This is a genomic window from Variovorax sp. GW821-FHT10D07 (genome assembly GCF_059415325.1).
This window is the reverse complement of sequence record NZ_JBWKMZ010000004.1, coordinates 442,622-497,519: the sequence shown is the minus strand read 5'-3', so window position 1 is coordinate 497,519 and position 54,898 is coordinate 442,622. Positions and strand designations below refer to the sequence as shown.

The window sequence follows — 54,898 nt, the reverse complement described above, 5'->3', positions numbered from 1 at the left end:
CCTCGCAGACCTCGCGGCCCGGGCCGTCGGCCTGCACCCGGCCCTGCGCCAGCCACAGCACGCGCTCGAAATCGTGCACGTGTTCGAGCACGTGCGTCGACACCAGCACCTGCTGGTCGCTCGCGGCGAGCTGCGCCGACAGCCGGGCCTGGCTCAGCAGGTCGAGGCTCGCAAACGGCTCGTCGAGCAGCAAGGTGGCAGGCCGGCTGATCAGCAAGGCCAGCAGGCACACCTGCTGGCGCTGGCCCTGGCTCAGTTCGCCGATGGCGCGCTCGGCCCAGGCCGCGAGGCCGCGCCGCGCGAGGAAGTCGCGCGCCTGCCGGCGTGCCTCGGCACGCGATTCGCCGCGCGCCGTGAGGCTGAAGGCCAGCTCCTCGGCCACGGTCGGAAAGATGATCTGGTCGTCGGGGTTCTGGAACATCAGGCCGACGTGCTGCGAGAGCTGCCGGCGATCGGCCACCGTGTCGCAGCCATGCACGCGCACCCGGCCTTCGCCCGGCGGCTCCAGTCCGCTGATCAGCCGGAACAGGCTGCTCTTGCCCGCGCCGTTGTCGCCGATGACGCCGATGCGCGCGTCGCGCAGTTCGAGCGAGAGGCCATCGAACACGCGCTGTGCGCCGCGCTCCAGCACGACGGATTCGAGACGGATGCCGTGGTCGGCGGAAGAGGGGTCGGTGTGCGGCGGCAAGGGGCCGTCACTGTACCCGACGGCTCATGCCCCCGAAGGGCGCTCGGCCCGCACCAGCGGCAGCCACAGCAGGAAGCGCGTGCCCGCGGCATCCGACTCCCACGCTACGTGGCCCTGCACCGCGAGCGCGCGACGCTGCATGTTCTGCAGGCCGCGGCCGCGGCCGCCGGTCAGGGCCTGCTCGACGTCGAAGCCCTGGCCGTTGTCCTCGATGCGCACCCACACGTGCGCGGCATCCGTGCCGGTCGCCACGCGGATGGTGGTGGCGCGCGTGTGGCGCAGGATGTTGGAGATGCTTTCCTGCACGATGCGCAGCACGTGCAGCGCGCTCGACGGATCGAGCCACGGCAGCGGCGGGATCTCCTGCACCTCCCAGGTCAGCGACACGCCCATGCCCTCGAGCCGCGGGCCGAGCCGGTAGCGCAAGGTGGCGAGCAGCAGCAGCAGGTCGGCATCGATCGGTTCCATCGAATCGATGGTGAGCTTCAGGTCGTCGAGGCAGCCCTGGAGGATCTGCGACACCTTCTGGTCGCTGAGCCGGCCCTCTTCCACCGAGCGGATCGCGCTGATCAGCGAGGAGCCCAGCCCGTCGTGCATGTCCTGCATCAGCCGCTGGCGCTCGTCGCTGATGGTCTTCTGCCGCTCGACCTCGCGCAGCCGGCGATGGCTCAGGTCGAGCTCGCTCTCGCGCGCCTGCAGCCGCTGCGCGAGGCTGGCGTTGACGCGCTCCACCTCGCCGATCGCATGCACGTAGCGCCGGTACAGCAGGATGCCGAAGACGCTGAAGGTGACGGCATTCGCATAGGCGCCCAGATACCAGCCCTCGGGGCTCACGATGTTGTTCTGCACCATCCAGTCGGTGGCGCCCAGCAGCACGCACGCACCGATGCCGGCCGCCACCAGTCGCCCCTCGGGCGATCGGCGCCAGGCGCTGATGCCGCCCACCAGCCCGACCACCGTGCCCATGGCCGCCGCCACCAGGTAGATCAGCGGCGTGACCTGCGGCGTGTTCGGCAGCAGCGCGATGCCGGGCAGGGTCAGCACGCTGACGAGCAGCGTGATCGTCGTCACGGCCCAGGTCAGCAGCGTGAGCGGCCGGTCGTGCAGCTGCCGCAGCGCGAAGTGCACCACCGCCACCAGCCAGAACAGCGCATTGACCGTGAGCCAGGCGAACCAGTCGTTGGCGATCGGCAGCGACACGTAGAAGTGCAGCCCGCGCAGGTACGAGGTGGTCGCGAGGTTGAAGAACAGCAGGTAGCCGGTCTCGTGGCGCCGCCACAGCCACACGAACAGCGCGAACACGCCCACCGCCATGAAGGCCGCGCTCAGCATCGCGGGCAGTTCCTGCTGCAGCCACTGGCGCATCTGGTAGCGGCCCTTGAGCGCATCGGCCGGGCCCAGCCACAGCGAGGCGATGCCGACCTGCGCGGCGCGCGTGTGCTCGAGCCGGATCAGGATCTCGGCCGGCCGCGCGGCCGAGCCGTCGTCGCGCTGCTCGAACACCACCCACAGCGGCGTGCGGGTGCTGTTCCACAGCGGCCCCAGCTCCTGCTCGCGGTGCACCAGCCGGCCATCGGCATAGACCGCGATCGTGCCGTCGGTCTTCACGCGCGCGCCGTACAGCGCCAGCGGTCCGCGCAGGCCGGGATGGGGTGGCACCTTCAGCCGCAGCCAGGTGGTGCGCGTCTCCTTGCCCGGGTTCGAGATCGTGTTGGCGTCGGCTTGAGCCAACAGCGCGATCGGCAGCGCCAGCGGCAGCTCGACCGGCTGCCAGGCATCGGGCAGCGACTGGCTGCCGAAGATCAGTGGTGGCGCCATGAAGCCGTTCGCGCGCTGCACCTGCCAGTCGGCCCGCGTGATGTGCTGCGTCGCGCCCGGCGGGTACTTGCTGCCGGCGTTGTCGCCGAAGAAGGCGCCCATGGCCACCAGCAGCGCCACCGACAGCACGAACACCAGGCAGGCGATCGGCGACGGCAGGCGCGCCCTCGCCCGGGCCAGGGGCCCCTCGCCTTCACGGCGGATGTCGGTGGAAGCGGTTTTGAAGAACAAGGCGCGCCGGATGCGGAGGATTCGGCGCGAATTGTCGGGCAGAGCCCTGGCGCCGCGCCATGCCGGCGGGGCAAGAGGCGCGTTTGCCCTACATCCGCGCGTTGCGCGGGCCGTCAGTGCATTTCGACGAACGCCCGGATCGCCCCGACGATGCCCGCCGCATCGAGGCCCTGCAACGCGAGCAGTTCGCTGCGGTCCCCATGCCCGATGAAGACGTCGGGCAAGCCCAGGCGCAGCACCCGCACGGGCAGCCCCTCCATCGCGATGCGCTCCGCGCAGGCCGCGCCCGCGCCGCCGATGGTCGAGGCCTCCTCGAGCGTGACGAGCACCTCGTGCGTCGCGGCCAGTTCGAGCAGCAGCGCCTCGTCCAGCGGCTTGACGAAGCGCATGTTGGCGACGGTCGCGTCCAACGCTTCGGCGGCTTCCATCGCGGCGTGGAGCAAGGGACCGAAGGCGAGCAGTGCGACCCTGGCAGGCCTGTTGTTCGTCGAGCTGCGCACGATCACGCCGCGACCGATCTCCAGGGTCTGGTCCGTGCGAACGCCGTCGTCCGCGGGCACGACGGCCCTCGGGTAGCGCACCGCCGACGGCCCGTCGTGGCCCAGCCCCAGCGCGAGCATCCGCCGGCACTCGTGCCCGTCGGCCGGCGTCATCAGCAGCAGGTTCGGAATGCAGCGCAGCGCTGCGACATCGAAGGCGCCCAGGTGCGTGGCGCCGTCGCCGCCCGCGATCCCCGCGCGGTCGATCGCGAACAGCACCGGCAGGTTCTGCAGGCAGACGTCGTGGATGAGCTGGTCGTAGCCGCGCTGCAGGAAGGTCGAATAGATCGCCACGATCGGCCGCATGCCGGCCGCCGCGAGCCCCGCGGCCAGCGTCACCGCATGCTGCTCCGCGATGGCGGCATCCACGAAGCGCGAGGGAAACCGCCGCTCGAAATCGACCAGGCAGGAGCCCTCGCGCATCGCAGGCGTGATCGCGACGACCGCGGGATCGTTCGCCGCGGCATCGCAGACCCATTCGCCGAAGACCTGGCTGAAGGTCGGGCGGCTCGCCGCCTTGGCGACCACGCCCACGGCCAGATCGAAAGGACCGGGGCCGTGGTAGGTGGTCGGGTCCGCCTCGGCCGGTGCGTAGCCCCGGCCCTTTTGCGTGACGACATGGATGACCTGCGGCGCGCGCGATCGCTTCGCGGCGTGGAACGCGGCCACGAGCGCCTCGACATCATGGCCGTCGACGGGACCGGTGTAGCGCAGGCCGAGCAGCTCGAACAGCGAGCGGTGGTCAGCGCGAGCGGAAGCGCCGCGCTCGACCAGCCCGCGCAGATGCTGGTGCAGCGCGCCCAGCGCGGGCGAGATCGACATCCCGTTGTCGTTGAGCACCACGACGAGCGGCAAGGTCGCGAAGCTGCCCGCATGGTTGAGCGCCTCAAAAGTCATGCCTGCCGACAGCGCGCCGTCGCCGACGATCGCGACGGCATGCCTGCCATCGTCCCGCATGCCCATCGCCAGGCCCAGCGCCGCCGAGACGGCCGTGCCTGCATGGCCGGCACCGAAGGGGTCGTAGGGCGATTCGTCCCTCGACGTGAACCCCGACAGGCCGCCGACCTTGCGCAGGGTGGCCATGGCCGGGCCGCGGCCCGTGAGGATCTTGTGCGCATAGCACTGGTGGCCGACGTCCCAGACCAGCGCATCGCGCGGCGTGTCGAAGGCGTGGTGCAAGGCGAGCGTGAGCTCGACCACGCCGAGGTTCGAGGCGAGATGGCCGCCGGTTCGCGACACGCTGCGCAACAGCACGCGTCGGAGATCGGCGGCCACCGCGGCGAGGTCCGTGGGATCGAGGTCGCGCAACTGCGCGGGCGTGGGAAAGCTGGATGACGGGTCGGAGGGCGGCATGGATGCCTTTGGGTTCTCGAGGGGTTGTCTTCGGCCCCGGCGGGCGCCGTGGGCATGGGTACGGATCTGCCACACCAATAGTTGCTATCGCATGCAGATAGATCCGCCGAGATCGAGGTCATGGCGGTGAGTCATGGCCAATTCAGCCTTCTTCACCTCCCCCATCGCCTCGATCCACGCCAGGCAGGTTACAGCACAACTGATTGCATTTGCAATCAACTGGGGATACATTGCCGTTGCGCATTGCACGATTCATATCCACATAATGAAATTTAGTGAGATGCGAACAACGTTCGAACAACGAACCGCACAACGAAGGAGCAACGAATGAACGACTTGGCGAGCGCGGACGACATCGATCCGCAAGAGACACGCGAATGGCTCGACGCCATGCGCGCCGTGGTGATCCACGAAGGCCGCGACCGGGCCCATTACCTGCTGGACCAGCTGATCGAGCAGGACCACGCGGCCGCGGGCCGCTATGCCGCGCCGCGCACCACGCCCTACGTGAACACCGTGCGCGTCGCCGACCAGCCGGCCTTTCCGGGCGACGTGAACATCGAGCTGCGGCTCGACGCCTACCTGCGCTGGAATGCAATGGCGCTGGTGCTGCGCGCGGGCAAGCACTCGGGCGTCGGCGGCCACATCGCGACCTATGCCTCGGCCACCACGCTCTACGAGACCGGCTACCGGCACTTCTTCCGCGCCGCCACGCCCGAGTTCCTCGGCGACATGCTCTACATCCAGGGCCATTCCTCGCCGGGCATCTATGCGCGCGCCTACCTCGAGGGGCGCCTGTCGGAGCAGCAGATGGACCGCTTCCGGCGCGAGATCGGCGGCGGCCTCGCCTCCTATCCGCATCCGCGCACGATGCCGGACTTCTGGCAGTTCCCGACCGTCTCGATGGGCCTGGGTCCGCTGATGGCGGCCTACCAGGGGCGCTACATGCGCTACCTCGAGGACCGCGGACTGATCCCGGCGCAGGGCCGCAAGGTCTGGGCCTTCCTCGGCGACGGCGAGCAGGACCAGCCCGAGACCCTGGCCGCGGTCGCGATGGCGGGCCGCGAGAAGCTCGACAACCTGATCTTCGTGGTGAACTGCAACCTGCAGCGCCTCGACGGCCCGGTGCGCGGCAACGCCAAGATCATCCAGGAGCTCGAGAGCGTCTACCGCGGCGCGGGCTGGAACGTGATCAAGGTCGTCTGGGGCAGCGGCTGGGACGAACTGCTGGCGCAGGACCACGACGGCCGGCTGCACCGGCGCATGATGGAATGCGTCGACGGCGAATACCAGGCCTTCAAGGCACATGGCGGCGACTACGTGCGCGAACACTTCTTCGGCAAGGACCCCGAACTGCGCCAGCGGGTCGCGCATCTGAACGACGCGCAGATCGGCGCCCTCGCCCGTGGCGGCCACGATCCCTTGAAAGTGCACGCGGCCTATGCCGCCGCCGTGCGCCACGCGGGCCAGCCGACCGTGATCCTCGCCAAGACGGTGAAGGGCTACGGCATGGGCGCGGCCGGCGAAGCGGCCAACATCAACCACCAGTTGAAGAAGATGGGCGACCCCGCCGTGCGCGCCTTCCGCGACCGCTTCGCGATTCCGGTGCCCGACGAGCGGCTCGAGGAGATCCCGTACATCAAGCCCGCGCCCGGCAGCCCCGAAGCCGCCTGCCTCGAGGCCGGCCTGAAGCGCACCGGCGGGCTCCTGCCGTCACGCTCGCGCGGACCGGGCCCGTTGGCAACGCCCGCGCTCGCGGCCTTCGCGAGCCATCTGCAAAGCAGCGGCGAGCGCGAGTACGCCACCACCATGGCCTTCGTGCGCATCCTCGCGCAACTGCTCAAGGACCCGGTGCTGGGCCCGCGCGTGGTGCCGATCGTGCCCGACGAGTCGCGCACCTTCGGCATGGACGGCATGTTCCGCCAGGTCGGCATCTATTCGCACGTGGGCCAGCTCTATACGCCGCAGGACGCGGACCAGCTGAGCTTCTACAAGGAGGACCGCCAGGGGCAGATCCTGCAGGAAGGCATCAACGAATCGGGCGCGATGTCGTCCTGGATCGCGGCGGCGACCGCGCACAGCACGCACGGCGTCGCCACCATCCCGTTCTACATCTTCTATTCGATGTTCGGCTTCCAGCGCGTGGGCGACCTGGCCTGGGCCGCCGGCGACATCCGCGCGCGCGGCTTCCTGCTGGGCGCGACCTCGGGCCGCACCACGCTCGAGGGCGAGGGCCTGCAGCACGACGACGGCCACAGCCACGTGCTGTCGTCGGTGATCCCGTCCTGCGTGTCCTACGACCCCGCCTACGCGTACGAGATCGCGGTCATCGTGCAGGACGGGCTGCGCAGGATGTACGGCGAGCCGCAGGAGGACGTCTTCTACTACCTCACGCTGCTCAACGAGAAGACCGCGCATCCGGCGATGCCCGAAGGTGTCGAGGAAGGCATCGTGAAAGGCATGTACCGCCTGAAACGGGGCACTCGTGCCGCCGGCGCGCCGCACGTGCAGCTGATGGGCAGTGGCGCGATCCTCTCCGAGGTGATCGCGGCCGCCGCGCTGCTGCAGCGCGACTTCGGCGTGAGCGTCGACATCTGGAGCGTGACCAGCTTTTCGGAGCTGCGCCGCGACGGCCTCGAAGCCGAGCGCTGGAACCGCCTGCATCCGGCGCAGGCGCCACGCGCTTCGTACGTCGCGCAGTGCCTGGCCGGCCAGGACGGACCGGCGATCGCCGCCACCGACTACATGAAGATCGTGCCCGACCAGATCCGCCCCTTCGTCGGGGAGCGCCGCTTCGTGACCCTGGGCACCGACGGCTTCGGCCGCTCCGACACGCGTGAATCGCTGCGCGCCTTCTTCGAGGTCGACCGCCATCACGTCGCGCTCGCGGCGCTCAAGGCGCTGGCCGACGACGGCGTGGTCGACGCGGAGCTGCCGGCACGGGCCCTGTCGCTCTACGACATCGACCCCGAAGCCAGGTACGCGGCACTCCCATAGCGGTGCGCGCCCGGGTGGCCGGCGCGGCGGAGAGAGAATCGAGGCTCACTCCCGAAAGCGCTCTCCACCCGTATGGCAACGCCCCGTTCCACCGCCGTGCGCGGCACCTCCACCTGGGCCTCCTTCATCAGCGCCTATGTGCTGGTGCTCGACTTCATGGAGGACAGCTTCCGCAAGGAAGGCCTGCCGCCGCTGACCTGGTACGACGTGCTGTGGCTGCTCGACGCCTCGCCGAACGGCCGCATGCGCATGCACGAACTCGCGGAGCGCGCGGTCTACAGCCGCAGCTTCATCTCGCGCATCGTCACCACGCTCGAGGCCGAGGGCCTGGTGGTGCGCGAGGTCGACGAGACCGACGGGCGCGGCCGCGTCGCGGTGCTGACCGAGCAGGGCCGCGCGCTGCGCCGCAAGATGTGGCCGCCCTACCAGAAGCTCATCCACGAGATGTTCAACGAACACATGACGGCTTCGGAGCTCGAGTCGATGGAGCGCGGCCTGCGCCGTGTGATCGCGGGCGCGCACCAGCGCAACCAGGACCTGCGCAGCGCCGCGGCGCTGCCCGCCGCCGAACCCCGCACCACCCGCAAGCGCTCGCGTTCGCGTTCGACCACCCAGCGCTCGGGTGCGTAGCTCAGACGGACGAAGGCCAGCCCGACAGGAATCGCGGCGGCACGGCCTCCGTGAGCCAGACCCCGTTCTCCGCGCGATGGAAGGCATGGCCCAGCGCCTGCATTCCGCCCGCGTCGACGCGCAGCACATGCGCCTTGCCATGGCGCTGCCCGACCTGCACGGCGGTCGCCTCGTCGGCCGACAGGTGCACATGCTGCCGCGTGCCGGGCCGCAGGCCTTCGGCGCGGATCGATGCGAGGAAGCGCGTGGCCGTGCCGTGGAAGAGCACGGCCGGCGCCACCGCCGGCTCGAAGCTGCGGCGGACCTGCGGTGTCGAATGGCCCTGCAGCGCGCGGATGCAACGGCCATCGGCCGACAGCGCGTAGCGCTTCTTCGCGCCCCGCTCGACCGCATCGACCGCCTGCACGACCTGCGCATGCGTGAGCGCGCGGCCCGCGGCCACCGCGCCCGCCACGAGCGCATCGATCTCGGCCCAGCCCTCGGCATCGAGCGTCAGCCCGATGGATTCGGGCGCATGCCGCAGCACGTAGGCGATGAACCGGCTCGCGTCCTCGGGCGTCATGCGTTCTTCCAGTGATCGGCCTGCGCGAGCAGCGCATTCCACAGGCGCTGCGCATGCACGGACGGCGGACGGTCGGCCGCGCGGAACAGGTGGTATTCGAGCGGCGGATAGCCCTGCAGCGGCACCGCCACCAGGCCCTTGGGAATGCGGCAGCAGGCATTCACCACCGTCAGGCCGAAGCCGAGCTGGGCGAAGCGCAGCATCAGCTCCCAGCCATCGGCCTCGAGCGCGGGCTGCCACGACACCGACTCGGCCTGCAACAGCCGGCCGAGCAGCTCGCGGTGCGGCCGGCCCGCGGGCGGCACGATCAGGTTCGCGCCCTGCAGGTCGCGCAAGCGCACCGAACGGCGCGAGGCCAGCGCATGCGCGCGCGGCAGCACCAGCACCTGGCCGACGACCGTGAGCCGCACCGCATGCAGATCGGCCGGCACGCCGCCCAGCGGCGCGATGCCCAGCTGCGCCTGGCCCGCAAGCACCGCCTGCACCGAGGCGTCGCGGTTGCGCGTGAGCAATTGCAGGTGCGGCGAAGCACCCGGCCCCGAGAACTGCGACAGCGCCTTGCCCAGCAGGTAGAGGTAGGCGCCCTCGCCGGCCGCGAGGCTCACCACCGCCTGCTCCTGCCCCTGCGCGAGCCCCTTCACGAAGCGCTGGTTGAGCAGCAGCAGCTCGCGCGCATGGCGCGCCACCTGTTCGCCCGCGCTCGTGAGCTGCAGCGCGCTGCCCACGCGCAGGTAGAGCTTGGCGTCGAGCTGCTCCGCGAGCTTGCGCACCTTTGCGTGCAACGCCGGCTGGCTGATGTGCAGCAGGCGCGCCGACTCGCTGAAGTTCAGCGTGTCGGCGAACACGGCGAAGGATTGCAGCGCGTCGAGGTTGGTGCGGGGGATGTCCACCTATCCATTCTATGGATAGCTCATCGCATATCGGTAGTTCCTGGTGATGGCCTTCGTTCCTACGATCCACCGCACACACGAGAAAGAAACACGATATGAAGAACGCATCGCAACATCTCCCGCGCCTGGGCATCGACATCGGCCGCGTGCTGATCGCGGCCGAGCGGGCCGACGGCGGCGACACCGCCTTCATCGGCGGCTCGCTGCAGAATGCGCTCGACACGCCGCCCTACGAAGGCATGTTCGAGGCCGTCGCGCCGCTGGTCGATCGCTTCGAGGGCCGCGTCTGGCTGGTGTCGAAGTGCGGTCCAAGCGTGCAGGCCAAGAGCCGCGCCTGGCTCACGCACCACCGCTTCTTCGAACGCACGGGCATGGCGCTCGGCAACCTGCGCTTCTGCCTGCAGCGTCCGCAGAAGGCCGACCACTGCCGCGAACTGGGCATCACGCATTTCATCGACGACCGCAGCGACGTGCTGGGCCATCTCGAAGGCATCGTGCCGAAGCGCTACCTGTTCGGCCCGCAGGCCAAACCCGTGACCGTGGCCGGCCTGGTGCCGCTGCCCGCATGGCGCGATGCGGCGGCGCTGGTGCGCTGAATCAGGCGTCCAGCTCGGGATAGCGCCGGAAGATGCCTTCCTCGTTGAAGGCGATGCGGCGCGGGCTCTGCAGGTACGCCTGCACGCTCTGGCGACGCCGGACGTTGGCATGCAGCTTCGCCACCGCCGGCGTCTTCGCGAGCGCGTGCGCGGTGGCCTTGGGAAAGGCGTACTGCAGTCCGTCGACCAACTGGAACAGCGAGAGGTCGGCATAGGTCAGCACGTCGCCCACCAGGTGCAGGTCACCCGAGGGATTGCGCTGCAGCACGCGCTCGAACCAGTTCAGGAACTTCGGGATGCGCTGCTCGCGGAAGCCCTTCGCACGCGCCAGCGCGGCGTCGCGCTGGTCCTCGTAGTAGTCGCCGGTCGAGAGCGGATGGTGCGTGTCGTGCGCCTCGGCCACCGCGTCGGCGATGGTGAGCTGCAGCTGGTGCGTCCACAGGCCGTCGGATTCGCCGACGCCGGCCAGGCCCAGGCGCGGCCCCAGGTAGAGCAGGATCGCGGCGGTCTGGCCGACGACGATGTCGCCGTCGACGAGGAAGGGCGGTGCGAACGGTGGCCGCGTCTGCAGGGGATCGGCAAGCCGGCGGCCAAGGGCGCTTTCGCCGCCGCCCTGGTCCTCGCGCTCGCGCGCCACGTCGACATAGTCGGCACCGGCGGCCTCGAGCGCGAGCCGCACGAATTCGCCGCGGCCCTGGATGGTGGGCCAGTAATGGAGTTGGTAAGGCATGCGGCCATGGTGGCAGGCCCGGCGCGGCGCCGCAACCGCCGGCGCCCAACTGTCGAACTTCGATGACAAGCAGGCGCGCGTTTCGCGAACCGGCTCAGCGCAGCAGCATGCCCAGCAGCACCGCCACCAGCAGCGCGAGGTAGCCCCAGGCATGCACGCGGTCGGGCAGGCGGCCGATCAGCGGCGCGGCGGCGCGCACGCCCAGCAGCGATCCGGCGACCAGCGCGGCGAAAGCCGGCAGGTCCACGTAACCGAGGTGCCAGCCCTCGAGCGCCGCGCCCGAGCGCCAGGCCAGCGCCATGTAGGTGGCGGTGCCGGCCAGCGCGATGGGCAGCGACAGCGGGTTGGCCATGGCGGTGGCCCGCGTCATGTCGATGCCGCGACGGCGCATCAGCGGCACGGTCATCACGCTGCCGCCCACGCCGAGGAAGGCCGCGATCAGGCCGATGACGAAGCTGCCCGCGGTGGCGATGCCGCGCGAGAGCGGCGCGATGGCCGCCGTCGCCGTGGCACGGCGCACGATGAAGCCCGGCCGCAGCAGGCAGTCGAGGATGGTGACACCCAGGTAGACGATGAAGGCCAGCCGCACGAACCCGCCATCGGCCTGCACCGCGGCCGCGGCACCGACGATGGCGCCGAGGCCGATGAAGCCCAGCAGCGGCCGGATCAGAGGCCAGTCGATGGTGCCGGCGCGCTGGTGGCGCCGCGTGGCGAGCAGCGCGCTCACGATCATCACGCAGGTCGAGGTCGCCACCGCGATGTGCATGGCCGCGCGGCCGGTGGCGCTGTGCTCGCCATGCGCGAGCAGCAGCACGCGGTAGAGCAGCGGCACGACGACGAAACCACCGCCGAAACCGAACAGCACGGTGGTGACACCCGCGAGGCCACCGAAGACCGCGAGCAGGAGATAGATCCACACGACAGGCACTCCAGGAGAACGAAGACAGGCCTCGAAGATAGGCCGCTGCCGTGCGGCGCGCCCGCGCAAGCCGGACAATGATGTTTTCGTTCCGGCCAAGCCACTTCTTCCCCTCATGCGCAATGTCCCGATCGATGCCGTCGACGCCATCGCCCGCCCGGTGCTCGCGATCGGCACCGATTACCCGCCGGGCCAGCTGCTGCCCACGCACAGCCATCGGCGCGCGCAGTTCCTCTACGGCGCCACCGGCGTGATGGAGGTCGGCACCGACGACGGCGCCTGGGTGGTGCCGCCGCAGCGCGGCGTATGGATACCGGCCGGCCAGCCGCACCGCGTGCGCATGCTGGGCGTGAGCACGCGCAGCCTCTACATCGAACCGCGCGAGGCGCCGCGCCATGGCCGCCAGTGCGAGGTGCTCGAGGTGTCGCCGCTGCTGCGCCAGTTGCTGATGGCGGCCGTCGAGGTGCCCGCCGAGTACGAGCGCCAGGGCCGCGACGGCCTGCTGATGCGCCTCGCGCTGCACGAGCTGGCGCGCGCCGAGGCGCTGCCGCTGCACCTGCCGCTGCCGCGCGAGCCGGCGTTGGCCGCGTTGTGCCTGGACTTCCTGCGCGCGCCCGACATCCACGCCACGCCGGCGCAATGGGCCGCGCGGCTGCATGTGAGCGAACGCACCTTCAGCCGCCGCTTCGGCCGCGAGACCGGCATGGCCTTCGGCCAGTGGCGCCAGCGCGCCTGCGTGCTGCTGGCGCTGTCGCGATTAGCGGCCGGCGAGCCCGTGACGACGGTGGCGCTGGACCTGGGCTACGACAGCCCCGCCGCGTTCTCGACCATGTTCCGACGCACGCTGGGCCGCCCGCCCTCGCACTTCGCCGACGCCGGGCCTTAAAGCTCCATGCGGTAGCCCACGCTGTAGATCGACTTGATCCAGTCTTCCGAACCACCGGCCTCGGCGAGCTTGCGGCGCAGGTTCTTGACGTGGCTGTCGATGGTGCGGTCGGTCACGACGCGCCGGTCGTCGTAGATGCGGCCCAGCAGTTGGTCGCGCGAGAAGGCACGGCCCAGCGCCCCATGCAGCACGGCCAGCAGGCGGAACTCGACCGGCGTGAGATCGAGCTCGCGGCCGCGCACGCTGGCGCGGCCCGTGGCCTCGACCACCAGCAGCGGGGCCTGCGCCAGCGTGGCCGCGGGCCTGGCACTCGCGGCACGATGCCGCCGCAGCACCGCGCCCACGCGCGCCACCACCTCGCGCGGGCTGAAGGGCTTGCACACGTAGTCGTCGGCGCCGATCTCCAGCCCCAGCAGGCGGTCGACCTCCTCGACGCGCGCGGTGACCATGATCACCGGCACCGCGCCGAGGCGCCGCAGGTCGCGGCAGATCTCCACGCCGTCGCGGCCGGGCAGCATCAGGTCGAGCAGCACCAGGTCGGGCCGCTGCGCATGGAAGGCCGGCAGCGCGGCGTTGCCGTCGGCGACCCAGTGGTGCGTGTAGCCGGCCGCCGCGAGGTAGTCGCCGAGCACGGCCGCCAGCCGCGGCTCGTCCTCGACGACGAGCACATGGCCCAGGGTCGGAAGGCTCATGCTCATGCATCGATCCCCGGCAGGTCGATGACGATGCGCAGTCCGCCGAACGGCGAGGCCTGGGCCTGGATGCGGCCCTCGTGCGCCTCGACGATGTTGCGGCAGATCGCCAGGCCCAGCCCGCTGCCGCCGCTGGCGCGGTTGCGCGAGCCCTCGACGCGGTAGAAGCGCTCGAACAGCTTCTCGAGCTTGTCGCTCGGCACGCCAGGCGCGCCGTCCTCGACCACGATGCGCACGCCGCCCTCGTGGCGGTCGGCGCGCACCTGCACCACGCCGCCGCGGTCGGTGTAGCGCAGCGAGTTCTCGAGCAGGTTCGCCGCCAGCTGCTGCAGCCGCCGCTCGTCGCCGCTGATGGACAGCGGTGCCTGCGCGATCCGCACCCGCAGCTCGAGGCCCTCCGCCTCGAGCCGGCCCTGCATGCTGCCGACCGCCGCGCGCAGCACGGTCGCGACGTCGATCGGCGTGCGCCGGTAGGTCATCGCGCCGATGTCGGTCAGCGAGAGGTCGTGCAGGTCGTCGACCAGCTTGCCCAGCCGGCCGACCTCGGCATGCATCGCATCGACCGACTGCGCGGTGGTCGAGCGGATGCCGTCCTGGATCGCCTCGAGCTCGGCGCGCAGCACCGCCAGCGGCGTGCGCAGCTCGTGCGAGATGTCGGCCATGAAGGTGCGACGCGCGCGCTCGGTGTGCTCCAGCGTCTGCGCCATGCGGTTGAAGTCCTTCGCGAGATGGCCGAGCTCGTCGTTCGATCCGACCTCGATGCGCGAGGCGTAGTCACCGGCGGCCAGCCGCTGCGTGGCGCCGGCCATGCCGCGCACCCGCCGCAGCAGCGCGCGCGACAGCACGAAGGTCAGCAGCGCCGCCACCGCGATCGAGCCCAGGCCGATCAGCGTCAGGGCCTTGAACTGCCGCTCGAGGAAGCGTGCGTCGTCCTTGGGCAGCACGTCCTCGAAGGGCACCATCGCCACCCAGCCGACGATGCGCCCGTCGACCGTCACCGGCAGCCGGATCGAGTCCGGCCCGACCGAGGGATTGCCGACCACGCGGCGCAGTTGCGCGTCGAGCAGGCCGATGCGCGCGAGGGCGCCGGTCTGGTCGGACGAGGCGAGCTGCGGCGCCGGATCCACGCCAGGCTCGCGCGCGATCGGCAGCACCAGTTCCATCCAGTTGCGGAAGTCCTGCCGCAGGAACTGCCAGTCGCCATGCGCCGCATAGGCCGCGGCCACGCGCGGCAGCATCTCCTCGACGTGCGCGCGGCCCTGCTGGTTGAGGTAGCCGAGGAAGCCGCGCGCGAACACGAAGCGCATGGCGCCGGCCTGAACCACCACCACGGCGGCGCAAGCCACCAGCACGAAGAAGAAGAGCTTGGTCCGGATGCCGATTCTCATGATGGATGCCGATGATGCCGCGCGGGCCGATGGCACGGGCGGCCCTGCGGCGATTGGCTGCGCGACGGGCCGCAAAAGCAAGCAAGGCCATGCCGGCGGTACGATCTTCACAGTTGCTCCACATTGCACTCGCAAGATGGCGACACCCGGAACCGGACTCCCCTCCCATGTCTTCCCATCTCGCAGTGCACGCCCGTGCGCGCCAGGCCTCGCGCGCGTCGCGGGCCCTCCTTTCACTCCTGGGTGCCTGCGCGCTCGCGGCCTGCGGGGTGTCTGCCCCCGACAAGGCCCGGCCGCCCGCGCCCGTGGCGCTCGCGCCGGCGGCACCGGTTGCCCCGGCCGTGCAGCGCGCGCCCGAGGCGCCGCCCCAGGTCGCCGCCGCGCCCACCAGGCCGGCGGCCCCTGCCGTCGCGGCCGCTCCCAATTGCAGCGTCGTGCTCTATGGCGACTCGATCCTGCACGGCGGCTACGGCGGCAACCTGCGGCTGGCCGAACCGCCGGCCGCAGCGCTGAAGCGGCTGCGGCCGCGCTACACCATCGACGACCGCACCGCCAATGGCGAGACGGCCACCACGCGCGCGGCGAGCTTCGCGAGCGAGAAGCGCGAGGCGCGGTTCGTGGTCATCGGCCACGGCATCAACGACGCGGCGCTGTCGCTGCCGGTGGAGGCGCCGCTGCGCAGCATGATCGCCACCGCGATGCGCGAGGGCCGGGTCGTGATCGTCACGGGGCTGTCGCGCCAGCGCATTCCGGTGCCGGGCCGCGACAAGTACGACGCGGCCATCCGCAAGGTGGCGCAGGACACCGGCGCGGGCTTCGCGGACTGGGGCGCGGAAGAGTTCAGGGCCAACGAGATGGCCGACATCCTGCATCCGGCGGGCGCCTATTCGCAGCGGCTGTCGATGCGCATCGTGCAGACGCTCGACCGGCTGGCGCCAGATTGCCGGGTCTGAAGCGCGGGCGATCCGCCTTCGCCCGATGACCGCCCCATGAAAAAGGCCGGAAGCCCCTTGGAGCTTCCGGCCTTTTTGCCGTGTGTCTGGTCCCGCCGCCAGGAATCGAACCTGGATCTCAGCCTTCGGAGGGCCGAATTCTATCCGTTGAAATACAGCGAGAAATGGGTTTCCGGTGAAACCGGAGCCTCGCATTATCGCCTATCACGCGGCCGCTGTTTCGGCTTCGTGCACGGCCGCGCCATTCGCCCCCGTCTGCCGCGCGAAACCAAGGCCCGCGAGGTACACGCGGAAGGTGCGCCGGCCCGTGGGCACGAGGTCGAAGGCCGCGGGATCGAGCAGCCAGTTCTGGATCAGTCCGCTGATCAGCGCATGCAGCCCCTGCGCCGCCACGCTGCCGGGCACCGGCAGCTTGATGCGGGCGCGCCGCGCGGCCAGCCGCAGGGCCTTCTCGAAATCGACCACGCAGGCGTTGCGCGCATCGAGGTGACGCTGCTGCACCGAGGCCATGTCGTGGGTGTATTCGACCTTGTGGGTCGCCACGTCGAACACGCGGCGCACCTGCGGGTCGGTGGTCATGAGGGTCAGCGCATGCACCATGCCCTCCTCGATCTCGGCCAGCGGGTCGTCATGGCTCAAGGCCGCGGCCTTGGGCGGCGCCTCCAGCGGAAGAATGACCCGCTCCATCATCGCGTTGAAGAGATCGGCCTTGTCCTTGAAATGCCAATAGATCGCGCCCCGCGTCGCCCCGGCCTGCTGCGCGATCTGCTGCAGCGTGGTCTGGGAGACCCCTTGCGCCTGAAACAGCAACTCCGCGGCATCGAGCAGTCGATTCCGCGTCGCCAGTGCTTCTTCCTTCGTACGACGTGCCACCAAGTCTCCTGATTTGTAAAGGCAACGCCCTTTGCATATCGTGGGGCCATTGCGTGGATGTCACTATACATCCATGAATGTATGTAAACTGTCGCCCTTCCCGATGGCCCACCTGGCCGTGCTGGCTTTCCGGCGCGGCCGCAAGAATCGCCGTCTCCCGTCTTCGCTTCAAAGGAATCGCATGCCTCTCCTGCATGTTTCGCGCCCATCGTTTCTTTCGCCGCGCCTCGCGACCGTGGCTGCCGTCGTGTTGCTGGTCATCGCGGGTTGTTCGAAGAGCGACGCGCCAGCCGGCGCCGGTGCTGCCGGTGGTGGCGGCGGCGGCCATCCCGCCCCTGAAGTGGGCGTGATCGTCGCGGCGCCGGGCGATGTCGGCCTGGTGACCGAACTGCCGGGCCGCCTCGAGGCCTCGCGCGTCGCCCAGGTGCGCGCCCGTGCCGCCGGCATCCTGCTGAAGCGCGAATTCCGCGAAGGCAGCGACGTGAAGGCCGGCCAGCTGCTGTTCCGCATCGATCCGGCACCGCTGGTGGCCGCCACGCAGAACGCGCAGGCCGCGCTGGCCCGCTCCGAAGCCAATGCCGCGCAGGCCAAGGCCCTGGCCGACCGCTACAAGCCGCTGGTCGAGGCCAATGCCGTGAGCAAGCAGGAATACGTCAACGCGGTGGCTTCGCAGAAGACCGCCGAGGCCGACGTGGCCGCCAGCCGCGCCGCGCTGCAGACCGCGAAGATCAACCAGGGCTACGCCGACGTGACCTCGCCGATCTCGGGCCGCATCGGCCGCGCGCTGGTCACCGAAGGCGCGCTGGTCGGCCAGGGCGATGCCACCGAGCTGGCCGTGGTGCAGCAGATCAATCCGCTGTACGTGAACTTCACCCAGTCGGCCTCCGACGTGCTGAAGCTGCGCCGCGCGGTCGCCGCGGGCCAGTACAAGCGCGCCAGCGGCGAAGACGCGGCCAGCATCCGCCTGGTGCTCGAGGACGGCACCGACTACGGCCAGGACGGCAAGCTGCTGTTCTCCGACCTCACGGTCGACGCCACCACCGGCCAGGTCACGCTGCGCGCCGAGATCCCCAACCCCAAGGGCGAGCTGCTGCCGGGCCTCTACGTGCGCGTGAAGCTCGAGCAGGCGCAGGTCAGCAACGCGATCACGGTGCCGCAGCAGGCGGTCACGCGCACCCAGCAGGGTGACCACCTGACGGTGGTGGGCGCCGACGGCAAGCTGAGCCAGCGCACGGTGAAGATCAGCGCCGCCAAGGACAACCAGTGGGTGGTGCTCGAAGGCCTGAAGGCCGGCGAACAGGTGATGGTCGACGGCTTCCAGCGCCTGCAGATGATGCCGCCGGGCACGCCCGTGAAGGCCGTCCCGTGGACGAAACCGAATCCCAACGGTGCGGCGCCCGCCGCCGCGCCGGCAGCCTCTGGCGCGGCACCCGCCCCCCAGAAGGCAGCCTCGGCTCCGGCCGAGAAGAAGTAATCAAGGAGCGCGCCCGCAATGGCCAAATTCTTCATCGATCGACCCATCTTCGCGTGGGTGATCGCACTGTTCGTCATCGTTCTCGGCGGCGTGTCCATCACGCAGTTGCCGATCGCCCAGTACCCGCCGGTGGCGCCGCCCGCCATCGTGATCAACGTGGCCTATCCGGGTGCCTCGGCCCAGACGCTCGAGGACAGCGTGCTGTCCGTCATCGAGCGCGAAATGAACGGCTCGCCCGGCCTGATCTACATGGAATCGGTGGCGCAGGCCGACGGTACCGGCGCGATCACCATCAGCTTCGAGCCCGGCACCAATGAAGACCTCGCGCAGGTCGACGTGCAGAACCGGCTCTCGCGCGCCACGCCGCGGCTGCCCTCGGCCGTGACGCAACAGGGCGTGCAGGTCGACAAGTCGCGCGACAACTTCCTGCTGTTCGCGCTGCTCTCGTCGGACAACCCCGACGTCGACCCGGTGGCGCTCGGCGACTACGTCGCGCGCAACATCGTGCCCGAGCTGCAGCGCATCGAGGGCGTGGGCAAGGTGCAGCTGTTCGGCTCCGAGAATGCGATGCGCATCTGGATCGATCCGGCCAAGCTGCAGGGCTTCAACCTGTCGCCGTCCGACGTCAACACCGCGATCCGCGCCCAGAACGCGCAGGTGGCCTCGGGCACGCTCGGCGACCTGCCGAACGTGCCGGGCCAGGCCATCGCCGCCACGGTGACGGTCAACGGCCAACTCACCAGCGTCGAGCAGTTCCGCGAGATCGTGCTGCGCGCCAACACCGACGGCTCGACCGTGCGCCTGAAGGACGTGGCGCGCGTCGAACTCGGCGGCCAGAGCTATGCCACCTCGGCGCGCCTGAACGGCGTGCCCGCGGTGGGCGTCGGCGTGCAGCCCACGCCGACCGGCAACGCGCTGCGCTCGGCCAAGGCCGTGCGCGCGAAGATGGTCGAGCTCGAACGCTACTTCCCCAAGGGCGTGAAATGGGACATCCCCTACGACAGCTCGCGCTTCGTGCAGATCTCGATCACCGAAGTGGTGAAGACGCTGTTCGAGGCCGTCGCGCTGGTGTTCCTCGTGATGTTCCTGTTCCTGCAGAACTGGCGCTACACGATCATCCCGACCATCGTGGTGCCGATCGCGCTGCTCGGTACCTTCGCCACCCTGCTCGCTTTGGGCTTCTCGATCAACGTGCTGACCATGTTCGGCATGGTGCTGGTGATCGGCATCGTGGTGGACGACGCGATCGTGGTGGTGGAGAACGTCGAACGCATCATGAGCGAAGAGGGGCTGTCGCCGCTGGAAGCCACGCGCAAGGCGATGCAGCAGATCTCGGGCGCCATCATCGGCGTGACCGTGGTGCTGATCTCGGTGTTCGTGCCGCTGGCCTTCTTCGCGGGCTCGACCGGCAACATCTACCGTCAGTTCTCGGCGGTGATGGTGGCCTCGATCGGCTTCTCGGCCTTCATGGCGCTGTCGCTCACGCCGGCGCTGTGCGCCACGCTGCTCAAGCCGGTGGAAGCCGGCCACCACCACGAGAAGCGCGGCTTCTTCGGCTGGTTCAACCGCGGCTTCTCGCGCACCGCCAAGGGCTATGAAAGCGTCGTCGCGCGCATCCTGCGCCGCGCCGCGCGCTACCTGATCATCTACGCGGCGATCATCGGCGCGGTGGTGTACTTCTACACGCACCTGCCGAGCTCGTTCCTGCCGCAGGAAGACCAGGGCAACATCATCGTGAACGTGCAGCTGCCGCCGGGCGCGACGCAGGAACGCGCGCTGTCGGTGATGCAGCAGGTCGAGGGCTTCATCATGAAGCAGCCCGAAGTGCAGAGCATCGTGAGCGTGATGGGCTTCAGCTTCTCGGGCCAGGGCCAGAACGCGGGCCTCGCCTTCGTGACGCTCAAGGACTGGGAGGAGCGCAAGGACCCGGGCAACTCGGCCAGCGCGCTCGCCGGCCGGGCCTTCGGCGCGCTCTCGGGCATCCGCGACGCCTTCATCTATCCGTTGAGCCCGCCGCCGATTCCCGAGCTGGGCAACGCCAGCGGCTTCAGCTTCCGGCTGCAGGACCGCTCGGGCGCGGGCCACGAGGCGCTCGTCAACGCGCGCAACCAGCTGCTGGGCATGGCCTCGCAGAGCAAGATCCTGTCGCAGGTCCGTCCCGACGGCCTGGAAGACGCACCGCAGTTGCAGATCGACATCGACCGCGACAAGGCCAACGCCCTGGGCGTGAGCTTCGACGCGATCAATGGCGCGCTGTCGACCGCGCTGGGTTCGAGCTACATCAACGACTTCCCGAACCGCGGCCGCCTGCAGCGCGTGGTGGTGCAGGCCGACGCACCGGCGCGGATGCAGCCCGAGGACATGCTCAAGCTCAACGCGACCAACGCACAGGGCCAGCCGGTGCCGCTGGGCGCGTTCGCGACCACCAAGTGGGTCACCGGCGCGACGCAGACGGTGCGCTACAACGGCTATCCCGCGATGCGCATCAGCGGCGACGCGGCGGCCGGCTACAGCACCGGTGCCGCGATGGCCGAGATGGAAAAGCTCGCCTCGCAGCTGCCGCAAGGCTTCGGCTTCGAATGGACCGGCCAGTCGCGCGAGGAAAAGCTCGCCGGCTCGCAGGCCATGATCCTCTACGGCTTCGCGATCCTGGCGGTGTTCCTCTGCCTGGCCGCGCTGTACGAGAGCTGGTCGATCCCGCTGTCGGTGATCCTGGTGGTGCCGCTGGGCGTGATCGGCGTGCTGCTCGCGACGCTGCTGCGTTCGTACTCGAACGACGTGTACTTCCAGGTGGGCCTGATCACGATCATCGGCCTGTCGGCGAAGAACGCGATCCTGATCATCGAGTTCGCCAAGGACCTGCAGGCGCAGGGCCGCGGCGTGATCGAGTCGGCGCTCGAGGCCGCGCACCTGCGGTTCCGGCCGATCATCATGACCTCGCTGGCCTTCGGCCTCGGCGTGGTGCCGCTGTTCACGGCCTCGGGTGCCGGCTCGGCGAGCCAGCGCGCCATCGGCACCGGCGTGCTCGGCGGCATGGTGACGGGCACCCTGCTCGCGGTGATCTTCGTGCCGGTCTTCTTCGTGGTGGTGCGCACGCTGTTCAAGGGCAGCGCGCGCCAGCACGAGGCCGACAAGCGGCATGCGCAAGCCGCCGGCATCTCGGAGGAAAAACATGAATCTCAATAACAGACTGATTCCCACCGCGCTGGCGGCCACGCTGCTGCTGGCCGGCTGCTCGCTGATCCCCACCTACGAGCGCCCCGCGGCGCCGGTGCCCACCACCTACCCGGGCGACCCGGCGCAGCCGGCCGGGCCGGCGGCGTCCGCCATGCCCTGGCAGGACTTCTTCACCGACCCGCGCCTCGCGGGCCTGATCCAGACCGCGCTGGCCAACAACCGCGACCTGCGCGTCTCGGTGCTCAACATCGAGCAGGCGCGCGCGCAGTTCCAGATCCAGCGCGCGGACCTGTTCCCCGCGCTGGGCCTGTCGGGCAACGGCTCGCGCTCGAGCCCCAACCCGTACCAGGCGATCGACAGCAGCCAGGGCAGCGTGACGTCGCAGTACTCGGTCAACCTCGGCATCACCGCCTGGGAGATCGACTTCTTCGGCCGCATCCGCGCGCTGAAGGACCAGGCGCTGGCGCAGTACCTCGCGACCGACGAAACGCGCAAGGCCGCGCAGATCAGCCTGATCGCCGCGGTCGCCAACGGCTGGCTCACGGTGCTGGCCGACGACGAGCTGCTCGAGATCACGCGCCAGACCTTGAGCACGCGCGAGGAATCGGTGCGGCTGACCAAGCTGCGCTTCGACAACGGCGTGTCGTCCGAGCTCGACTTCCAGGCCGCCAACTCGCTGGCCGAGACCGCGCGCGCCGCCTATGCGCAGCAGCTGCGCACGCGCCAGCAGGACGAGAACGCGCTCGCGCTGCTGCTGGGTGCACCGGTGCCGGCCAGCGCCTTCGCGGGCGCCAAGGGCCTGGGCGGCATCCGCCCGATCCCCGACGTGCCCGCGGGCCTGCCCTCCGACCTGCTGGCCGAGCGGCCCGACATCCGCGCGGCCGAGCAGCAGCTGATCGGCGCCAACGCCAACATCGGCGCGGCGCGCGCGAACTTCTTCCCGCGCGTCTCGCTGACCACCTCGATCGGCACCGCGAGCAGCGAGTTCTCGAACCTGTTCGACCGCGGCACCAAGGCCTGGAGCTTCGCGCCCTCGGTCACGCTGCCGCTGTTCGACGCGGGCCGCAACATCGCGGGCCTCGACTCGGCCAAGGCCGGGCGCGAGATCGCGGTGGCGCAGTACGAGAAGTCGATCCAGACCGCGTTTCGCGAAGTGGCCGATGCGCTCGCGGGCCGCGCCACCTTCGGCGAGCAGGCGCGCGCGCAGCGGGCGCAGGCCGATGCCGAGGCGGTGCGCTTCAAGCTCTCGGACCTGCGCTACCGCAACGGCGTGGCCAGCGCGCTCGATCTGCTCGACGCGCAGCGCTCGCTGTTCACGGCGCAGCAGTCGGCGGTGACCACGCAGCTGCAACTGCTGCAGAACCAGGTCACGCTGTACAAGACGCTGGGCGGCGGCTGGGCCTCGCGCGATACGGCCGCGGCCGGCACCGCGACGAGCGGCGCGAGCGGTGGCGCGGCACCCGCGGCCACGACCGGCGCGACCGAAACGCCGCCCGCCGTCGTCATCCGCCGCAAGGGCTGAAGCCGCCTCGACGGTTGTTTGCGCGCAAATCCGCGCACGCTCATGCGACAGGCCCTTCGCCTTGCGGCGAAGGGCCTCTCTATAATCGTCGGTTGATTCGAAAAACGCCCCCCGACGAGCCCCCGATTTTGAGGACGCCATGAGCGCAGACCCGCATTACCAGGCCACCGAAGAAGCCCACACCGGTCCGATCAAGAATCCCAAGCAACTGCTGCTGGCGGTCTTTTTCTCCTTCCTCGCACCCATCTTCATCATCGTGGGCCTCGTGGCCTACGTGGTGTCCGGCAACAAGCCGGCAGGCACCGCCGAGGGCGACAACATGGCGCTCTACGGCGTCACCCAGGAAGCCCGCGACCGCGAGGTCGGCGAGCGCCTGAAGAAGATCGGCGCGATCGAGATCCGCGATGCCAACCGCCCGCTGGCGGCCGGCGAAGCGGTGTTCAAGGCCCAGTGCGTCGCCTGCCACGGCGCGCCTGGCATTCCCGGCGCACCGCACCTGAACGACGCGGCTGCCTGGGGCCCGCGCATCGGTCAGGGCTACGCCACGCTGCTCGAGCATGCGCTCAAGGGCAAGGGCGCGATGCCGGCCCAGGGCGGCGGCGACTTCGAGGACCTCGAGATCGGCCGTGCCGTGGTCTACATGGCCAATGCCGGCGGCGCCAAGTTCCCGGTGCCCGAGCGTCCGGCGGCGGCAGCCCCGGCCGATGGCGCATCGGCCGCCGCGGCACCCGCGGCTTCGGGCGCGGCGCCTGCGGCTCCGGCGGCCAGCGCCAGCAAGTAATTCGGAAGAGGACCGCGGCCCGCGCGCCGCGTCCACCCAGCAAAAAGCCGGCTTCGCGCCGGCTTTTTCGTGTTCGCTCGCTACGTTTTAGATAGCAGTTCAGGCTTGCGCGGCATGGCGTTCGGCCGGGCTCAGCACATGCCCGAAGCGCGCCGGCAGTTCCGCCGCCGTCACCGTCTCGGGCGTCCACAGCCCCTGCTCGATCGCATCGGCGGCGAGTCCCACGTCTTGCGTGTGGACCAGCCCCAGGCCGAGGCCCGCCGACAGATAGAGGTGCCCGTGCTCGTCGAGCAGGCAGCCCGTGACCTCGACGGCCTGCCCCGTGTGGGCCGTCACCGCGAAGCCGGTCTCGGCGATGCGCCACACCAGCGGTGCCGCCTCCAGCTCCACGTAGACGCGCTGCGGCCCGTTCTGGAAGAACCACTGGCCGTCGTCGTCGTGCTCGTAGTTGCGGTGGATGAAGTCGATCAGCTTGTCGTGCCGCAGCATCGAGCCCTTGGCGGCCGGAAACGGTCCCTGGGCCTGGGTGCGGTCGTCGCGCATGTACCAGTTGCCGCGCGCGTCGAGGCCGAGCCAGCCGTAGCAGTGCGGAACGTTGGGCCACTTGGCCAGGGCCTGTCTGACGATGTCGTCCATGGCCTCATTGTCCTCGGGGCGCGGCGCGCACCGCGTCGGCCGGCACGCCGGCCTGGCGGCAGAGCCAGCGCCCGACCTGCTCGGGCATGCCGCGCACATGGCCCGGCGGCCGCCCCATCGGAAAGCCCACATGGCCGCCGTACGCGGGCTGCCACAGCGTGACGTGGCGGCCGACCTCGCCGGGCCGCGGCAGGCTGGCCGCGGGAATGAAGGGATCGTTGCGCGCGTTGACCGCCAGCGCGGGCACGCGGATCGCGCCCAGGTGCGGCTTGGCCGAGCCGCGCCGCCAGTAGTCGTCCGCATCGACGAAGCCGTGCAGCGGCGCGGTGAAGACGTCGTCGAAGGTCCGCAGGTCGCGCGCGGCCGCGAGCCGGGCGCCATCGAACAGCCCCGGGAACTGCGCCAGCTTGGCCAGCGCCTTGGGCTTCATGGTCGCGAGGAACATGCGGGTGTAGACCAGCCGGTTGAAGCCGCGGCCGATGGCATCGCCGCCCGCCGCGAGATCGAGCGGCGAGCACACCGAGGCCACCGCGCCCACCACCCGCGAGGCGCTCTCGCCGGCCTCGCCGGCCCAGCGCATCAGCGCGTTGCCGCCGAGCGAGACGCCGGCCGCGAGCACCGGCACGCCGTCCTTGCGGCTGGCGCGCATGCGCGCCAGGATCCAGCCGATCTCCTCGAAGTCGCCCGAGTGGTAGGCACGCGGCGCGAGGTTCATCTCGCCGCTGCAGCCGCGGAAATGCGGCACCGCGAAGTCCATGCCGCGCGCGGCGGCGAAGTCGGCGAAGGCCTCGGCATAGTGGCTGCGCGAGGAGCCTTCGAGGCCGTGGAACAGCACCAGCAAGGGCCGGCCGCCAGCCTCGCCCCGCGAACCGGGCGCATCGGCGAAGTCCACGTCGACGAAGTCGCCGTCGGGCGCGGCCCAGCGCTCGCGCCGGTAGACCGGTGCCGCACCCTCGAAGCGGCGCGCATAGAGCGCGCCCCAGATCGTCTGCAAATTGCCGCCGGGCAGCCAGCGTGGCGCCAGGTAGTCCATCGCGGACGGCGACGACGTGTCGGGCGTGCCGGAGGGAAAGGAAGAAGGTAGGAACGCGGACATCGAACGAAGGAAGAGAACGCCCGGCGCTCAGTGCAGCATCTGCGGCAGTTCGTTCGCGTCGTCGGGCTCGCGCGCGCTGCCCGGGCTCGCATGGTGCGCCACCATGCGCCAACCCTGCGCGGTCTTGTGATAGACGTTGGTCGCCAGCACGAAGGCATGGCGCGGTCCCTCGACCGTGAGCACCTCGATGCGCTCGAGCACGTTGTGGACCGCGCTCGCGATCGAGTCGATCTTGCGCACGTGCGCGGGCGTGGCGTGGATCGCGCCGTTGCCGAACATCTGCTCGAAGGCCGAGCGGATCGCCGCCGTGCCCACCAGCCGCGGACCGCCCGGATGGACGCAGAACACCTCGTCCTCGTCGGCCCAGCAGGCCATCAGCGCGTCGATGTCGCCGCGCTGCAGCGCCTCGTAGAAGGCGGCCTCGATGTCGTCGGCGGTGCCGCCGATGGCCGCGGCGGTGCGGAGTGGGGACTTGGGCATGGGCGTGATTCTGCCGCGCCGTGCGTGACGCGGGCACTGCACTGCTTTGGCACGGCGCGCACCGTGCCGCCGCAGCCTCGGGCGATCGACCGCTCCACTTTGGACCATTTGGACAAAACAAAAGCCTCAAAAATCATCAAGCCATTGATTTGAAAGGATTTTCTCTACTGGCACGCCGCATGCAAGGAGCCTCGCCATCCCGCAACCGGAGCCCTTCCATGAACGTCGGCATCTTCATCCCCATCGGCAACAACGGCTGGCTGCTGTCCGAAAACGCCCCGCAGTACAAGCCCAGCTTCGAGCTCAACAAGGCGATCACGCTGAAGGCCGAGCACTACGGCGTCGACTTCGCGCTGTCGATGATCAAGCTGCGCGGCTTCGGCGGCAAGACGGAGTTCTGGGACCACAACCTCGAGTCCTTCACGCTCATGGCCGGGCTCGCGGCCGTCACCACGAAGATCAAGCTGTTCGCCACTGCGGCCTCGCTGGTCATGCCGCCGGCCATCGTCGCGCGCATGGCCTCGACCATCGACTCGATCTCCAACGGCCGCTTCGGCCTCAACCTCGTCACCGGCTGGCAGCGCCCCGAGTACTCGCAGATGGGCATGTGGCCCGGCGACCAGTTCTTCGGCACGCGCTACGAATACCTGTCCGAATACATCCAGGTGCTGCGCGACCTCTGGGGCACGGGCCGCTCCGACTTCAAGGGCGCGCACTTCCAGATGGACGACTGCCGCCTGAGCCCCCGCCCGCAGGCCGACATGAAGGTGATCTGCGCCGGCCAGAGCGACGCCGGCATGGCGTTCTCCGCCAAGTACGCCGACTACAACTTCTGCTTCGGCAAGGGCGTGAACACGCCGCGCGCCTTCGCGCCCGCGGCCGAGAAGCTGATCGAGGCCAGTGCCGCCACGGGCCGCCACGTCACCAGCTACGTGCTGATGATGGTGATCGCCGACGAGACCGACGAGGCCGCGCGCGCCAAGTGGGAGCACTACAAGGCCGGCGCCGACAGCGAGGCCATCGCCTGGCTCGGCGCGCAGGGCGCGGCCGACACCAGGTCGGGCGCCGACACCAACGTGCGGCAGATGGCCGACCCGACCTCGGCCGTGAACATCAACATGGGCACGCTCGTGGGCTCCTACGAGACCGTGGCGCGCCTGCTCGACGAGGTGGCCGAGGTACCCGGCACCGAGGGCGTGCTGCTGACCTTCGATGACTTCCTCGCGGGCGTCGAGGCCTTCGGCGAGCGCATCCAGCCGCTGATGAAGAGCCGCGCGCACGTGCCGAGCCCGGTGGCCTCGCGCGTCGAACCCGAACGCCTCGCGGCCTGACCCGGAGCACGCCATGAACGCACCGGCCCGCAACGCCACCCTCACCTCGACCACGCCCGTCGGCGCGCCGCGCGCCGCGGGCGCACCCGCCCCGCTGATCCTGCCCGCGCGCCCCGAGCCGCTCGCGCTGCATGCAAGCGACACCGCGCTCGTCGTGGTCGACATGCAGAACGCCTATGCCTCGCTCGGCGGCTACGTCGATTCGGCCGGCTTCGACATCTCGGGCGCGCAGGGCACCATCGCCGGCATCGTGCGCGCCATCGCCGCGGCGCGCGCGGCCGGCCTGCTGGTCGTGTTCCTGCAGAACGGCTGGGACGCCGGCTATGTCGAGGCCGGCGGCCCCGGCTCGCCCAACTGGCACAAGTCGAACGCGCTCAAGACCATGCGCGCGCGGCCCGAGCTGCAGGGCCGCTTCCTCGCCAAGGGCGGCTGGGACTACGAGCTCATCGACGAGATGAAGCCGCAGCCCGGCGACATCGTCGTGCCCAAGACGCGCTACAGCGGCTTCTTCAACAGCACGCTCGACAGCACGCTGCGCTCGCACGGCATCCGCCACCTCGTGTTCACCGGCATCGCGACCAACGTCTGCGTGGAGTCCACGCTGCGCGACGCCTTCCATCTCGAGTACTTCGCCGTGATGCTCGAGGACGCCACGCACGAACTCGGCGGGCCCGCGATCCAGCAGGCCTCGGTCTACAACGTCGAGACCTTCTTCGGCTGGGTCTCCTCGGTCGACCACTTCTGCCGCAGCTTCGCGCCGGCCGCGCTGCCGCAACCCGCCCCGGCCGAAACGGCCACCGCCTGATCCCCTTTTCTCCAGGAGCCTTCCCATGCCCAAGCAAGCCATCATCCCGCCCGGCACCGGCGTGCCGCTCGCCCCCTACGTGCCCGGCACGCTCGCCGACGGCGTGCTCTACGTCTCGGGCACGCTGCCCTTCGACAAGGACAACAACGTGATCCACGTCGGCGACGCCGCCGCGCAGGCGCGCCATGTGCTCGCCACCATCCAGGGCGTGGTCGAGGCCGCGGGCGGCACCATGGACGACGTGACCTTCAACCAGATCATGATCAAGGACTGGGCCGACTACGCGAAGATCAACGCGGTCTATGCCGAGTTCTTCCCCGGTACCAAGCCGGCGCGCTTCTGCATCCAGTGCGGCCTGGTGAAGCCCGACGCGCTGATCGAGATCGCCTCGATCGCGCACGTGGGCCGCAAGGCCTGAGCTCGATGAGCACCCTGCACTACGAGGTGCATGGCCCTTCGGATGCCGCGGCCACCGTGCTGCTGTCGTCGGGCCTCGGCGGCTCGGCCGGCTTCTGGCAGCCCCAGCTCGGCGCGCTGGTCGCCGCCGGCCACCGCGTCATCGCCTACGACCAGCGCGGCACCGGCCGCAGCCCCGGCGCGCTGCCCGAGGCCTATGCGATCGCCGACATGGCGCGCGACGTGCTCGAGATCCTCGATGCCACCCACACCGCGCAGTGCCACTTCGCGGGCCACGCGCTCGGCGGCCTCGTGGGCCTGCAGCTCGCGCTCGACGCACCCGCGCGCACTGCGAGCCTGGTGCTCGTCAACGCGTGGGCCCGCCCCAATCCGCATTCGGCGCGCTGCTTCGACGCGCGGCTCGCGCTGCTCGGCGCCTGCGGCGCGCGCGCCTACGTCGAGGCGCAGCCGATCTTCCTGTACCCCGCGGCCTGGTCCGCCGAGCATGCGCAGCGCGTGGCCGACGAGGTCGACCATGCCTTCGCGCACTTTCCGGGCGAGGCCAACATGCGCGCGCGCATCGGCGCGCTGCGCGCCTTCGACGTCGCCGCGCGCCTCGGCGAGATCGCCGCGCCCGCGCTGATCGCGGCCGCCAAGGACGACGTGCTCGTGCCCTGGACCTGCTCGCAGCACCTGGCCGACGGCCTGCGCGACGTCACGCTCGACTTCGTCGCGCACGGCGGCCATGCCCACAGCGTGACCGAGGCCGCGGCCTTCAACCGCGGCCTGCTCGATTTCCTCTCGCGGGTCGCCGCACCCGCCGCCATCGCATGACCACTTCCACTTCGCTCGACGACGCGGCGCTCGCGCTGCTCTTCACCGCCGCGCGCAGCCACAACGGCTGGACCGCCGAACCGGTGTCCGACGCGCAGCTGCGTCAGCTGCACGCGCTCGCCAGCCTGGGCCCGACCTCGGCCAACTGCTCGCCCGCGCGCTTCGTGTTCGTGCGCACGCCCGAGGGCAAGGCACGGCTCGCGCCCGCGCTGTCCAAGGGCAACCTCGAGAAGACGATGAGCGCGCCCGTCACCGTCATCGCCGCCTGGGACCGCAAGTTCTACGACCGGCTGCCCACGCTGTTCCCGCATGCCGATGCGCGCAGCTGGTTCACCGGCAGCCCCGAGGCCGCGCACGAGACGGCCTTCCGCAATGCCAGCCTGCAGGCCGGCTACCTGCTGCTGGCGGCGCGCGCGCTCGGGCTCGACGCGGGCCCGATGTCGGGCTTCGACAAGGCCAAGGTCGACGCCGCCTTCTTCGAAGGCAGCGACTGGACCGTCAACTTCCTCATCAACCTCGGCCACGGCGACGCGTCGAAGCTGTTCGGGCGCCTGCCGCGCCTGGGCTTCGACGAGGCCTGCGTGCTGGCCTGAAAGCCCTCGGCATGCAACACGCCATGGCCTGCGCTCCGATGCCCGCCGGTTTGCCATCCGGCCTGCAGAAAACCGACTACCGCAACGCGATGGCGCGACTGGGCGCGGCCGTCAACATCATCACCACCGACGGTCCCGCGGGCCGCGCCGGCTTCACGGCCTCGGCCGTCTGCAGCGTGACCGACGAGCCGCCGACCCTGCTCGTGTGCCTCAACCGCTCGGCCTCGGTGTACCCGGCCTTCAAGGCCAATGGCGTGCTGTGCGTGAATGTGCTCGCCGCGGGCCACCAGTCGCTGTCCGCGCTGTTCGGCGGCCGCACGCCGATGGACGAGCGCTTCGCCGCCGGCCGCTGGCGCCGCGATGCCACCGGCTCGCCGATGCTCGAGGACGCGGCCGTCTCCTTCGACTGCCGCGTGATGCACGCCACCAGCGCGGGCACGCACGACGTGCTGTTCTGCGAAGCCGTGGCCATCGCCATCGGCGGCGCGGCGCAGGGGCTGATCTACTTCGATCGGCGTTATCACGAGATCGCGGCGCCGCCGCACTGAAGCCGCGAACTCAACGCGGCTCGATGCCCTGCAGCACGATGCGCTGCACGTTCTCCACGGTGCGCTCGAAGAAGCCCTCGTCCTCGAGCGTGTGACCCGACAGCGCCTGCACCTGCACGCCGAAGTCGGCGTAGTGCTGCGTGATCGCCCACAGCGCGAAGATCAGGTGCGGCGGATCGACCGGCGCGAGCTTGCCGGCCTCGACCCAGGCGCGGATCACTTCGGATTTCTTCTCCACCAGCGTGCGCAGCTCGCGATCGAGTTCGTCGCGCAGCAGCGGCGCGCCCTGGATCATCTCGAGGCAGAACAGGCGCGAGGCATCGGGCCGGTCGCGCGAGATCACGAGCTTGCGGCGGATGTAGTCGCCGATCGCCTCGCGCGGATCCTGCTCGGCGCTGAAGCCGCGCAGCGGCTCGAGCCACAGCGCGAGCAGGTCGCGCAGCACGTTGACGTAGAGCTCTTCCTTGTTCGCGAAGTAGTAGAGCAGGTTGCTCTTCGACACGTCGGCGCGCGCGGCCACCTGGTCGATCGAGGTGCCGTGCAGCCCGAAGCGCGAGAACAGCCCGAGCGCCGCACCCAGGATCGCGCTGCGCTTGTTCTCGATCTGGCGCAGCCGCCGGTTCACCGCCGACGCGCTGCGCACGGCGGGCTTGCGGCTCGGCTTCTCGCTGTGGCTGGCCGCGGCCAGCGCCTTGGTCTTCGGCATCTTCCCTCGCTCTTTCTGTCTTCGTCGGTCGTTGGTTCGGAACGCGCACCACTGTAAGGCCGCGATGCATCGCACTGCGCCGTGCCGGTGTTCGCTAGGGCCTTGCGGCGCACCATGCTGACGCGACGAAAGCGATTTGTCCATTTGGTCCAACTGGCACAGACGTTGCATGGCGAAAGGCATGCCAAGCCCATGGAGCCATTCGCCATGACCCTGCTGTCCGTTCCCATCATCGATCTCGCGCCGTACTTCGCCGGCACCGCCGAAGGCAAGGCCGAGGTCGCGCACAAAGTCGACGAAGCCTGCCGCAGCATCGGCTTCCTCGTGATCACCAACCACGGCATCGCGCCCGAGCTGATCGAACGCGTGGCCTCGCTGTCGCGGCGCTTCTTCGAGCTGCCCCTGGCCGAGAAGCGCAAGGTCGACCGCCCGCGCGAGGACGCGGTGCGCGGCTACAGCGCGGTCGGCGAGGAAGGCCTGTCGTACAGCCTCGAGGAGGCGGCACCGGGCGACCTCAAGGAGTCGTTCTCGATCGGTCCCTCGAACGTGCCCGACGACGACTACCACCGCGGTCCCGCGGCCGGTCCGCATTTCGAGCCCAACAGCTGGCCGCCGATCGAGGGCTTCCGCGAAGCCTACGAGGGCTACTTCGAGGCGATGAGCGATCTCTCGCGCTCGCTGATGCGCGTGTTCGCGCTCGGCCTCGCGCTGCCCGAGCGCTTCTTCGACGACAAGATCGACCGCCACATCAGCATGTTCCGCGTGCTGAGCTATCCACCGCAGCGCGAGCAGCCGCTGCCGGGCCAGCTGCGCGCGGGCGCGCACAGCGACTACGGCAGCCTCACGATCGTGCTGCCCGACGACAAGGGCCTGCAGGTGTTCAACAAGGCCGGCCAGTGGGTCGACGTGCCGCAGGTCGAGGGCGGCCTGGTCGTCAACATCGCCGACCTGATGATGCAGTGGACCAACGACCAGTGGGTGTCGACGCTGCACCGCGTGATCAACCCGCCCTTCGAAGTGGCGAGCACCAACCGCCGGCAGTCGCTGGTGTTCTTCCACCAGCCCAACTACGACGCGATGGTCGAGTGCCTGCCGAGCTGCCTCGCGCCCGGCGAACAGCCGAAGTACGCGCCGATCTCCTCGGGCGACCACCTGACCTCGAAGTTCGTCAAGCAGACGACCTTCGGCGGCACCAAGGTGACGGCGTAGAGCACATGGCCCACCTGTCCTACGTCAACGTCTTCGCGAAGGACGTGGTCGCGCTCAGCGGCTTCTACCAGCGCGTGTTCGGCTTCCCCGAGATCGAGGCGATCCGCTCGCCGATCTTCCGAGGCCTCGACACCGGCAAGTCGAGCCTGGGCTTCAACGCGCTCGATGCCTACGAACTGCTGCAGCTCGCCGAGTTCTCCGACACGCGCGGCGTGAAGTTCCTGCTCAACATCGACGTCGACAGCCAGGACGAGGTCGACCGGATGGTGCCGATCGCGCTCGAGGCCGGCGCCACGCTCGTCAAGGCGCCCTATCGCACCTACTACGACTGGTACCAGTCGGTGCTGCTCGATCCCGAGGGCAACGTGTTCCGCATCAACTTCATGCTGTGACGCGAACGCGGCGTCCTCGCGGCTCTTCGCTTTCCTTCCCCCTTCCGCCATGCCTCTTTCGAAAGGTTGCTCCATGCCGCGCACTTCCGTTTCCTGCCTCGCCCTGACCTTCGCGGCGGGCGCGGCGTCCCTCGCGGCGCTGCCCGCGGTCGCCGCCGACGGCTTCACGCTCAAGGACAAGCCCAAGATCGCGATGCTCTACTTCGGCCCCAAGAACGACGGCGGCTGGACCCAGGCCTTCGACGAGGCGCGCGCGAAGATCGAGAAGGAACTCGGCCAGAAGATCCAGTTCGTCGAGAACGTGCCCGAGGACGCCTCGGCCATCAAGCCCGCGGCCGAGAAGTTCATCCAGCGCGGCGCCAACATCGTCATCGGCACGGCCTTCGGCTACTCCGACAGCTTCAAGGACCTGGCCGCCAAGTACCCCGACGTCGCCTTCCTCAACGGCTCGGGCACCACCAACGGCCGCAACCTCGAATCCTTCTACGGCCGCACCTACGAGAGCCAGTACCTGTGCGGCATGGCCGCAGGCGCGGCCTCCAGGAGCGGCAAGCTCGGCTTCGTCGCGGCCAATCCCTTCGGCGTGGTGAACTGGACCATCAACGCCTTCGCGCTCGGCGCGCAGAAGATGAACCCCAACGCCACCGTCAACGTGATCTACACCGGCGCGTGGAACGACCCCGTGAAGGAACGCGCGGCCGCCGCCGCGCTGATCGACCAGGGTGCCGACGTGATCGGCCAGCACGTCGACAGCCCGACGCCGCAGATCGTCGCGCAGGAGCGCGGCGTCTACGGCACCGGCCACCACCGCGACCTGCGCCAGTTCGCGCCCAAGGCCACGCTGTGCTCCTCGGTCTGGGTGTGGGACCGCTTCCTGACGCCCGAGCTCAAGAAGATCATGGCCGGCAACTGGAAGCCCGCCGAGTACGGCGCCTTCATTTCGATGAAGGACGGCGGCACCGACATCGCGGGCTTCGGCCCGGCCGTGCCCAAGGACAAGGCCGCGCTGATCACGGCCGAGCGCGACGCGCTCATGAAGGGCAAGCAGATCTACGCCGGCCCGCTGGCCGACCGCGACGGCAAGGAGCGCGTGGCCAAGGGCGCCGTGCTGTCCGACGCCGAGCTCTGGAAGATGGACTGGTTCGTCAAGGGCGTGGTCACGCAGAAGTAGCCGCGAGGAATTTCGCTCTCATGCCCAACGCGCTCGAACTCACCGGCATCCGCAAATCCTTCGACGGCTTCGCGGCACTGACCGACGCGCACTTCGCCGCGCGCTGGGGCGAGGTGCATGCGCTGCTCGGCGAGAACGGCGCGGGCAAGTCCTCGCTGATGAACATCGCGGCCGGCCTCTACGCGCCCGAGGCGGGCCAGCTGCTGGTCGACGACAACGCGGTGCGCTTCGCCGGCCCGCGCGATGCGGCACGCCAGCGCATCGGCATGGTCCACCAGCATTTCAAGCTGGTGCGGCCCTTCACCGTGGCGCAGAACATCCTGCTGACCGCCCCGCCTTCGGCCGAGTTCCGAAGCCATGGCGAGCGGCTGCGCGACATCGCGCGCGACATCCGCAACAAGGCCTCGGCGCTGGGCTTCGACATCGACCCGATGCGCCGCGTCGACACGCTCTCGATCGCCGAGCAGCAGCGCGTGGAGATCCTCAAGGTGCTGCTCGCGGGCGCGCGCATCCTGATCCTCGACGAGCCCACCGCCGTGCTGACCGACCAGGAGGCCGCGCGGCTGCTGCAGACCGTGCAGGGGCTCGCGCGCGGCGGCGCCGCGGTGGTGCTGGTCACGCACAAGATGGCCGACGTGAAGACCTATGCCGACCGCGTGACCGTGATGCGCGGCGGCCGCACCGTGGCCACGCTGCGCCCGCAGGATGCATCGGTCGCCGAGCTCGTGAAGCTCACGGTGGGCGAGGCGGTCGCGGCCTCGGCCTTCCGGCCCGCGCCCTCGGCGCGCGGCGCGGTGCGCCTGTCGGTGCGCGGCCTGCGCACCCCCGCCTCGCCCGAGGGGCGCCGCGTGCTCGACGGCGTCGACCTCGTGCTGCATGCGGGCGAGATCTACGGCCTGGCCGGCGTCGGCGGCAACGGCCAGGGCGAGCTGGCCGGCGCGATCCTCGGCCTGCCGGGCGAGGCCATCGAGGGCGAGATCCGACTCGAGGGCCAGGGCGACCTCAAGGCGATGGCCGCCGCGGCGCGCCGCGGGCTCGGCATCGCGGCGATCCCGGCCGACCGCTACGGGCTCGCGCTCGCGGGCGGGCTGTCGGTGGCCGAGAACTACGCCATCGGCCGCGTGCACACCGGCCGCTACGGCCCGGTGTGGCGGCTGCGGCGCGGCCGCATCCAGGCCGACACGCAGGAGGCGGTGCGCGCCTTCGACGTGCAGGGCGTGCGCTCGGTGGCGCAGAAGGCCGCGCTGCTGTCGGGCGGCAACGCACAGAAGCTGGTGCTGGCGCGCGAGTTCGGCAAGTCGCCCACGCTGGTGCTCGCGCACAGCCCGAGCCGCGGGCTCGACGTGCGCGCCAGCGCCGAGGTGCATGCGCGGCTGCGCGCTGCGCGCGACGGCGGCGCCGCGGTGCTGCTGATCAGCGAGGACCTCGACGAGGTGCTGCAGCTGGCCGACCGCGTGGGCGTGATGACGCGCGGGCGCATCGCGGGCGAGTTCGCGCAGCCGGCCGACCGCCAGGCCATCGGACAGGCGATGGTGGACCATGGCTGAAGCCGCGCTCGCCCCCGACACCGCGCGCGGCACGGCACCGCATCGCGTGCAGCCGCTGGCACGCCGCCGCTACGCGCTCGAGATCCGCCAGCACATGGCCTGGCGCTGGCAGGCGCTGATCCTCGCGGCCGCGCTGGCCGCGGGCTTCGCGATCTCGGCCGCGATCCTCGTGGCCGCGGGCGTGCCGGCCGACGAGCTCGCCAACGAGTTCGTGACCCAGACCTTCCTCGACGGACAGAACTTCCGCGCCGTGCTGTTCCAGGCCGCGCCGATGATCCTGGTCGGCCTCGCGGGCTCGCTGGCCTTTCGCGCGCGCTTCTGGAACCTCGGGCTCGAGGGCCAGATGATCTGGGGCGCCATCGGCGCGACCGCCGTCTCGATCTGGCAGCTCGGCCCCGAGCCGCTGCGCCTGCCGCTGATGTTCGCGGCCGCCATCGGCTGCGGCCTGCTGTGGGTGCTCGGGCCCGCCTGGCTCAAGCTCAGGCTGGGCGTGAACGAGATCATCTCGACCTTGATGCTCAACTACATGGCGGCCAACTTCCTGCTGCACTTGGTCTACGGTGCGTGGAAGGATCCGAAGGACAGCTTCCCCTACTCGCCGCAGTTCCGCGCCTTCGAGCGGCTGCCCGAGCTCGGGGCCGGCATCGGCAGCGCGATCCTGCTCGCGGGCATCGTCGCGCTGCTGGCCTGGTGGCTGGTGGGCGTGAGCCGCGCGGGCCTGTACCTGCGCTTCGTCGATGCCAACCCGCGCGTGGCGCATGCCAACGGCGTGCCGGTGCGGCGCACGATCTACGGCGCGGTGCTGCTGTCGGGCGCGATGGCCGGGCTCGCGGGCTTCGCGGTCGCCGCGGGCCAGGAGGGCCGGCTCACGCAGGCCTTCTACCAGGGCTACGGCTTCTCGGGCATCCTGATCGCCTTCCTCGCGCGCAACAATCCGCTCGCGGCCACGGTGGTGGCGCTGCTGGTGGCGGCGCTGTTCGTCACCGGGCGCAGCCTGCAGGTGTTCTACCAGGTGCCGTTCTCGATGGTGCAGCTGATCCAGGCCATCATCGTGGTGTGCGTCGCCTCGAGCGACTTCTTCATCCGCCACCGGCTGCGCCGCGTCGGCACGGAGACCGCGCCATGAACGGCGGCGTGATCCTCAACTGGCTCGCGAGCACGCCCGACTTCGCGGTGCCCTATGCACTGGCCGCCCTCGGCCTGATCCTCAGCGAACGCGCGGGCGTGCTCTCGCTCGGCGCCGAGGGGTTGATGCTGGTGGGCGCGCTGGCCGGCATCGGCGCGCAGATCGCGATCGGCCAGCCCGCGGTGTCGCTGGCCCTCGCGATGCTGGCGGCGGCCACGGTGTCGGTGCTGTTCGCGGTCATGGTGATCTGGCTGCGCGTGAACCAGGTGATCGCCGGGCTGGCGCTGGTGTTCTTCTGCCAGGGGCTCACGGCGCTGGTCGGCAGCCTGGCCGGGTGGACCAACCATGCCACCGAGGGCATCGGCGCGATGGGGCTGTGGCCGCTGTCGCAGCTGCCGGTCGTGGGCCGGCTGTTCGAGCAGAACGCGATGGTGTGGCTCACGCTGCCGCTGTTCGGTGCGGTGGCCTGGTTCTTCGCGCGCACCGCCACCGGCCTGCGGCTGCGCGCCGTGGGCGAGAACCCGCAGGCGGCCGACGCGGCCGGCATCCGCGTGCCGGCCTGGCGCTTCGCGGCGGTGCTCGCGGGCTCGGCGCTGGTGGGCCTGGCGGGCGCCTACATCTCGGTGGTCAGCACCAAGCTGTGGATCGCGGGCATGACCGGCGGGCGCGGCTGGATCGCGGTGGGCCTGGTGATCTTCGCGCGCTGGTCGCCGTGGAAGGCGCTGGTGGGCGCGCTGCTGTTCGGCTGCATCGAGGCGCTGATCCCGCAACTGGCCGCGGCCGGCGTGCAGCTGCCGCAGTACTTCGTGATGATGACGCCCTACGCGGTGACGCTCGGCGTGATGGTCTGGGTGGCGCTGTCGCGACGCGGCGCCGACGAGGAGCCCGGCGCCCTCGGCCAGGCCTATGTGCGGGAGGAAAGAAGATGACGCTGAAGGCCTGGGTCTACGACGAACCGCGCGAGCTCGAGGCGGCGCGCTTCGCCGACTACCTCGATCCGAGGACCACCGCGGTGGTCTCGATCGACATGCACCGCGGCCACCTCGACGACGATCCCGCCTGCCCGTGCCCGGCGCCGCGCGCGCGCGAGGTGGTGGCGCCGATCGACGGCTTCCACGACGAAGCGCGCGCGCTCGGCGTGCGCATCGTGCACGTGAAGTCGGTGCTGCGGCCCGACGGCAGCGACGACCTGCGCGGCATTCCGGCCGCCTGGCGGCGCACCTTCCCGCTGCACGTGGGCGAGATCCCGAATGCCGACGCGCATGCTCTCGAGGGCTCGAAGTGGACCGAGTGGGTCACGCGCGTGGAACCCGGCGACCTGCGCGTGGACAGCAAGCGGCGCCTCTCGGCCTTCTATCCCACCGACCTCGATTTCCTGCTGCGCAACCAGCGCATCGAGACCGTCGTGCTCGACGGCGGCTTCACCGACTGCTGCGTGCTCAACACCGCCTTCGACGCCAACAACCACAACTACCGCGTGATCGTGCTGCGCGACCTGGTGCGCGGCACCGACACGCGGCTCGAGAGCGCGGCGCTCGCGATGGTCTCGCTGCACCTCGGGCTGGTGATGGAATCGCGGGAGCTGCTGCGCCAGTGGCGCGGCTGAGCGGCTAGGCCGCCTCGGCCGGCGCGCCGAGCCACTCGCGCGCCACCGCCTGCATCGCCCCGGGCTGCGCCGCGCGCCACACCACCTCGGGCGCCGCGATGTGCACGCCCGGCGGCGCGATGCGCAGCGCGAGGTCGACCAGCTCGGCCAGCTTCGACGGCCGCACCGGCTGCTCGCTGTTGGGCACCATGTAGCTCAGCGTTCCCAGCATCCAGGCCGCCAGCCGCTCGGGGCGGCTCGCGCGCTGCGCCGCGGCCGGCTTGCGCGCCGAGCGCAGGATCAGCAGGCGCTCGAAGCCGCAGGCCACCACGGCCTGCTCGTCGAGGTTCGCGAGGCCGCGCTTGAGCGCCTCGGGCAGCCGGCCCTGGTCGTGCGGCTGCACGATGACGAGGGTCTGCACGCCGCAGGCACGCAGCCAGCGCGCGAGCGCCGGCAGCTGCTCCGGGTCGGGCAGCCACAGCGCGCGCTCGCGGCCGTGGTACAGGCGCGGCGCGTCGAAGGCCACGATCGCGGCCTGGGCCGAGGTCGGCGGCCACTGCTCGATGGGCAGCGGCGGGCACAGGCAGGACTCGACGCCGGGCAGCCCGTCGTGCATGGGCTCGCTCACCAGCACGCGCACATGGGCGTGGCGGTGGCTGCCCGCGAGGCGGTGCAGCAGGTCCTGCCCCAGCGCGCCGGTGGCGCCGGCAATGAGCAGCGTGCCGAAGGCGGCGGAGGCGTTGGGGAGGGGCACCGCCGGGCGGTTCGCGCCGCGCAGGGCTTGAAGCGGATCGAGGGACATAGGAGCACCTATGCTAACTTCGGCCCCATTCTGTGGAGGTAATGCAAATGATGATGAAGCGCTGGCTCCTGATCCTCGCGGCGGTCCTGTCCCTCAGCGGATGCGGCTACAACCAGTTCCAGTCGCTCGACGAGGCCAGCAAGTCGGCCTGGAGCGAGGTGCTCAACCAGTACCAGCGGCGCGCCGACCTGGTGCCCAACATCGTCGCCACCGTGAAGGGCGAAGCGGCCTTCGAGCAGGACACGCTGACCAAGGTGATCGAGGCGCGCGCCAAGGCGACCTCGATCCAGGTCACGCCCGAGACGCTCAACAACCCCGAGGCCTTCAACAAGTTCCAGCAGGCGCAGGGCGAGCTCTCCTCGGCGCTGTCGCGGCTGATGGTGGTGTCGGAGCGCTACCCCGACCTCAAGGCCAACCAGTCGTTCCGCGACCTGCGCGTGACGCTCGAGGGCACCGAGAACCGCATCACCGTGGCGCGCAACCGCTACATCGAGAGCGTGCAGGAGTACAACGTGCTCGCGCGCAGCTTCCCCACCAACCTCACGGCCAAGGTCTTCGGCTACGCGCCCAAGCCGAACTTCTCGGTGCAGAACGAGGCCCAGATCTCGGTGCCGCCGACGGTCGACTTCGGCGCGCCGAAGAAGTAAGGCAAAGCTGCGCCGATGGCCGCAGCCCTGATCCGCCGCCTGCTGGCCGCGTTCCTCGCCGTGGCGCTCGGCTGGGCCGCGCTGCCGGCCTTCGCGCAGGCGCCGCTGCCGGTGCCCGCGCTCACGGCGCGCGTGATCGACCAGACCGGCACGCTCGACGCCGCGCAGCGTGCCGGCCTCGAGACCAAGCTCGCGGCCTTCGAGCAGCGCAAGGGCTCGCAGATCGCGGTGCTGATGGTGCCGACCACGCAGCCCGAGGACATCGAGAGCTACACCCAGCGCGTGGGCGATGCCTGGAAGATCGGCCGCAAGGGCGTGGGCGACGGCCTGCTCGTGATCGTCGCCAAGGACGACCGCCGGATGCGCATCGCCCCCGCCAAGGCGCTCGAGGGCGCGGTGCCCGACCTCGCGGCGGCGCGCATCGTCGACGAGGAGATGAAGCCGCGCTTTCGCAACGGCGATTTCGCGGGCGGCATCAACGCGGCGGTCGACCGGCTGATCGGCCTGGTCGACGGCGAGCCGCTGCCCGAGCCCGCGCGCAACGGCGGCGATGGCGGCGATGGCGGCAGCCAGGGCTTCGACTGGGAGAACCTCGCGATCTTCCTGTTCGTCGGCGTCTTCATCGGCGCGCCGATCGTGCGCGCGATCCTCGGCAAGACCCTGGGCTCGGTGGTCATGGGCGGCGGCATCGGCGTGGTCGCCTTCTTCCTCACCACCAGCCTCGTGATCGCGGTGCTCGCAGGCATGGTCGCGCTCGTGGTCTCGCTGGCCTCGGGCCTCGCACGCTTCGGCGGTGGGGGCTGGAGCAGCGGGGGCGGCGGCGGTGGCTGGAGCGGCGGCGGAGGTGGCGGCTGGGGCGGCGGTGGCGGTCGCAGTGGCGGCGGAGGCGGCGGCTTCAGCTCGGGCGGCGGCGGCAATTTCGGCGGCGGCGGCGCCTCGGGAGACTGGTGAGCATGGCAACCCTCTTCTCCCGACTCGGCCGCATGTGGCGCCATCGCTGGATCGACGAGGCCGCGGTGCGCCGCGTGCTGCCGGCCGACGCGCTCGCGCGGCTGGCCGCGCGCGTGGGCGCGAGCGAGCGGCGCCACAGCGGCGAGATCCGCATCTGCATCGAGGCCGGCCTGCCGATGTCCTACCTGCGCCGCGAGGCGCCGGCACGACAGCGCGCGGTCACGCTGTTCGGCAAGCTGCGCGTGTGGGACACCGAGCACAACAACGGCGTGCTGATCTATCTGCTGCTGGCCGAGCACGCGATCGAGATCGTGGCCGACCGCGGCATCGATGCGCGGGTGAGCGACGACGACTGGCGCGCGATGGCGCAGCGCATGGGCGCGGCCTTTCGCGAGGGCCGCTTCGAGGACGGGCTCACGCAGGCGCTCGAGGAGATGTCGGCGCTGCTGGTCGAGCACTTCCCGCTGCGCGACGACGAACCCGACCGCAACGAGCTGCCCGACGAACCCGTGGTGCTCTGAGCCGCGTGCTCAATCGGCCGCGGGCAGCGCCCACACGGCCGATCCGCCCACCGCATAGAAGCGCCGCCCCGGCGCCGACTCCATGGTCCAGCCGCCCGTGAACTCGCCGAAGGCGGGCAGCACGGCCTGCCCTTGCCCTTGTGCTTGCCCTTGCCCTTCCTCGTGCACGAAGCACGGCAGCCGCACGCTGTCGCGCCCCGGCCCGTGCAGCCGGCGCGCCGGGTGCAGATGGCCCGCGAGCACGAAGTGCGTGGGATGCGTCTGCGGATGGTGGCAGCAGGCGAAGGGGCCGAGCAGCCAGGGTTCGTCGACCACCTCGATGCGAAGCGCGGGCGGCGGATCGCCCGCGCGGCTGTCGTGGTTGCCGCGCACCAGCGTCATCGCGAGCGCCGCATGCCGCTCGCGCCATTCCCGCACCACGGGCAGCACCGCGCGCGCGGGCGCCGCATGCAGGAAGTCGCCGAGGAACACCAGGCACTGCGGCGCATGGCGCGCGATCAGCAGATCGAGCCGCGCGAGGTTCTCGAGCGTGGTGCCGCCCGGCACCGGCAAGCCCAGCGCGCGGAAGGTGGCGGCCTTGCCCAGGTGCAGGTCGGCGACGAACAGCGCCTGCCCGGCCGGCCACCAGAGCGCGCGCTCGGGCAGCAACTGCACGGCTTCGCCCGCCCATTGGAGCGGCAGCGGCGTCGAAGTGGAAGAAGACGGAAGGGAACTCATTGGCGGCCAGTGTCGCAAAAGCACCGTGCGACCGCGTCCGACTTGCAATTCGCCCGCGCCGCCCCTAGCTTTGCCGGATGACCGAATCGCCCACGCTGCACATCGTCTGCCCGCACTGCCACACCACCAACCGGGTGCGCGAGGCCCAACTGGCCAGCGCGCCCGACTGCGGCAACTGCCACAAGCCGCTGTTCGGCGCCCACTCGGCCGCGCTGCCCGACGTGGCGAGCTTCGACCGCCACATCGCGCGCAACGAGATCCCGGTGCTGGTCGATTTCTGGGCACCGTGGTGCGGCCCGTGCCGCCAGATGGCACCGGCCTACGAGCAGGCCGCGGCGCAGCTCGAGCCGCGCGTGCGCGTCGCCAAGGTCGACACCGAGGCCGTGCCCGCGCTGGCCGCGCGCTTCAACATCCGCAGCATTCCGACCCTGGCGCTGTTCAAGGGCGGCCGCGAGGTCGCGCGCCAGGCCGGCGCGATGGGCGCGGCCGACATCGTGCGCTGGGCCAAGGCCCACGGCGCCGGCTGAAGCGTCAAGGGCGTCGCCGGCGTTCGCGCCGCGGCGCCGGCGGTCGGGCGGCGCCCTCCTGCCCGAAGGCCAGCGAGCCGCGCACCCGCTCCGCACCGCCCGCGGTCACGGCACCGCCGGCCGCCTTCTCGAGCTGCTCGACCATGCGCGCGATGCGGTCGGCCACGTTCTCGTTCGACAGCTTCTCGCGGAACAGCTCGACCATCAGCGGAAACGAGAACGGCGTCGGCCGCTCGAGCGCGCGCAGCACCAGCTGCTGCGTTCCCATGCGCGCGAGGCTGGCGGCAAGGCGGCCGATCTCGAGCTCCTGCGACAGCAGCTCGCGCTCGGCCTGCGCGAGCAGCGCGTTGTCGGGGTCGTACTTGCGGAACACCTCCCAGAACAGCGAGGACGAGGCCTGCAGCTGCCGGCTGCTGCGCTTCTCGCCCGGATAGCCCTGGAAGATCAGCCCCGATACGCGCGCGATCTCGCGAAAGCGCCGCTGCGCGAGTTCGCCCGCATTGAGCGAGGCCAGCACCTCGTGCAGCAGTGCCTCGTGCGCCTCTGCCGCGTCGCCCGCCGGCATGCCGAGCACCTCGGGCAGCCGCGCGGGCCAGTCGACCTCGCTCGCGCTCAGCAGCTCGAAGCCGTAGTCGTTGACCGCGATCGAGAAGGTGCGCGCCTCGTGCTGCGCCACGCGCCAGGCCAGCAGGCTCGCGAGCCCCAGGTGCACGTGGCGGCCCGCGAACGGATAGAGGAACAGGTGCCAGCCCTCGCGCGTCTTCAGCGTCTCGGCCAGCAGCGTCCGGGGCGTGGGCAGCGCCGACCACCGCTGCTGCAGCTCGAGCAGCGGCCGCACGCAGCGCAGCTCGGGCGACTCCCACCGGCCCTGGTCGGCCAGCGCGAGCTGCTGCACCACCGCGTCGGCCAGCGTGTTCGACAGCGGCATGCGCCCGCCATTCCAGCGTGGCACCGCGGGCCGCTGGCCGCTGGCGCGCCGCACCCAGGCCGTCATGTCGTGGATGCGCACCAGCTCGAGCAGCCGGCCGCCGAACAGGAAGCAGTCGCCGGGCTTCATGCGCGCGACGAAGCCCTCCTCCACGCTGCCGATCCTCGCGCCGCCGAGGTACTGCACCGCCATGCTCGCGTCGCTCACGATGGTGCCGATGTTCATGCGGTGGCGCCGCGCGAGCCGCGCATCGGGCACGCGCCACACGCCGTCGGCATCGGGCACCACGCGCTTGTAGTCGGGATAGGCCGCGAGCGAGGCGCCGCCCTGCGCGACGAAGTCCAGGCACCAGGCCCAGCTCTCGCGCGTGAGCCCGGCATAGGCGGCCGTGCCGCGCACCTCCTCGTAGAGCTCCTCGGGCACGAAGCCGCCGCCGAGCGCCACGGTCACGAGGTGCTGCACCAGCACGTCGAGCGGCTGGTCGGGCGAATGGCGCGCCTCGATGTGGCCCTCGGCGATGGCGGCGCGCGCCGCCGCGCCCTCGACCATCTCGATGCTGTGCGTGGGCACCAGCGTGATGCGCGAGGGCCGGCCCGGCGCATGGCCCGAGCGGCCCGCGCGCTGCAGCAGCCGCGCCACGCCCTTGGGCGAGCCGATCTGCAGCACGCGCTCCACCGGCAGGAAGTCGACGCCGAGGTCCAGGCTCGAGGTGCAGACCACGGCCTTGAGCTCGCCGCTCTTCAGGCCCAGCTCGACCCATTCGCGCACCTCGCGGTCGAGCGAGCCGTGGTGCAGCGCGATGGTGCCGGCCCATTCGGGCCGCGCCTCGAGCATCGCCTGGTACCAGATCTCCGACTGCGAGCGCGTGTTGGTGAAGACCAGCGTGGTGCTGCTGACCGCGATCTCCTCGAGCACCTGCGGCAGCATCGTGAGGCCCAGGTGGCCGCCCCAGGGAAAGCGCTCGGCGCGGCCCGGCAGCAGCGAATCGATGACCAGCTTCTTCGGCACCTGGCCCTGCACCAGCACGCCGTCGTCACGGCCCAGCAGCGCATGCATCGCCTCGTGCAGGTTGCCGAGCGTGGCCGACATGCCCCAGACCGCGAGCCCCGCGTTCCAGCGCCGCAGCCGCGCGAGCGCGAGCTGCACCTGCACGCCGCGCTTGTTGCCGAGCAGCTCGTGCCACTCGTCGACCACCACCATCCTCACCTGGCCCAGCACCTCGCTGGCATCGGCGCGCGCGAGCAGCAGCGACAGGCTCTCGGGCGTGGTGACCAGCACCGTGGGCAGGCGCGTGTTCTGCGCGCTGCGCTCGGCCGAGGAGGTGTCGCCGCTGCGCGCGCCCGCGCTCCACGGCTGCACCCCGGCGCCGAGCGCCTCCAGCGGCTGCTGGAGCGCGCGCAGGGTGTCGGCCGCGAGCGCGCGCATCGGCGTGAGCCACAGCACGGTGAGCGGCGGTGCCGGTGCCGGCCGCGCGCCTTCCTTGCGCGGGCGCGCGGCCTGCGCATGGGCCAGCAGCGCGCCGAGCCACACGGCATAGGTCTTGCCCGCGCCGGTGGTCGCATGCAGCAGGCCCGAGCGGCCCTGCGCCACGGCCTTCCAGACCTCGCGCTGGAACTTGAAGGGCTTCCAGCCGCGCGCGGCGAACCAGGCGTCGAGCGCCGCCTTGACAGCCTGGCTCATGACGGCAGCAGCGCGGCCAGCGTCTGCAGGGTGTCGGCCTCTTGCACCGGCTTGTCCTCGCGCCAGCGCAGCATGCGCGGAAAGCGCACCGCGATGCCGCTCTTGTGGCGCGCGCTGCGCGCGATGCCCTCGAAGCCCAGCTCGAACACCAGCGTGGGCTTGACGCTCTTCACCGGCCCGAAGCTCTCGATGGTGGTCTTGCGGATGACCGCGTCGACGCGCGCCATCTCGGCATCGGTGAGGCCCGAGTAGGCCTTGGCGAAGGGCACGAGCTTGCGCTCGGCCTGTTCGGGCGGGCCGTCCCACACGGCGAAGGTGTAGTCGCTGTAGAGGCTGGCGCGGCGGCCATGGCCGCGCTGCGCATAGACCAGCACCGCGTCGATGCTCAGCGGATCGATCTTCCACTTCCACCACACGCCCACGTCCTTGGTGCGGCCCACGCCGTACTGCGCGCTGCAGCGCTTGAGCATCATCCCTTCGACGCCCATGCTGCGCGCCGCCTCGCGCTGGCGCGCGAGATCGGCCCAGTCGGCGCCGGCCAGCACCGGACTCGGCAGCAGCAGCGGGTGCGCGAGGCGCGCGACCAGCTCGTCGAGCAGCGCGCGGCGCTCGGCCTGCGGCAGCGCGCGCAGGTCGCGGCCCTCCCACTCGAGCAGGTCGTAGGCCAGCAGCACCACGGGGATCTCGCGCAGCAGCTTCGCGCCCAGCGTCTTGCGGCCGATGCGCTTCTGCAGCTCGGCGAAGGGCTGCACCCGGCCGTCGCGCCACACGGCGATCTCGCCGTCGACCACCGTGCCGTCGGGCAGCGCCTCGCCGAGCGCCGCGAGCTCGGGGAAGCGCTCGGTCACCAGTTCCTCGCCGCGCGACCACAGCCACACCACGCCCGCGCGCTTCACGAGCTGCGCGCGGATGCCGTCCCACTTCCACTCGACGATCCAGTCCGAGGGTGGCCCCAGCGCCGCATCGAACTGCTCGAGCGGCAGGTTGAACGGATGCGCGAGGAAGAAGGGATAGGGCTGCCCGCTGGTCTTCTGCACCTGCTCGGCATCGGACTCGGGCGCGATCAGCGCGCCGTAGTCGCCGGCCTGCGGCCGCGCGCCGATGTGGGTGTAGCCCATGAGCCGCTGCGCGACGCGCTTCGCATCGATGCCACCGACCGCCGCGAGCGCCTGCGTGACCTGCAGCTTCGACACGCCGACGCGGAAGGCGCCGGTGATGAGCTTGAAGTAGACCAGCCGCTCCTCGGCCGCGAGCCGGCGCCACTGCGCGCGCAGCCTGTCGGCCAGCTCCTCGGGCGCCGTCTTCGCGGCCTCGCGCAGCGGCAGCAGGTGCTGCTCGACCCAGGCCGCGAGCCCGAGCTCGTGCGTTTCGCTCGGCGGCGGCAGCAGCAGCGCGATGGTCTCGGCGAGGTCGCCGACGGCCTCGTAGCTCTCGTCGAACAGCCACTCGGGCAGGCCCGCGGCCTCCTGCGCGAGCAGGCGCAGCAGCTTGGTCGGCACCAGCTGGCGCGGCTTGCCGCCCGCGAGGAAGTAGACGGCCCAGGCGGCATCGGCCGGATCGGCCGCGCGCAGGTAGCGCTGCAATGCGGCCTGCTTGGCGAGGCTCGAGGTGCTGGCATCGAGCTCGCGGTAGAGCGCGGCGAAGTCCTTCATGCCGGCGCCGCCTCCCCGGCGGGCGGCGGCGCTTCCTGGTCGTCCTCGTCGCCGTACTCGGTCTTGAAGCCCTGCGCGTCGAGGCCGTTCTCCGACAGCCAGCGCACCATCACCTGCACGCTGCCATGGGTGACGAACACGCGCTCGGCGCCCGTGCCCGCGATCGCCTGCTGCAGCCCGGGCCAGTCCGCATGGTCCGACATCACGAAGCCGCGATCGACGCCGCGCCGGCGCCGCGTGCCGCGCAGCTGCATCCAGCCGCTCGCGAAGGCATCGGCATAGGTGCCGAAGCGCTTCATCCACGGCGTGCCCTGCGCCGAGGGCGGCGCCAGCACCAGCGCGCGCTTCAGCAGCGCCGCGTCGACGCCCGGATCGGTGACGCGCAAGGTGGCCGGCAGCGCCACGCCCGCGGCGCGGTAGACGGCATTGAGCGGCTCGACCGCGCCGTGCACGACGATCGGACCGATCGAGGCGTCGACGCCGTGCAGGATGCGCTGCGCCTTGCCGAAGGCATAGCAGAACAGCACCGAGGCGCGGCCGGCCTCGGCATTGGCGCGCCACCAGGCGTCGATCTCCGCGATGAGCTGCGCCTGCGAGGGCCAGCGATAGATCGGCAGGCCGAAGGTGGACTCGGTGATGAAGGTGTCGCAGGGCACCGGCTCGAAGGGCGCGCAGGTGCCGTCGGGCTCGGTCTTGTAGTCGCCCGAGGCCACCCAGACGCGGCCGCCGTGTTCGAGCCGCACCTGCGCCGAGCCCAGCACGTGGCCGGCCGGATGCAGCGACACGCGCACGCCGCGGTGCTCGATCGCCTCGCCGTAGGGCAGCGTCTGCAGCGGGATGTCGGCGCCCAGGCGCGCGCGCAGCGTGCCGGCGCTGTCGGTGTGGGCGAGGTAGTGGCCGTGGCCGGTGCGCGCATGGTCCGAATGCGCGTGCGTGATGACGGCGCGCGCGACCGGCCGCCAGGGGTCGATGTAGAAATCGCCCGGCGGGCAGTACAGGCCCTCGGGGCGTGCGACGACGAGATCTTCTTCCTGCGCGGGCATGGCATGCCATCGTAGGCGCTCGCGGCCCGTGGCGCCTCGGCCCGGATGCCGCGAGGCGCCGTGGGCCGGCGCCTACCCGCGGCGCCCGTCCGCGGTGCTCAGGGCTGCTTGCCGCGGCGCGCGGCCGTCATCTCGAGCACGTTCATCTTCATGCCGTTGGCCATCACCATGTCGCCGGGCTTCTGGCCGGCCTTGCAGGGGCCGACCCATTTCGCCTCGACGACGGCCATGCCTTCGCTGCGGCCCATCAGCGGCGGGCTGTAGGTCGACTTGCTTTCCACGCGGTAGGCCGAGCCGAAGTCGCCGCTCATCACGGCGCGCGAGGTGGCGGTGGTGCCGCCGATCTTGCAGACCGAGTCGATCACCAGCTTGCCGCCCTCGGCGCGCAGGTCCTGCTTCGAGCACAGGCTGCGGCCCATGCCCTGGCCCATCTCGCGCAGGGCCTTGTCGGTGGCCGCGTCGATGCACTGCTGCATGGTGTGGCTGCCCTCCTTCGCGCCGCTGCCGTCGTCGCTGCGCATCTCCCACAGGCCGGGCTTGCGCGCCGGATAGTCGATCGCCACCGCGGGCCCGGCGAGCACGGTGCAGGGCAGCACCGCGGCGAAGGCGGCGAGGAAGGCCAGGACGAGGGGAAGGGTCTTCATGGGGCGGCTCCGGGCGCGGCGTGTCGAAGGCTCGACGATGCCCCGATTTGTACAGGGCGCCCCCGCGGCGCGGAATACCGCGATCGGTCTACGCCGCGCGGCCGGCCCCGGCGATGGCGCTCACGCTGCCCGCCGCCGCGCGCACGCGCGTGGCCAGCCCGAACACCACACCCAGCACGAAGCCGCCGCCCACGTCGATCAGCACGTGCTGGCGCACCGCCATGGTCGAGTAGACGATGCCCGCGGCCCACGCGAGGTTGAGGCCGCGCAGCCAGGCGGGCGCGCCCACGCTGCGCAGCTGGCGCGCGAGCACCACGCAGGCGAACACCGAGAACGAGACGTGCAGCGAGGGAAAGGCATTGCCCGCCGAGTCCTTGGTCTTGAGGAAGTGCAGCGTGGTGCCGGGACTGGTGTCGATCGTGAAGTTGGGAATCGCCGTCGGCAGGCACCAGAACACGACGAGCGCGATGGTCGTCATCAGCGCGCAGGCCAGCGAGAACGCCGTGAGCTCGCGCCGGTCGCGCGAGAACAGCACCGGCAGCGCGATGTAGAGCCACAGCGACAGGTACACCGGCAGCAGCGCGGGCCAGAACGCGACGAGCCGGTCGATCGGCGTGAGCGGCAGCACCCAGGCCTCGCCCGAATGCCGCATGACCCAGAAGTACAGCGGGAAGAAGCCGATGGTGGCGAGGGTGTTGCCGATCAGCTTGAGCGGCAGCAGCGCGAGCGCGCGGCGGCCCAGGGCGCGTGCCCAGGAGGTCGGCGTGGCAACGGGCTTGGAGTCGGGAAAGGAGGTCATGGGCGCCGGAGGCAATGCGCGCGGGCCCCGCGGGTGCGGGGCCGCGGCATCACCAGGGCGTCCACTTTAAATCGCTTCGGGCCGAGGCCACCGTGCGCTCAATGAAGCGCACGCCGCGCGCCCCATCCTCCACGCGCGGGTAGTCGGCCTCGAGCGGATCGGCGCGCCGGCCTTCGAGGCGCGCGCGGATGTCGGCGGCGACGCCCGCGTAGACGTTGGCGAAGGCCTCGATGAAGCCCTCGGGATGGCCCGCGGGCAGGCGGCTCGCGCGGCGCGCCGATTCGTGCAGCCAGGGGGCGCCGCGCGTGAGCACGCGCAGCGGCCCGTCGTGCGGCAGGTGCACCAGCCGGCTCGGCTGCTCCTGGTGCCACTCGAGCGTGCCCAGGGTGCCCGCGATGCGCACGCGCAGGTCGTTCTCGAGGCCGGTGCTGATCTGCGAGGCGATGAGCACGCCGCGCGCGCCGCCCTGGTAGCGCAGCAGCAGGCTGCCGTCGTCGTCGAGCTGGCGGCCGGCCACGTGCGCCGTGAGGTCGGCGCACAGGCTCTCGATCTCGAGGCCGGTCAGCGTGGCGACGAGGTTCTCGGCATGCGAGCCGATGTCGCCGATGGCGCCGGCCGCGCCGCTGCGCGCGGGGTCGGTGCGCCAGTCGGCCTGCTTGTTGCCGGTGCCCTCGAGCTGGCTCGCGAGCCAGCCCTGGTTGTATTCCACGACCACCTTGCGCAGCGTGCCGAGCTCGCCCGCGCGGATCATCGCGCGGGCCTGCCGCACCATGGGGTAGCCGGTGTAGTTGTAGGTGACGCCGAAGACCGTGCCCTGTGCCGCCACGCTGGCGACCAGCGCATCGGCCTGCTCGCGCGTGTGGACCAGCGGCTTGTCGCACACCACGTGGAAGCCGGCCTCGACGAAGGCCCGCGCCACCGGGTAGTGCACGTGGTTGGGCGTGACGATCGAGACGAAGTCGATGCGCTCGCCGGCGGGCCGCTTCAGTTCATCGGCCAGCAGGGCCTGCCAGTCGCCATGGTTGCGCGCGTCGGCCAGGCCGAGGTCGGCGCCCGAGGCACGCGCCTTGGCGGGATCGGAGGACAGCGCGCCGGCCACGAGTTCGATCTGGGCGTCGAGCGCGATCGCTTTGCGGTGCACGCCGCCGATGAAGGCATCGCGGCCGCCGCCGACCATGGCGTAGCGCAGCTTGCGATGGGGGGTGTCGGTCATCCAACTCCTTGAGGTTCCAGAGACGGGGTTCCCCCTCCCCGCAGGGAGAGGGAGCGAAGCGATCGGCCGGCCGGCCGATCCCGTTCAGAACGGCGAGTTCGGGTGGTAGAAGTCCTTGGCGTTGTCCTTGGTGATCAGCACCGACGGGATGATCGTGGTCGCGGGCAGCTTCTCGCCCTTCAGGCGCGCCTCGGCCGTGAGCTTGATGGCGTCGTAGATGAACTTCGGCGAGTAGCTCACGTCGGCCGTGATGCGCTTGTCCTTGGCGTCCATGATGGTCTTGACCATGCCCTTGGCGCCGGCGCCGCCGAACACGATCTTGATGTCGTCGCGCTTGGCCTGCTCGATGGCCTTGAGCACGCCCACGGCCATGTCGTCGTCGGCGGCCCAGATGGCGTCGATCTGCTTGAAGCGCGTGAGGTAGTCCTGCGTGACCTTGAAGGCGTCGTCGCGGTTCCAGTTGGCGTACTTGGCATCGAGCAGCTTCACGTCGGGGCTGTTCTTGAGCACCGCGTTGAAGGCGTCCATGCGCTCGTTGTCGAGCGTGGTCGCGATGCCGCGCAATGCAACCACGTTGCCCTTGCCGCCGAGCTGCTTGACGATGTACTCGGCCGGGATGCGGCCGAAGGCGGTGTTGTCGCCGGCCACGTAGGCGTCCTGCGCGCTGGTGTCGGTCAGGCCGCGGTCGACCACGGTGACGTAGGCGCCCTTGGCCTTGACCTGCGCGACCGGCTTGGTCAGCGCGGCCGATTCGAACGGGAACACGACCAGCGCGTTGATCTTGGTGACCGTCGACAGGTCCTGCAGCTGGTTGGCCTGCTCGGGCGCGTTGGCGGCGGTCTTGATCGTGATCTTCAGGTCCTTGTGTTCCTTCTCGAGATCCTTCTTCGCCTGGTTGGCCCAGTAGTTGATGCCGCCCATGAAGCTGTGGGTGGCGGCGGGGATCGAAACGCCGAGGTTGACCTTGTCCGCGGCGAGCGCGGGCAGGCTGGCGAATGCCGCGGCGGCCACGGCCGTGAGCGCGATGCGTCGGGTGAAACGGGTCATGCTGATGTCTCCTCTTGGTGGATGGAACGGAACGGGAAGGAACCAGGTGTGGCCACGCCCAACGGCGTCATCGCTTTCCTCGCTGGAGGAAGGCCACGATGATGATCACGAAGCCCTGCACCGCGGCATTCAGGTAGACGCTGATGATGCTGGTGAGGTTCAGGATGTTGCTGATGACCGAGAGCAGGATCGCGCCCACCACGGTGCCGGTGATGCTGCCCGCGCCGCCCTTGAGCGCGGTGCCGCCGACGATCACGGCGGCGATCGCCTCGAGCTCCCACAAGAGGCCCGTGGTCGGCGAGGCCGAGCCCAGGCGCGGCACGTACAGCAGCGTGGCGATGCCCACGCACACGCCGAGCAGCACGTAGGTCAGGATCTTCACGCGGTCGACGTCGACCGCGGCGTAGCGCGCCACCTGCTCGTTGGAGCCGATGGCCTGCACGTAGCGGCCGTAGGCGGTGCGGTTGAGGATCACGCCGCCGACGATGGCCACGATGACGAACACCCACACCGGCACCGGGATGCCCGCGAGGCTCGCGTAGTAGACCGGCGCGTAGAGGTCCGACAGCTCGTTGTCGAGCGTGAGCGCGCCGCCGTCTGCGAAGTAGGTGAGGTAGGCGCGGAAGATGCCCAGCGTGCCCAGCGTGACGATGAAGGGCTCGATGCGGCCCTTGGTGATCAGCAGGCCGTGCGCGAGGCCGAACAGCGCGCCCAGCACCACCGCGAGCACGGCACCGAGCATCACCGCCATCAGCGGCGAGCCGGTGGCCGGGCCGGCCCAGTTGATGAACATGATCACGCTGCCCGCGATCAGCGCGGCCATCGAGCCCACCGACAGGTCGATGCCGCCCGAGATGATCACGAAGCACATGCCGACCGCGATGATGCCGATGAAGGCGGTGCGCGTGAGCACGTTCATCGCGTTGTCGACGGTGGCGAAGTCGCCGTTGAGCAGGGTGCCGGCGATGCACAGCAGCACCAGGCCGATGACGGGGCCGAGGCCGTGCAGGTGCTCGGTCCAGCGCGCCTTGGGCTGGGCGCGGTGGGTGTCGGCGGTGGGTTCGGGGCTGTTGTTCATGGGGGCCGGGTGTGGGTCGTGTCTCAGTGCGCGCCGGTGGCGTGGGCGATGAGCGCTTCTTCGCTCAGGTGGTCGGCGTCGAGCGTGGCGACGAGCCGGCCCGCGCGCATCACCGCGACGCGGTGGCACAGGCCGATCAGCTCCATGAGCTCGGACGAGATGACGATCACGGCCAGGCCCTCGCGCGCCAGGCGCTGGACCAGGAAGTAGATGTCGCGCTTGGCGCCCACGTCGACGCCGCGCGTGGGCTCGTCGAGCACCACCACGCGCGGGCGCGGCTGCAGCACCTTGGCGAGCGCGAGCTTCTGCTGGTTGCCGCCCGACAGCGACGAGGCCCTGACCTCGAGCGAGCCGGCGCGGATGCCGTAGTCCTTGACCGCCTCGGCCAGCGCGCCGCGCTCGGCCTCGGGCTTGAGCCAGGGCGTGGCGTAGCGCTCGAGCGCCATCAGCGTGAGGTTCTGGCGCAGGCCGAAGTGCACGTGCAGGCCCTTGCCCTTGCGGTCCTCGCTCAGGTAGGTGAGGCCGTGCTTCGCGGCATCGCGCGGGCTGCGCCAGCCCTTGCCGTGGGGCACCGCGCGCCCGAGCATCTCGACGCTGCCGGCGGCGGGCCGCAGGCCCAGCAGGCCTTCGAACAGCTCGGTGCGACCGGCGCCGACCAGGCCCGCGAAGCCGAGGATCTCGCCGGGGCGCACCTCGAAGCTCGCGTCCTGCGCCCAGCCGGGCACGCTGAAGCCCTGCACGCGCATCGCGGGCGCCTGCGCCGCCGACACCGGGTCGCGTGGCGGATAGAGGTCGGCCAGCTCGCGGCCCACCATCAGGTTGGCCATCTGCTGGCGCGTGACCTCGGCCGTGGGCGAGCGCGCGACGAAGCGGCCGTCGCGCATCACGATCACCTCGTCGGTCACGCGCTCGACCTCGTCGAGCTTGTGCGAGATGTAGACGATGGTCACGCCGTCGGCGCGCAGCTGCGCGATCAGCTTGAACAGGCGCTCGGTCTCGCCGGGCGTGAGCGTGGCGGTGGGCTCGTCCATCACCAGCAGGCGCGCGCGGCGCGCGATGGCCTTGGCGATCTCCACCAGCTGCTTCTCGGCCACGATGAGCCGGCGCACCTTGGTGCGCGGGTCGGCCTGCAGGCCGACGGCCGCCAGCGCGGCGGCGGCCTCGCGCTCCATCGCGGCGTCGTCGAGGAACAGGCCCTTCTTCTTCTCGTGGCCGAGGAAGATGTTCTGCGCGATGCTCAGGTCCTCGGCGAGGTTGAACTCCTGGTGGATCAGCACGATGCCCAGCGCCTCGGCATCGCGCGAGCCGGCGAACTGCTGCGGCCGGCCGTTGATGCGCAGCGCGCCGCCCGTGAGGCCCTCGTAGCCCGAGAGGATCTTCATCAGCGTGGACTTGCCCGCGCCGTTCTCGCCGAGCAGGCCGTAGACCTTGCCGGGCGCGAGCGCGAAGCTCACGCCGTGCAGCACCTGCACCGGGCCGAAGGATTTCCGCACGTCGTCGAATTCGACCGCGACGCTGGCTTTGTTCTGCGTTTCGCTCATGGCGCGATCCCCCTCGCCTTGAGGCTCTGCTGCATCGCGAGCACGCCGGCGCCGATCAGGCCGCCCTGCGCGGCCAGCGGCGTGTACTGGATCTCGAGGTGGCGCGTCGACAGCGCGAGCGAGCGCTGGTAGACGCTTTGCCGCACGGCCGCGAGGAACAGCGGGCCGATGCGCGTGATGCCGCCGCCGATGAACACATGCGACGGATTGAAGAAGTTGACGACCGAAGCCAGCATCTGGCCGATGAGGTTGCCCGCGCGCTGCACGATGGCATTGGCCGCGGGATCGCCGGCGCGGCTGGCCTGGCCGACGTCGAGGGCCTCGATGCGGCCCTGGCTGCGCAGCACCTCGGCCAGCACGGCGCTCTCGCCGGCCTCGGCCGCCTGCACCGCCATGCGCGTGATCGCGGGACCGGCCGCCATCGCCTCGACGCAGCCCAGGTTGCCGCAGTGGCAGCGCGGCCCTTCCTGGTCGACGCAGATGTGGCCCACGTCGCCGGCCGAACCGGCGGCGCCGCGATAGACCTCGCCGTGGCAGACGATGCCGCAGCCGATGCCGGTGCCGATCTTGATGACGAGGAAGTTCGAGAGCGAGCGCTTGAGGCGCCAGAGCTCGCCGAGCGCCATCAGGTTGACGTCGTTGTCGACGAACACCGGCGCGGCATAGTCCTCGCGCAGGTAGTCGCGGATCGAGAAGCTGTCCCAGGCCGGCATCAGCGGCGGATTGACGAGCTGGCCGATCTCGAAGTTGACCGGCCCGGGCACGCCGATGCCGATGCCGAACACGTCGCGCGCCGTGCGGCCGCAGCGGCCCAGCAGTTCGCGCATCAGCGCGCGCACGCGCGCCAGCACGACCGCGGGGCCGTCGCGCACGTCGGCCGCTTCCTCGTGCTGGGCGAGCACCGTGAGGTCGGGCTGCAGCACGGCGACGCCGAGGCTGGTGGCGCCGATGTCG

At 70.8% G+C, this 54,898-nt stretch carries 53 protein-coding genes and 1 tRNA gene (2 of these 54 cut by a window edge); 27 read left to right on the top strand and 27 right to left on the bottom strand.

What is annotated here, in order from left to right; translation table 11 throughout:
* The 3 genes from AC07PU_RS16835 to dxs form a co-directional block, all read right to left on the bottom strand.
* Positions 1–688, bottom strand: partial view of an energy-coupling factor ABC transporter ATP-binding protein gene (locus tag AC07PU_RS16835; protein ID WP_093350441.1) — the 5' portion only. Its footprint begins 53 nt before the window's first position; 688 of the gene's 741 nt are visible here — the first part of the coding sequence; it begins with the start codon at positions 686–688; the stop codon falls past the left edge of the window.
* A 24-nt stretch (positions 689–712) separates the two neighbouring features.
* Positions 713–2,608, bottom strand: a complete 1,896-nt coding sequence (locus AC07PU_RS16830) for a sensor histidine kinase (RefSeq protein ID WP_495318933.1) — start codon at positions 2,606–2,608, stop codon at positions 713–715.
* 242 nt (positions 2,609–2,850) lie between these two features.
* Positions 2,851–4,629, bottom strand: coding sequence for a 1-deoxy-D-xylulose-5-phosphate synthase (gene dxs, locus AC07PU_RS16825; RefSeq protein ID WP_495318903.1), 1,779 nt, complete (start codon positions 4,627–4,629; stop codon positions 2,851–2,853).
* Positions 4,630–4,762: 133 nt separating this feature from the next.
* Between dxs and AC07PU_RS16820 the strand changes: the two genes are divergently transcribed.
* The 3 genes from AC07PU_RS16820 to AC07PU_RS16810 all read left to right on the top strand — a co-directional run bounded on the left by AC07PU_RS16820 (position 4,763) and on the right by AC07PU_RS16810 (position 8,256).
* Entirely contained in the window at positions 4,763–4,960 is a 198-nt protein-coding gene (locus tag AC07PU_RS16820) for a hypothetical protein (RefSeq protein ID WP_495318901.1), read from the top strand.
* Positions 4,957–7,626: a pyruvate dehydrogenase (acetyl-transferring), homodimeric type gene (aceE, locus tag AC07PU_RS16815; RefSeq protein ID WP_495318899.1), complete on the top strand. Its 2,670-nt coding sequence runs from the start codon at positions 4,957–4,959 to the stop codon at positions 7,624–7,626. Before AC07PU_RS16820 ends, aceE begins: the two co-directional genes overlap by 4 nt.
* A 72-nt stretch (positions 7,627–7,698) precedes the next feature.
* A complete protein-coding gene (locus AC07PU_RS16810) occupies positions 7,699–8,256 on the top strand; it encodes a MarR family winged helix-turn-helix transcriptional regulator (RefSeq protein WP_093350433.1) in 558 nt (185 codons plus the stop codon).
* Position 8,257: 1 nt separating this feature from the next.
* On the opposite strand, the gene AC07PU_RS16805 is transcribed toward AC07PU_RS16810, so the two are convergent.
* Together AC07PU_RS16805 and AC07PU_RS16800 are read right to left on the bottom strand one after the other, a co-directional pair.
* Positions 8,258–8,818: an RNA 2'-phosphotransferase gene (locus AC07PU_RS16805; RefSeq protein ID WP_495318896.1), complete on the bottom strand. Its 561-nt coding sequence runs from the start codon at positions 8,816–8,818 to the stop codon at positions 8,258–8,260.
* Positions 8,815–9,708, bottom strand: a complete 894-nt coding sequence (locus AC07PU_RS16800) for a LysR family transcriptional regulator (protein WP_495318894.1) — start codon at positions 9,706–9,708, stop codon at positions 8,815–8,817. The genes AC07PU_RS16805 and AC07PU_RS16800 overlap by 4 nt, the downstream gene beginning before the upstream one ends.
* A 95-nt stretch (positions 9,709–9,803) precedes the next feature.
* Between AC07PU_RS16800 and AC07PU_RS16795 the strand changes: the two genes are divergently transcribed.
* Entirely contained in the window at positions 9,804–10,304 is a 501-nt protein-coding gene (locus AC07PU_RS16795; protein WP_495318892.1) for a hypothetical protein, read from the top strand.
* A gap of 1 nt (position 10,305) precedes the next feature.
* On the opposite strand, the gene AC07PU_RS16790 is transcribed toward AC07PU_RS16795, so the two are convergent.
* On the bottom strand, positions 10,306–11,034 hold the full coding sequence (locus tag AC07PU_RS16790) for a glutathione S-transferase (protein WP_296781477.1): 729 nt from the start codon (positions 11,032–11,034) through the stop codon (positions 10,306–10,308).
* Positions 11,035–11,128: 94 nt separating this feature from the next.
* Positions 11,129–11,953, bottom strand: coding sequence for a sulfite exporter TauE/SafE family protein (locus AC07PU_RS16785; RefSeq protein WP_296796118.1), 825 nt, complete (start codon positions 11,951–11,953; stop codon positions 11,129–11,131).
* 115 nt (positions 11,954–12,068) lie between these two features.
* On the opposite strand from AC07PU_RS16785, the gene AC07PU_RS16780 reads away from it, so the two are divergent.
* Positions 12,069–12,839, top strand: a complete 771-nt coding sequence (locus AC07PU_RS16780; protein WP_495318889.1) for an AraC family transcriptional regulator — start codon at positions 12,069–12,071, stop codon at positions 12,837–12,839.
* On the opposite strand, the gene AC07PU_RS16775 is transcribed toward AC07PU_RS16780, so the two are convergent.
* On the bottom strand, positions 12,836–13,531 hold the full coding sequence (locus tag AC07PU_RS16775) for a response regulator (protein WP_495318887.1): 696 nt from the start codon (positions 13,529–13,531) through the stop codon (positions 12,836–12,838). The genes AC07PU_RS16780 and AC07PU_RS16775 overlap by 4 nt on opposite strands.
* A gap of 2 nt (positions 13,532–13,533) precedes the next feature.
* Positions 13,534–14,919 carry a sensor histidine kinase efflux regulator BaeS gene (baeS, locus tag AC07PU_RS16770; protein WP_431511204.1) on the bottom strand — a complete coding sequence of 462 codons (1,386 nt, stop codon included), beginning with the start codon at positions 14,917–14,919 and terminating at the stop codon, positions 13,534–13,536.
* A 167-nt stretch (positions 14,920–15,086) separates the two neighbouring features.
* Between baeS and AC07PU_RS16765 the strand changes: the two genes are divergently transcribed.
* Positions 15,087–15,872, top strand: a complete 786-nt coding sequence (locus tag AC07PU_RS16765; protein ID WP_296796107.1) for an SGNH/GDSL hydrolase family protein — start codon at positions 15,087–15,089, stop codon at positions 15,870–15,872.
* 87 nt (positions 15,873–15,959) lie between these two features.
* On the opposite strand, the gene AC07PU_RS16760 is transcribed toward AC07PU_RS16765, so the two are convergent.
* Both AC07PU_RS16760 and AC07PU_RS16755 read right to left on the bottom strand, forming a co-directional pair.
* A tRNA-Arg gene (locus tag AC07PU_RS16760) sits at positions 15,960–16,034 on the bottom strand.
* Positions 16,035–16,076: 42 nt separating this feature from the next.
* A complete protein-coding gene (locus AC07PU_RS16755) occupies positions 16,077–16,748 on the bottom strand; it encodes a TetR family transcriptional regulator (protein ID WP_093350403.1) in 672 nt (223 codons plus the stop codon).
* A gap of 178 nt (positions 16,749–16,926) precedes the next feature.
* Here AC07PU_RS16755 and AC07PU_RS16750 point away from each other — a divergent pair, with 178 nt between their 5' ends.
* From AC07PU_RS16750 to AC07PU_RS16735, 4 genes are all read left to right on the top strand, one after another.
* On the top strand, positions 16,927–18,219 hold the full coding sequence (locus tag AC07PU_RS16750; protein ID WP_093350400.1) for an efflux RND transporter periplasmic adaptor subunit: 1,293 nt from the start codon (positions 16,927–16,929) through the stop codon (positions 18,217–18,219).
* A gap of 18 nt (positions 18,220–18,237) precedes the next feature.
* The gene (locus tag AC07PU_RS16745; protein ID WP_093350397.1) at positions 18,238–21,405 is read left to right on the top strand and encodes an efflux RND transporter permease subunit; all 3,168 of its coding nucleotides are present in this window, start codon (positions 18,238–18,240) and stop codon (positions 21,403–21,405) included.
* Positions 21,392–22,918: an efflux transporter outer membrane subunit gene (locus AC07PU_RS16740; protein ID WP_495318883.1), complete on the top strand. Its 1,527-nt coding sequence runs from the start codon at positions 21,392–21,394 to the stop codon at positions 22,916–22,918. The genes AC07PU_RS16745 and AC07PU_RS16740 overlap by 14 nt, the downstream gene beginning before the upstream one ends.
* A 139-nt stretch (positions 22,919–23,057) precedes the next feature.
* Positions 23,058–23,699 (top strand): c-type cytochrome, encoded by a 642-nt coding sequence (locus tag AC07PU_RS16735; RefSeq protein ID WP_093350392.1) that lies wholly within the window; start codon positions 23,058–23,060, stop codon positions 23,697–23,699.
* A 99-nt stretch (positions 23,700–23,798) separates the two neighbouring features.
* Here the strand turns inward: AC07PU_RS16735 and AC07PU_RS16730 are convergent, their stop codons facing one another.
* The 3 genes from AC07PU_RS16730 to AC07PU_RS16720 all read right to left on the bottom strand — a co-directional run bounded on the left by AC07PU_RS16730 (position 23,799) and on the right by AC07PU_RS16720 (position 25,911).
* The gene (locus AC07PU_RS16730) at positions 23,799–24,335 is read right to left on the bottom strand and encodes a DUF2946 family protein (RefSeq protein WP_495318880.1); all 537 of its coding nucleotides are present in this window, start codon (positions 24,333–24,335) and stop codon (positions 23,799–23,801) included.
* 4 nt (positions 24,336–24,339) lie between these two features.
* Complete coding sequence (locus tag AC07PU_RS16725) at positions 24,340–25,368, bottom strand: YheT family hydrolase (protein ID WP_495318931.1); 1,029 nt, start codon at positions 25,366–25,368, stop codon at positions 24,340–24,342.
* A 90-nt stretch (positions 25,369–25,458) separates the two neighbouring features.
* Complete coding sequence (locus AC07PU_RS16720) at positions 25,459–25,911, bottom strand: YybH family protein (RefSeq protein ID WP_057593960.1); 453 nt, start codon at positions 25,909–25,911, stop codon at positions 25,459–25,461.
* Between the two features lie 218 nt (positions 25,912–26,129).
* On the opposite strand from AC07PU_RS16720, the gene rutA reads away from it, so the two are divergent.
* Genes rutA through rutF form a run of 6 tightly spaced genes read left to right on the top strand, consistent with a single transcriptional unit; the run spans position 26,130 to position 30,418 of the window.
* Positions 26,130–27,242, top strand: a complete 1,113-nt coding sequence (gene rutA / locus AC07PU_RS16715) for a pyrimidine utilization protein A (protein WP_495318878.1) — start codon at positions 26,130–26,132, stop codon at positions 27,240–27,242.
* 13 nt (positions 27,243–27,255) lie between these two features.
* Positions 27,256–28,047 (top strand): pyrimidine utilization protein B, encoded by a 792-nt coding sequence (gene rutB / locus AC07PU_RS16710; RefSeq protein WP_495318876.1) that lies wholly within the window; start codon positions 27,256–27,258, stop codon positions 28,045–28,047.
* Positions 28,048–28,072: 25 nt separating this feature from the next.
* Positions 28,073–28,465, top strand: a complete 393-nt coding sequence (gene rutC, locus AC07PU_RS16705) for a pyrimidine utilization protein C (protein WP_495318874.1) — start codon at positions 28,073–28,075, stop codon at positions 28,463–28,465.
* 5 nt (positions 28,466–28,470) lie between these two features.
* Positions 28,471–29,277: a pyrimidine utilization protein D gene (rutD, locus tag AC07PU_RS16700; protein ID WP_495318872.1), complete on the top strand. Its 807-nt coding sequence runs from the start codon at positions 28,471–28,473 to the stop codon at positions 29,275–29,277.
* Complete coding sequence (locus AC07PU_RS16695; protein WP_495318870.1) at positions 29,274–29,870, top strand: malonic semialdehyde reductase; 597 nt, start codon at positions 29,274–29,276, stop codon at positions 29,868–29,870. The genes rutD and AC07PU_RS16695 overlap by 4 nt, the downstream gene beginning before the upstream one ends.
* Before the next feature lie 11 nt (positions 29,871–29,881).
* The gene (gene rutF, locus AC07PU_RS16690; RefSeq protein ID WP_495318868.1) at positions 29,882–30,418 is read left to right on the top strand and encodes an NADH-dependent FMN reductase RutF; all 537 of its coding nucleotides are present in this window, start codon (positions 29,882–29,884) and stop codon (positions 30,416–30,418) included.
* Positions 30,419–30,428: 10 nt separating this feature from the next.
* Here rutF and rutR read toward each other — a convergent pair whose 3' ends face one another.
* Positions 30,429–31,124 (bottom strand): HTH-type transcriptional regulator RutR, encoded by a 696-nt coding sequence (gene rutR, locus AC07PU_RS16685; protein ID WP_093350367.1) that lies wholly within the window; start codon positions 31,122–31,124, stop codon positions 30,429–30,431.
* Positions 31,125–31,331: 207 nt separating this feature from the next.
* Here rutR and AC07PU_RS16680 point away from each other — a divergent pair, with 207 nt between their 5' ends.
* The 7 genes from AC07PU_RS16680 (at position 31,332) to AC07PU_RS16650 (ending at position 38,175) form a co-directional block, all read left to right on the top strand.
* Complete coding sequence (locus tag AC07PU_RS16680; protein ID WP_093350926.1) at positions 31,332–32,333, top strand: isopenicillin N synthase family dioxygenase; 1,002 nt, start codon at positions 31,332–31,334, stop codon at positions 32,331–32,333.
* A gap of 5 nt (positions 32,334–32,338) precedes the next feature.
* Entirely contained in the window at positions 32,339–32,725 is a 387-nt protein-coding gene (locus tag AC07PU_RS16675; RefSeq protein WP_093350364.1) for a VOC family protein, read from the top strand.
* Positions 32,726–32,798: 73 nt separating this feature from the next.
* The gene (locus AC07PU_RS16670) at positions 32,799–33,896 is read left to right on the top strand and encodes a BMP family ABC transporter substrate-binding protein (RefSeq protein ID WP_495318864.1); all 1,098 of its coding nucleotides are present in this window, start codon (positions 32,799–32,801) and stop codon (positions 33,894–33,896) included.
* A gap of 20 nt (positions 33,897–33,916) precedes the next feature.
* Positions 33,917–35,443 carry an ABC transporter ATP-binding protein gene (locus AC07PU_RS16665; protein WP_495318862.1) on the top strand — a complete coding sequence of 509 codons (1,527 nt, stop codon included), beginning with the start codon at positions 33,917–33,919 and terminating at the stop codon, positions 35,441–35,443.
* Positions 35,436–36,569, top strand: coding sequence for an ABC transporter permease (locus AC07PU_RS16660; RefSeq protein WP_431511187.1), 1,134 nt, complete (start codon positions 35,436–35,438; stop codon positions 36,567–36,569). Before AC07PU_RS16665 ends, AC07PU_RS16660 begins: the two co-directional genes overlap by 8 nt.
* Positions 36,566–37,498, top strand: a complete 933-nt coding sequence (locus AC07PU_RS16655; RefSeq protein ID WP_296777922.1) for an ABC transporter permease — start codon at positions 36,566–36,568, stop codon at positions 37,496–37,498. Before AC07PU_RS16660 ends, AC07PU_RS16655 begins: the two co-directional genes overlap by 4 nt.
* 2 nt (positions 37,499–37,500) lie before the next feature.
* Positions 37,501–38,175: a cysteine hydrolase family protein gene (locus AC07PU_RS16650; protein ID WP_093350923.1), complete on the top strand. Its 675-nt coding sequence runs from the start codon at positions 37,501–37,503 to the stop codon at positions 38,173–38,175.
* A 4-nt stretch (positions 38,176–38,179) separates the two neighbouring features.
* Here the strand turns inward: AC07PU_RS16650 and AC07PU_RS16645 are convergent, their stop codons facing one another.
* Entirely contained in the window at positions 38,180–38,956 is a 777-nt protein-coding gene (locus AC07PU_RS16645; protein ID WP_495318859.1) for a hypothetical protein, read from the bottom strand.
* A gap of 47 nt (positions 38,957–39,003) precedes the next feature.
* Between AC07PU_RS16645 and AC07PU_RS16640 the strand changes: the two genes are divergently transcribed.
* The 3 genes from AC07PU_RS16640 to AC07PU_RS16630 are packed head-to-tail and all read left to right on the top strand — an operon-like array spanning position 39,004 to position 41,075.
* Positions 39,004–39,603 carry a LemA family protein gene (locus tag AC07PU_RS16640; protein WP_371268851.1) on the top strand — a complete coding sequence of 200 codons (600 nt, stop codon included), beginning with the start codon at positions 39,004–39,006 and terminating at the stop codon, positions 39,601–39,603.
* A 15-nt stretch (positions 39,604–39,618) separates the two neighbouring features.
* Positions 39,619–40,554: a TPM domain-containing protein gene (locus AC07PU_RS16635; RefSeq protein WP_495318857.1), complete on the top strand. Its 936-nt coding sequence runs from the start codon at positions 39,619–39,621 to the stop codon at positions 40,552–40,554.
* 2 nt (positions 40,555–40,556) lie between these two features.
* Positions 40,557–41,075 (top strand): TPM domain-containing protein, encoded by a 519-nt coding sequence (locus AC07PU_RS16630; protein WP_431511184.1) that lies wholly within the window; start codon positions 40,557–40,559, stop codon positions 41,073–41,075.
* 9 nt (positions 41,076–41,084) lie between these two features.
* Here the strand turns inward: AC07PU_RS16630 and pdeM are convergent, their stop codons facing one another.
* Positions 41,085–41,792, bottom strand: coding sequence for a ligase-associated DNA damage response endonuclease PdeM (pdeM, locus tag AC07PU_RS16625; RefSeq protein WP_495318854.1), 708 nt, complete (start codon positions 41,790–41,792; stop codon positions 41,085–41,087).
* A gap of 77 nt (positions 41,793–41,869) precedes the next feature.
* Here pdeM and trxC point away from each other — a divergent pair, with 77 nt between their 5' ends.
* Positions 41,870–42,319, top strand: a complete 450-nt coding sequence (gene trxC / locus AC07PU_RS16620) for a thioredoxin TrxC (RefSeq protein WP_208512441.1) — start codon at positions 41,870–41,872, stop codon at positions 42,317–42,319.
* A gap of 4 nt (positions 42,320–42,323) precedes the next feature.
* On the opposite strand, the gene AC07PU_RS16615 is transcribed toward trxC, so the two are convergent.
* The 10 genes from AC07PU_RS16615 to AC07PU_RS16570 form a co-directional block, all read right to left on the bottom strand.
* Positions 42,324–44,927 (bottom strand): ligase-associated DNA damage response DEXH box helicase, encoded by a 2,604-nt coding sequence (locus tag AC07PU_RS16615; RefSeq protein WP_495318851.1) that lies wholly within the window; start codon positions 44,925–44,927, stop codon positions 42,324–42,326.
* Positions 44,924–46,579, bottom strand: a complete 1,656-nt coding sequence (locus AC07PU_RS16610; RefSeq protein WP_495318849.1) for an ATP-dependent DNA ligase — start codon at positions 46,577–46,579, stop codon at positions 44,924–44,926. The genes AC07PU_RS16615 and AC07PU_RS16610 overlap by 4 nt, the downstream gene beginning before the upstream one ends.
* A complete protein-coding gene (locus tag AC07PU_RS16605; protein WP_208510552.1) occupies positions 46,576–47,622 on the bottom strand; it encodes a ligase-associated DNA damage response exonuclease in 1,047 nt (348 codons plus the stop codon). The genes AC07PU_RS16610 and AC07PU_RS16605 overlap by 4 nt, the downstream gene beginning before the upstream one ends.
* A 98-nt stretch (positions 47,623–47,720) precedes the next feature.
* Positions 47,721–48,266, bottom strand: coding sequence for a DUF3617 domain-containing protein (locus tag AC07PU_RS16600; RefSeq protein WP_495318847.1), 546 nt, complete (start codon positions 48,264–48,266; stop codon positions 47,721–47,723).
* A gap of 88 nt (positions 48,267–48,354) precedes the next feature.
* Positions 48,355–49,065, bottom strand: a complete 711-nt coding sequence (locus tag AC07PU_RS16595; RefSeq protein WP_495318845.1) for a phosphatase PAP2 family protein — start codon at positions 49,063–49,065, stop codon at positions 48,355–48,357.
* A 49-nt stretch (positions 49,066–49,114) separates the two neighbouring features.
* Entirely contained in the window at positions 49,115–50,278 is a 1,164-nt protein-coding gene (locus AC07PU_RS16590) for a Gfo/Idh/MocA family protein (RefSeq protein ID WP_495318843.1), read from the bottom strand.
* An 84-nt stretch (positions 50,279–50,362) separates the two neighbouring features.
* Positions 50,363–51,325: a substrate-binding domain-containing protein gene (locus AC07PU_RS16585; protein ID WP_209546173.1), complete on the bottom strand. Its 963-nt coding sequence runs from the start codon at positions 51,323–51,325 to the stop codon at positions 50,363–50,365.
* A gap of 67 nt (positions 51,326–51,392) precedes the next feature.
* Positions 51,393–52,403, bottom strand: coding sequence for an ABC transporter permease (locus AC07PU_RS16580; protein ID WP_057593972.1), 1,011 nt, complete (start codon positions 52,401–52,403; stop codon positions 51,393–51,395).
* Between the two features lie 23 nt (positions 52,404–52,426).
* Positions 52,427–53,944: a sugar ABC transporter ATP-binding protein gene (locus tag AC07PU_RS16575; RefSeq protein WP_495318840.1), complete on the bottom strand. Its 1,518-nt coding sequence runs from the start codon at positions 53,942–53,944 to the stop codon at positions 52,427–52,429.
* A protein-coding gene (locus tag AC07PU_RS16570; protein WP_057593974.1) for an ROK family protein crosses the window boundary here: on the bottom strand, positions 53,941–54,898 show its 3' portion. Its footprint extends 212 nt past the window's final position; 958 of the gene's 1,170 nt are visible here — the last part of the coding sequence; its start codon lies beyond the right edge, outside the window; the stop codon is at positions 53,941–53,943. The genes AC07PU_RS16575 and AC07PU_RS16570 overlap by 4 nt, the downstream gene beginning before the upstream one ends.

Bases quoted from the DNA above. Each gene is read 5' to 3' on its own strand.
- AC07PU_RS16830 (WP_495318933.1), bottom strand. From the start codon at position 2,608: ATGGGCGCCTTCTTCGGCGACAACGCCGGCAGCAAGTACCCGCCGGGC.
- dxs (WP_495318903.1), bottom strand. From the start codon at position 4,629: ATGCCGCCCTCCGACCCGTCATCCAGCTTTCCCACGCCCGCGCAGTTG.
- AC07PU_RS16820 (WP_495318901.1), top strand. From the start codon at position 4,763: ATGGCCAATTCAGCCTTCTTCACCTCCCCCATCGCCTCGATCCACGCC.
- aceE (WP_495318899.1), top strand. From the start codon at position 4,957: ATGAACGACTTGGCGAGCGCGGACGACATCGATCCGCAAGAGACACGC.
- AC07PU_RS16810 (WP_093350433.1), top strand. From the start codon at position 7,699: ATGGCAACGCCCCGTTCCACCGCCGTGCGCGGCACCTCCACCTGGGCC.
- AC07PU_RS16805 (WP_495318896.1), bottom strand. From the start codon at position 8,818: ATGACGCCCGAGGACGCGAGCCGGTTCATCGCCTACGTGCTGCGGCAT.
- AC07PU_RS16795 (WP_495318892.1), top strand. From the start codon at position 9,804: ATGAAGAACGCATCGCAACATCTCCCGCGCCTGGGCATCGACATCGGC.
- AC07PU_RS16790 (WP_296781477.1), bottom strand. From the start codon at position 11,034: ATGCCTTACCAACTCCATTACTGGCCCACCATCCAGGGCCGCGGCGAA.
- AC07PU_RS16780 (WP_495318889.1), top strand. From the start codon at position 12,069: ATGCGCAATGTCCCGATCGATGCCGTCGACGCCATCGCCCGCCCGGTG.
- AC07PU_RS16775 (WP_495318887.1), bottom strand. From the start codon at position 13,531: ATGAGCCTTCCGACCCTGGGCCATGTGCTCGTCGTCGAGGACGAGCCG.
- baeS (WP_431511204.1), bottom strand. From the start codon at position 14,919: ATGAGAATCGGCATCCGGACCAAGCTCTTCTTCTTCGTGCTGGTGGCT.
- AC07PU_RS16765 (WP_296796107.1), top strand. From the start codon at position 15,087: ATGTCTTCCCATCTCGCAGTGCACGCCCGTGCGCGCCAGGCCTCGCGC.
- AC07PU_RS16750 (WP_093350400.1), top strand. From the start codon at position 16,927: ATGCCTCTCCTGCATGTTTCGCGCCCATCGTTTCTTTCGCCGCGCCTC.
- AC07PU_RS16745 (WP_093350397.1), top strand. From the start codon at position 18,238: ATGGCCAAATTCTTCATCGATCGACCCATCTTCGCGTGGGTGATCGCA.
- AC07PU_RS16740 (WP_495318883.1), top strand. From the start codon at position 21,392: ATGAATCTCAATAACAGACTGATTCCCACCGCGCTGGCGGCCACGCTG.
- AC07PU_RS16735 (WP_093350392.1), top strand. From the start codon at position 23,058: ATGAGCGCAGACCCGCATTACCAGGCCACCGAAGAAGCCCACACCGGT.
- AC07PU_RS16730 (WP_495318880.1), bottom strand. From the start codon at position 24,335: ATGGACGACATCGTCAGACAGGCCCTGGCCAAGTGGCCCAACGTTCCG.
- AC07PU_RS16725 (WP_495318931.1), bottom strand. From the start codon at position 25,368: ATGGACTACCTGGCGCCACGCTGGCTGCCCGGCGGCAATTTGCAGACG.
- AC07PU_RS16720 (WP_057593960.1), bottom strand. From the start codon at position 25,911: ATGCCCAAGTCCCCACTCCGCACCGCCGCGGCCATCGGCGGCACCGCC.
- rutA (WP_495318878.1), top strand. From the start codon at position 26,130: ATGAACGTCGGCATCTTCATCCCCATCGGCAACAACGGCTGGCTGCTG.
- rutB (WP_495318876.1), top strand. From the start codon at position 27,256: ATGAACGCACCGGCCCGCAACGCCACCCTCACCTCGACCACGCCCGTC.
- rutC (WP_495318874.1), top strand. From the start codon at position 28,073: ATGCCCAAGCAAGCCATCATCCCGCCCGGCACCGGCGTGCCGCTCGCC.
- rutD (WP_495318872.1), top strand. From the start codon at position 28,471: ATGAGCACCCTGCACTACGAGGTGCATGGCCCTTCGGATGCCGCGGCC.
- AC07PU_RS16695 (WP_495318870.1), top strand. From the start codon at position 29,274: ATGACCACTTCCACTTCGCTCGACGACGCGGCGCTCGCGCTGCTCTTC.
- rutF (WP_495318868.1), top strand. From the start codon at position 29,882: ATGCAACACGCCATGGCCTGCGCTCCGATGCCCGCCGGTTTGCCATCC.
- rutR (WP_093350367.1), bottom strand. From the start codon at position 31,124: ATGCCGAAGACCAAGGCGCTGGCCGCGGCCAGCCACAGCGAGAAGCCG.
- AC07PU_RS16680 (WP_093350926.1), top strand. From the start codon at position 31,332: ATGACCCTGCTGTCCGTTCCCATCATCGATCTCGCGCCGTACTTCGCC.
- AC07PU_RS16675 (WP_093350364.1), top strand. From the start codon at position 32,339: ATGGCCCACCTGTCCTACGTCAACGTCTTCGCGAAGGACGTGGTCGCG.
- AC07PU_RS16670 (WP_495318864.1), top strand. From the start codon at position 32,799: ATGCCGCGCACTTCCGTTTCCTGCCTCGCCCTGACCTTCGCGGCGGGC.
- AC07PU_RS16665 (WP_495318862.1), top strand. From the start codon at position 33,917: ATGCCCAACGCGCTCGAACTCACCGGCATCCGCAAATCCTTCGACGGC.
- AC07PU_RS16660 (WP_431511187.1), top strand. From the start codon at position 35,436: ATGGCTGAAGCCGCGCTCGCCCCCGACACCGCGCGCGGCACGGCACCG.
- AC07PU_RS16655 (WP_296777922.1), top strand. From the start codon at position 36,566: ATGAACGGCGGCGTGATCCTCAACTGGCTCGCGAGCACGCCCGACTTC.
- AC07PU_RS16645 (WP_495318859.1), bottom strand. From the start codon at position 38,956: ATGTCCCTCGATCCGCTTCAAGCCCTGCGCGGCGCGAACCGCCCGGCG.
- AC07PU_RS16640 (WP_371268851.1), top strand. From the start codon at position 39,004: ATGATGATGAAGCGCTGGCTCCTGATCCTCGCGGCGGTCCTGTCCCTC.
- AC07PU_RS16635 (WP_495318857.1), top strand. From the start codon at position 39,619: ATGGCCGCAGCCCTGATCCGCCGCCTGCTGGCCGCGTTCCTCGCCGTG.
- AC07PU_RS16630 (WP_431511184.1), top strand. From the start codon at position 40,557: ATGGCAACCCTCTTCTCCCGACTCGGCCGCATGTGGCGCCATCGCTGG.
- pdeM (WP_495318854.1), bottom strand. From the start codon at position 41,792: ATGAGTTCCCTTCCGTCTTCTTCCACTTCGACGCCGCTGCCGCTCCAA.
- trxC (WP_208512441.1), top strand. From the start codon at position 41,870: ATGACCGAATCGCCCACGCTGCACATCGTCTGCCCGCACTGCCACACC.
- AC07PU_RS16615 (WP_495318851.1), bottom strand. From the start codon at position 44,927: ATGAGCCAGGCTGTCAAGGCGGCGCTCGACGCCTGGTTCGCCGCGCGC.
- AC07PU_RS16610 (WP_495318849.1), bottom strand. From the start codon at position 46,579: ATGAAGGACTTCGCCGCGCTCTACCGCGAGCTCGATGCCAGCACCTCG.
- AC07PU_RS16605 (WP_208510552.1), bottom strand. From the start codon at position 47,622: ATGCCCGCGCAGGAAGAAGATCTCGTCGTCGCACGCCCCGAGGGCCTG.
- AC07PU_RS16600 (WP_495318847.1), bottom strand. From the start codon at position 48,266: ATGAAGACCCTTCCCCTCGTCCTGGCCTTCCTCGCCGCCTTCGCCGCG.
- AC07PU_RS16595 (WP_495318845.1), bottom strand. From the start codon at position 49,065: ATGACCTCCTTTCCCGACTCCAAGCCCGTTGCCACGCCGACCTCCTGG.
- AC07PU_RS16590 (WP_495318843.1), bottom strand. From the start codon at position 50,278: ATGACCGACACCCCCCATCGCAAGCTGCGCTACGCCATGGTCGGCGGC.
- AC07PU_RS16585 (WP_209546173.1), bottom strand. From the start codon at position 51,325: ATGACCCGTTTCACCCGACGCATCGCGCTCACGGCCGTGGCCGCCGCG.
- AC07PU_RS16580 (WP_057593972.1), bottom strand. From the start codon at position 52,403: ATGAACAACAGCCCCGAACCCACCGCCGACACCCACCGCGCCCAGCCC.
- AC07PU_RS16575 (WP_495318840.1), bottom strand. From the start codon at position 53,944: ATGAGCGAAACGCAGAACAAAGCCAGCGTCGCGGTCGAATTCGACGAC.